This is a genomic window from Allobosea sp. GW821-FHT03A12, from assembly GCF_058986765.1.
Map to the genome: position 1 here is coordinate 1 of NZ_JBYSVZ010000013.1, position 54,068 is coordinate 54,068.

Below are 54,068 nucleotides of genomic sequence, written 5' to 3' on the forward strand. Positions count from 1 at the left end.
CGGCGCCGTCTCGATGGCCGCTTTATAGGGGGAGGCCGGTTCTGGTGTCAACACACCTCATGAAAGTTTTTCGACAAGACCGCATTTTTTTTATCCGGCTCGCGATTTCCGGGCATTTTGGTGGCCTTTTGCCCTTTCCGGCCGCGGGACAGGACCGCCCGGAAGAGCCCGCCCGCAAACAGCCGCATTTTTTTCTCACTAGCCGCGCTGTCCGCGCAGGCGCCCCCTCGGGATCAGCCCGAGATTGATTCCCGCGCGGGACGGGGGCATGGTCTCTGCTCTATATAAGACAGGGATCGGGCCCATCCGCGGCTTCGACTCGGCGCCCTCGGGCGTATCAATGGATTCGCCAGACGCCCGATGAACGCCCCTCCGGATTTCAGAGCGCCGCATGAGCCGCTGACGCCGGAAGCGACGGCGTTGCTCGTCGACCTCGGGATCGAGCCGCCGATCACCCCGGCCGGCGCTACGCCCGCCGGCATGGATCGCCGCGGCGTCTCGCTGCGCTGGCTCGCCGCCTGCCTGCTCGTCGGCTCCTGCGGCGCGGCCCTGCTCGGCGGCGCCATCCTGGTCGCGGTGCGCGGCGACACCAGCTTCGCCGAGCGCCCCGAACCCGTCACCCCGCATCAGACCACCTCGGCCGGCGGCGGCGCCCGCAAGGGCGACAAGCTCGTCGCCGAGCAACCGATCGCCTCGGCGCGGCACAGCGTGCGCGCCCCGATGTCCCAGCGCATCGGCGATCGCGAGGTCATCCGGGTGCGCCCGTTCGTGCGGCTCTCGACCAATCTGTCGCTGACCAGCGGCGTCTATGCCGCCAACATCCCGCCCTTCAATCCGCTGCGGCTCTTCGCCGAGGGCGCCCCCAGCGGCGAGCGCTATGCCGAGCCGGTTACCGAGATGGCGGATGCCGACGTCTCGATCACCAAGCGCGACCTTGCCGACATGCCGATCGCACCGAGCAAAGCCAATCTCACCGACGCCGATGTCGTCAACCAGATGGAGGAGGAGCGCGCCAACCTCGCTGCCGCCGACCGTCGCGCCGCCCTGCCGATCCCGCCGCAACTGATGCTGAGCCGCACCTTGGCCCAGGGCAACCAGGCCGCCGGCGGCGCTGCCGGCAACCTCCTGTCCTACGCTCCCGCCACCGACACCTCCTTCTCGGGCATCGAGGTCCGCGTCGTCCCGGAAAACGTCACCAACGCGCCGAAGACCCCGATGGCCGCCACGCGCGAGCCGCAGGTCGAGGAAAAGCTGCTGATCACTCGCCGCGGCGAGAATTTCGAGACGGTGGTGCGCAATGCCGGCGCCAGCCGCGATCAGATCGTCTCGATGATGAAGGCCTTCGACGGCCGCGTGAAGGTCGCCGCCCTGCCAGAAGGCCAGGTGCTGCAGGCCCTGTTCGCACCTGGCCCGCGCACCGGCGACCCCCGCCAGATCGTTCGCGTCGCCCTGCTCGACAATGGCCGCCCCTCCGCCGCCGTCGCGGTCAACGACAAGGGTCTGTTCGTTCCGGTCTCCCTGCCGCGGGCCGAGACGACCGGGCCGTTGCAGAAATCGCAGGTCGGCGCGCAGGACGACGAGAGCGAGGAGGAAGAGGAGGGCGGCACCGGCGCGCGGCTCTATGAGAGCCTCTACGAGACCGGGTTGCGCCATGACCTGCCGCGTCCGCTGATCGACGAGCTCGTCCGGATCTTCTCCTATGACCTCGACTTCCAGCAGCGCGTGCGCGGCGGCGACAATCTCGAAGTCATCTTCACCGACGACGATGACGGCGGCGAGCGCGCCGAGATCCTCTCGGCCAGCCTCACCGTCAACGGCGAGACGCGCCAGGTCTTCCGCTACCAGGCACCCGAAGACGGCCTGATCGATTATTTCGACAGCGACGGCCGCTCGCTGAAGAAGTTCCTGCTGCGCAAGCCGATCAGCGACGGCGAGATGCGCTCGGGCTTCGGCATGCGCTATCACCCGATCATGCGCTATTCGAAGATGCATACCGGCATCGACTGGGCCAACAAGATCGGCACGCCGATCCTGGCCGCCGGCAACGGCACGATCATCAAGGCGGAATGGGATTCCGGCTATGGCCGCCGCATCGAGATCCAGCATGCCAACGGCTATGTCACTGCCTACTCGCACCAGTCGGCCTTCGCCAAGGGCATCGCGCCGGGCGTCAAGGTCCGCCAGGGCCAGGTGATCGGCTTCCTCGGCAATACCGGCCTCTCGACGGGGCCGCATCTGCACTACGAGGTGCTGGTCAACGGCAACTTCGTCAACCCGATGAAGATCAAGGTGCCGCGCGGCCGCGAGCTCGACGGCAAGGCGCTGGTCGAGTTCAAACGCCAACGCGACGAAGTCCTGGGCCTGATCGAAAAGGCCGGAGGCCAGACCGCGCAATTGCGCTGAACCTCGTTCCCCTGCCCGGCGGGCCAGATGCTATCGTCCTTCCTCATTGTCCTGCCCGTCTTCGGCCTGATCGCCATCGGTTATGGCGCGCGCTGGCTGAAGCTGCTGCGCGAGACCACCGGCGAGGGCCTCTCCGACTTCGTCTTCGTCCTCGCCATCCCCTGCCTGCTGTTCAAGACGCTGGCGACGGCCACGATCCCGCTGGACCAGCCCTGGGGCTACTGGATCTCCTATTTCACCGGCCTCGCCGTCGTCTGGCTGATCGCGCAGCTCGTGGCGCGACATCTGTTCGCCCGCAAGGGCCCCGAGCTCGTCGTCTCCGGCTTCGCCGCTGCGCAGTCGAACACCGTCTTCGTCGGCATTCCGATGATCCTGAAGGCCTATGGCGAGGCCGGGGCGGTCCCGCTCAGCCTGCTGCTCGCCGTGCATCTGCCGGTGACGATGACCGCAGCGACCCTGCTCGTCGAAGGCAAGGGGACGTCACCGCTCCTGCTGCTCAAGCGCTTGTTCACCCACCCGATCGTCGTCGGCATTCTCCTCGGCAGCGCCGTACGCCCCTTCGTGGGCATGCTTCCAGCGCCGTTCTGGTCGATCGTCGACCTGATCGCCGGTGCCGCCGTCCCCTGCGCCCTGGTCAGCCTCGGCATCGCGCTGCGGCGCTACGGCCTGGCCTCCGGCATCGGCCTGCCCGCGATCTTGAGCTTCCTCAAGCTCATCCTGCACCCGCTGATCGTCTTCCTGCTGGCGACCAAAGTGTTCGCCATGCCTGTTGCCTGGGCCGGCGTCGCCGTGCTCTTCGCCGCCTGCCCCTGCGGCATCAACGCCTATCTCTTCGCCGAACGCTACAAGCAGGGCGTCGCCGACGCCTCCAGCGCGATCGCGCTCTCGACCGGCCTCTCGCTCTTCACCACCATCGGCTGGCTGACGTTTCTGGGCGTCGGCTGACTGGGATCGAACGATTCACGTGAAACCGAGCTGCCGCCGGATCGCTTCCGGGGTCGCCCCATCCGCCCTGAGGTCGGCAAGGCTCCGGGACAGCCGGCTCTTCGCCAACTTTTGCCCGGTCTCGTCGCTGAGGAGCCGATGGAAGTGATAGCGCGGCGTCGGCAGGCCTAGCAGATGCTGCAGCAGGACATGGATGTCGGTCGCAGCTTCGAGGTCCTGCCCCCGAACCACATGGCTGACGCCCTGCAAGGCATCGTCGACGACCACTGAAAGGTGATAGCTCGTCGGCACATCCTTGCGCGCCAGGACGACATCGCCCCAGCGCCTGGGATCGACGGATATCTCGCGCTCCCCTCCAGCCTCGTCGAAGAGCCGGTAGGACAGCGATTCGCCAGCCAGTCGCGCCAAGGCGCGATCCATGGCAAGGCGCAGCACATGCGGCTCGCCCGCTTCGCGGCGGTGGCGCATTTCAGCTTCGCCGAGGACACGGCAGGTACCTGGATAGAGCGGCGCGCCATCGGGATCGCGCGGCCAAGGGATTCCGGTCGTCGCCTCCCGTTGGCGCACAACGTCCTTGATCGCCTGGCGCGAGCAAAAGCAGGGATAGACCAGTCCTGTCGCCTCGAGCCGGCCCAGCGCCCGGCGATAATCGTCGAAATGCAGGGATTGCCGCCGGACCTCCGGCACTAAGCCGATGCCGAGCCAGGCGAGATCGTCACGAATGCCTTGCTCGAATTCGGGCCGGCAGCGGGTGAGGTCGATATCCTCGATCCGCAGCAGCAGATCGGCCTGCAAACGCCCGGCGAGGCGCTCGTTCATCAGCGCCGAATAGGCATGGCCAAGATGCAGCCGCCCGTTCGGGCTCGGCGCAAACCGGAAGATCGGAGAGGACGACGCCATCGCCTCCTGTCTATGGTCCCGCGCATCTCTCGCCAAGTCCGGCCTCCTGACACAGCCCGGACGTCCGATCGGTGATAAGCCCGGCCAGCATGACGATCTCCAGCACCGCCGATCTCGAAGAGGGCATGGCCGCCCTCGCCGCGCTTGACCCCGCCTGGGCGCAGATCATCGCCCGCACCGGCATCCCACCCTTGCGCCGGCGCGACAGCGGATTTTTGAGCCTCGCTTCGATCATCGTCTCGCAGCAGCTTTCCGTAGCAAGCGCCCGCGCCGTCTGGGCAAGAGTCGAGAGCGTGCTCAGCCCGCTGACACCGGAACGCGTCCTTGCCGCCAGCGAGGAGGAGATGCGGCTATCGGGGCTGTCGCGCCCGAAGCAGAAGACGCTGCGCGCCGTCGCCGCGGCGATCGCCGAGGACCGGCTCGACCTTGCCGCGCTGGAGACGGCGACGCCGGAGTTCGTCCACGCGCATATGACCGCCGTCTCAGGCATCGGCCCATGGACGGCGGACGTCTATCTGCTGTTCTGCCTCGGCCATCGCGACGGCTTCGCCGCCGGCGACCTCGCGGTGCAGGAGGCGGCGAAGATCGCCTTCGGGCTGGCGACGCGGCCCAAGCCCGCCGAGTTGACCGAACTGGCCGAAGCGTGGCGGCCCTGGCGCGGTGTCGCCGCGCGCCTGCTCTGGGCCTATTACGCCGTGCTGAAATCGCGCGAGGGCATCAACGCCTGAAGCGCTTCAGCCCCTCGCGATCTTCAGCGCCGTCTGCGCCGCGCTGCGCAGGAAGCCGGTGTCGCTCATAACCGTGACCAGCCGCGCGCCGAGCGCAATGCCTTCCGCCGCCCGCTCTGCGCTCGCAGCATAGAAGGCGACCGGCTTATTCACCGCGTTCGCCCGCGCCACGATATGGCGCACCGCATCGTCGACCTCCTTGGCCGAGGCATTGACGGAGGCGCCGCCCGAGAGAGCGATCGAGAGGTCTGACGGGCCGACGAAGAGCGCGTCTATCCCGTCCAGGGCGAGGATGTCGTCGACGATCGCCATCGCCTCGCGCGTCTCGATCATCGCGAAGCTCAGCGAGAAATCATTGGCCTGGTTGAGATAGGCGTTCTGGCCGAGGCCCGAGGCGCCGAGGCCGCCATAGCTGCCCCAGCTGCGCTCGCCGAGCGGCGGGTACTTGGCATAGGCCGCGAGCCGGCGCGCATCCTCGATCGTGTTGATCATCGGCGCGATCACGCCGGAGGCGCCCGAGTCGAACAGCTTCGAGACGTTCTGGAACTCGCCGACCGGAATGCGCGCGATAGCCGGCTTGCCGGCGGCATTGATCAGCGGGATCGCCCGGATCACCTCGGCGAGCGTGATCGGGCCATGCTGCATGTCGAGCGTGACCGCGTCGAAGCCTTCCTGCGCCAGGATCGCGGCAACGCTCGGATCGGGCAGCCCGCACCAGGCGGAAAGCAGCGTCTCGCCCTTGGCGAGGCGATCGGCGAGCGAGGACAGCACGGTCGGCTTGGCGGCGGTCATGGGCGCGTTCTTCCAGTTGCCCGCTCTTCACCACTGGCGGGTCCGGCGACCCTGGACCGAACCGGCGGCGAAAGGCAAACCATGCGGCATGCGCCCCGCTCAAGGGCGCAATGCGGAGAAGGCCGCCTCAGAGGCCGTTTGGAAAGTCGCTCCGGCCGGTCGGCTGGCGGTGTTTTCGAGAACCGGAGCGCAGCGGACATTGGTCCGTGAGCACCGGAAGCGCAGAAAACGCCGTCAGACGGCCGCCGGAGTAGAGTTTACAAATGGGCTCTCAGCGGCCGGCCTGGATCTCGTCGGCGGCCTTGATCAGCAGCTCGGTCATCGTCCGGCGAATCTCGTCGTCCGCGACCGCAACGCCGCCCGCGGCGAAATCGGCCTTGACCTTGCGCAGCACGTCGTCGTCGCCGGCCTCCTCGAAATCGGCGAGCACGACCGACTTGGCATAGGCCTCGGCATCGGCGCCGCTCTTGCCGAGCTTGTCGGCTGCCCACAGGCCGAGCAGCTTGTTGCGCCGGGCCGTCGCCTTGAAGCGCAGCTCCTCGTCATGCGCGAACTTGTTCTCGTAGGCGTCCTTGCGCTGGTCGAAGGTGGTCATGTGGTCTCAATCCTCTTCGGAGCGGCAATCTTGCTGCGGCGCGACATCAAGCTTCGCCATATAGCAATGTGATGGCGGTGCGGGCTAGAGGCCCCGCCGGGCAAGTGGCCCCAACCCCGCCGAATCGGGCTCTCGAGCCCGGCCTTTTGCCATTTGTTGCGTTTGCGGCGCGAAAGGCCCATATAGCGCGAGCGCGGCGAGCTTCCAATGGAGCGAGGCCCGCATGAACCAGCCGGATCGGCGCGCCAAGATCGAACTCGACAGAGCAACGGGATTGCGCGAGAGCGTGCTGAACAGGGCCATGATCCCGCCGCGGGCGACCGCGACCAGAGAGAGGCCGACCCTTTGGATTTCCTCAAGCCACGGTATATCCCGATGAACCGCCGCCGTCGCATTTACGAAGGCAAGGCGAAGGTCCTCTATGAAGGACCGGAGCCTGGAACGCTGATCCAGCATTTCAAGGACGACGCGACCGCCTTCAATGCCAAGAAGCACGAAGTGATCGACGGCAAGGGCGTGCTCAACAACCGCATCTCCGAGCACATCTTCAGCAATCTCAACGACATCGGCGTGCCCACGCACTTCATCCGCCGGCTGAACATGCGCGAGCAGCTGATTCGCGAGGTCGAGATCATCCCGCTCGAGGTCGTGGTCCGCAATGTCGCGGCGGGCTCGCTCTCGACCAAGCTCGGCATCGAGGAGGGCACCCAGCTGCCGCGCTCGATCATCGAGTTCTACTACAAGAACGACGCGCTGAACGACCCGATGGTCTCGGAAGAGCACATCACCGCCTTCGGCTGGGCGACGCCGCAGGAGATCGACGACATCATGGCGCTCGCCATCCGCGTCAACGATTTCCTCTCCGGCCTGTTCCTCGGCGCCGGCATCCGTCTGGTCGACTTCAAGATGGAGTGCGGCCGGCTCTGGGAAGGCGACATGATGCGCATCGTCGTCGCCGACGAGATCAGCCCCGATTCCTGCCGGCTCTGGGACATCCGGTCGAAAGACAAGATGGACAAGGACCGCTTCCGCCGCGACCTGGGCGGCCTGATCGAGGCCTATACCGAGGTGGCGCGCCGCCTCGGCATCCTCGGCGAGAACGAAAAGCCGGGCCCGACCGGGCCGCGCCTCGTGCAGTGAGCGTGACGGCTGCCGGAACTCTGACGGCCGGACGGGGGCGCTTGCGCTCCCGTTTGCGTTTCGGCGCGCTCGCGCTCGGTCTCCTGCTGATCGCCGGCTGCGCCGACCATTTCGGGCCGGGCCTGGTCCAGCTCGCCGCCGGGCGCGGCTGGGAGCCGCTGCCGATCCAGAACTGGGTCGTCAACGACGGCATCAATCCGAAGGCGATGGTCTATTGCACGCCCGAGGATTGCCCGCGGCCGGGCGTCGCCGCGCTCCTGAGCTTCGAGGGCCGCGAGGCCGCCGACATGGCGCGGACGCTCGCACTCAATCCGGCGCGGCTGGCCAAGGAATTCTCGAAGCGCCCGAAGGCGAAGCAGGCGCAGAAGCCGAAGAGCACCACCACCGTCTCCCGCTTCAAGCAGGACGGCACCGACGGCATCCTCGTCGAGATCCGCGCCAAGGACGGCGGCCGCCTGGCCGCGACCGCGATCCTCTACGCCCGCAAGGACAACACGCTGTCCATGGCGATCGCCGTCACCGACGATTCACAAGCCGCCCAGGATGTCGCCCGCGCCACCTGGGCGAGCCGCTGACATCGTCAACCGACCGGCAAGCAGGAGATCCCGATGGCCGACAAGCCGCAGCTCGACCCGCAACTGGTCCAGGATTTCGTCCGCGCCGCGCATGGCAATCTCGACAAGGTCACTGCGCTCGTCGGCGAGCATCCGGCTCTGGTGAACGCGGTCTGGGACTGGGGCGGCGGCGACTGGGAGAGCGGGCTCGGGGCAGCCGCCCATACCGGGCGCCGGGAGATCGCCGAATTCCTTCTCGCCCAAGGCGCTCGGATGGACGTCTTCGCGGCAGCGATGCTCGGACATCTCGACCTCGTCCGCACCCATCTCGCTGCCGTGCCGGACACCCTGACCGCAGCCGGCCCGCACGGCATCCCGCTGCTCACACATGCCAAGATGGGCGGCGAGTCGGCGCGGCCCGTGCTCGACTATCTGCAGGGCCTGCTGGATGGCCGCGTCACCATCGCCCCGGCGGCAGGCGCGACAAAGAGTTGAGCCTGCGCCGATTCACCGTTAAGGCACCCCCCAACAGTCCCGCCCGGAGATCACGATGAAAGCCCGCGTCACCGTCACCCTCAAGACCGGCGTGCTCGACCCGCAGGGCAAGGCGATCGAGGGCGCGCTGAAATCGCTCGGCATCGACGGCGTCGGCTCGGTCCGCCAGGGCAAGGTCTTCGACATCGAGCTCGAAGGCTCCGACAAGGTCGCCGCCGAAGCCGCGCTCAAGGCCGCCTGCGAGAAGCTCCTCGCCAACACCGTGATCGAGAACTATCGCGTCGAGCTGGTCGGCTGACGATCTACCTTACCGAGAAACCCACCGACCATGCTCAAGATCGGCCTCGCCGCCCTGCTCGCGCTCTCCCTGGGCGCCTGCCAGACGACCGCCACCAAGCCGAAGCGTCTGGCCGAGGGCGAATTCGACACGCCGATCAGGCCGGGCGAAACTCGGCTGCGCCTCCAGAACTTCGATCGCGAGAAATGGCAGAGCCGCGGTATCGACACGCTGGGCGCCGCGCGCACCGCCTTCGTCTGCCGGCCACTGGCCTGCCCCGCGCCTTCGGTGGTGATCTACGCACGGCTCAACAGCCCGACCCGCAAGCCCGACCCGCAGGCATTGCTCGATCTGGCGCAGCGCGTCGCCGACAAGGCGGCCCAGGAAGGCGCGACCATCACGGCGCAGCCGCGAACTGGGACGACCAAGGGCTTCCCGTCCTTCAGCTTCGCCTACACCAAGCAACGCGACGGCAAGACGGAGTTCGGCAGGTCGACGTCGGTCTTTGCCGGCTCGCTTGCCTTCAATATTCTGTCGATCTCGCAGAATGAGCCCGCTGCCGGCCGCCATCTCGACGAGTTCCTCAGGGCGGTCGAGATCGTCGACGGCGGTCCACGCCGTACTGCCAGCCGTTGATAGGAAAGGGGCATCCCATGCGCGCCGCCGTCATCACCTTCCCCGGCTCGAACCGCGACGGCGACGTCGCCAAGGCCCTGCGCCAGGCGGGCGCCACGGTCGAGCATGTCTGGCATGGCGACCATGAGCTGCCGGCCGGTACCGATCTCGTCGTCCTGCCGGGCGGCTTCTCCTATGGCGATTATCTGCGCTGCGGCGCCATCGCCGGGCGCGCCCACATCATGGACGCGACCCGGGCGCATGCGGCACGCGGCGGCCTCGTGCTCGGCATCTGCAACGGCTTCCAGATCGCCTGCGAGGCTGGTCTGCTGCCGGGCGTGCTCGCGCGCAATGCCGATCTGAAGTTCGTCTGCAAGCGCCAGCACCTCAAGGTCGAGCGCAACGACACCGCCTTCACCTCGGCCTATGCCAGGGGCCAGGCGATCGACGTCTGCATCGCCCATGGCGAGGGCAATTACACCTGCGATCCAGAGACGCTCGCCCGGCTCGAAGGCGAGGGGCTGGTTGCCTTCCGCTATTGCGATGCGGACGGGAACGTGACTGCCGAGGCGAATCCGAACGGCTCGCTGAACGGCATTGCCGGCATCTATTCGCCCGGCCGCAACGTGCTCGGCCTGATGCCGCATCCGGAGAACCTGATCGACGGCCTGGTCGGCGGCACCGACGGGCGCGGCATGTTCGCGAGCCTGGTCAACGGTAGGAAAGCTGCCTGACAAAGCGCGTCATTCTCGGGCGAAGCGGAGCGCAGACCCGAGAATCTCCTCCCGAAAGAGGCGCCTTCTCATCCTGAGGTGATCGGCTCAAGGCCGACCATGACGCGCCAAAGCGCGTCACTTCACCAGCGCCGCCGCCTTCGCCAGCATGCGTGACGCCGCCTGCCCGTCGAGCGGGCCGACATGCTTGTCGAGGATGCGCCCGTCCGGCCCTATCAGGAAGGTCTCGGGCACGCCGTAGACGCCCCATTCGATCGCGGCACGCCCGCCACGATCGGCCCCGACGGCCGAATAGGGATTGCCGAGCGCGCCGAGGAAGCGGCGGGCATTTTCGGTCTCGTCCTTGTAGTTGAAGCCGACAAGCTGGACCTTGCCCTGCTTCACCGCAGCCGAATCGGCCATGGCGACGAGGAAGGGATGCTCGACCCGGCAGGGCGCGCACCAGCTCGCGAAGACGTTGACGATCGTCGCCTTGCCTTGCGCCAGATCCGCCATGCCGAAGCTGGGAACCGGCTGGCCGTCGCGCTGCAAGCCTTCGAGCGGAGTGAGCGTGATCGCCGGCGCCGGCTTGCCGATCAGGGCCGAGGGCACCTTGCTGGCATCGCCGGAGAACAGCCCCTTGGCGAACACAGCGGCCAGCGCCGCGAACACCAGCAGCGGGATGGCGTAGAGCCAGGGCGAGCGCCGGGGCGGCGAAACCGAAGCCTCGCTCATGATGCAGCTCCGCCACGACGACCGGCACCGCGCTCTTCCAGCGCCGCGAGCGCGCGCCTCTGCGCGCGCCTGTCGAACAGGATCGCGGCAGCGAGGCCGCCGAGGATCACGGCCATCGCCAGATAAGCGGCGAGGATGAAACCGGCATGAGGTCCAAGCGCGTCCATCATTGCGCCGCCTGCAGCGAGAGCCGGTCGAGCCGCTCGGCCTCGAAGATCGTCAGCGTCCGGACCCGCCGGCGCAGAATCTCGGCCTGCATGGCAGCGCAGTGCAACGCCAGCGCCAGCAAGGTGAAGCCGACAGCGGTGATCACCAGCGGCCAGAGCATCGAGGCATGAATGGTCGGCCCGCCCAGGCGCAGCACCGAGGCCGGCTGGTGCAAGGTGCTCCACCAGTCGACCGAGAACTTGATGATCGGAATGTTGACGCAGCCGACCAGCGTCATGATCGCGACGGCGCGCCCGGCCCGCGAGGGCTCATCGATGGCGCGGCGCAACGCGATCAGGCCGAGATAGATGAGGAACAGCACCAGCATCGAGGTCAGGCGCGCATCCCAGACCCAGTAGGTGCCCCACATCGGCTTGCCCCAGAACGAGCCGGTGAGCAGGCAGATCAGCGCGAAACAGGCGCCGATCGGCGCAGCCGCCTGCTGGGCGACATCGGCGAGCGGATGGCGCCAGACCAGCACGCCGAGCGCCGATAGCGTCATCATCGAATAGAACATCAGCGCCAGCCAGGCGGCCGGCACATGGATGTACATGATCTTGATGGTCTCACCCTGCTGGTAGTCGGACGGAGCGACGAACCAGACGAGATAGAAGCCGATGGCGAGCGAAAGCGCCGCCGCGCCCGAAAGCCAGGGCAGCAAGACGCTCGACAGGCGCATGAAGCGCGCCGGATTGGCCAGTTCGGTAAGGCTCGCCATGAAGGATCGTGGCCGGCTCTGCTCTTCTTTCGACCAGAGAGCATGTAGCAATCGCCGGCCCGGCTCACAATCGAGGAGCCGCGCCTGCGACGATGAGGCCGCTATTTGTCGTCGGGCTCGCGGGACGCATCGGCACCCGTCCTATCGACGACGCCGAAACGGCCGGAGGTCACGCCTTCGCCGGCCGTGAGGAAGCCTTCGGCCGCAAGCCCGCGCCTGAGCAATTCGCGGACAGCGGCCGCCCGGCTCGGCATGCGCTTGTCGAAACGCCAGTTCTCAACGGCCCGAAGCTCGTCCGCACTCAACATGATCTGCAGGCGTTCACCGCGTTCCAGATCCGACATCGCGCCCCCCGTCGCGCTAAAAATGAGTAAGCGACTATATGGACACAAAGTGCTCATTTTCAAGTAGTGGCGGTGCCGGCGCTAACTTAGCGTCATGCCATTCCGACGCCTTCGGCACAACCTACTAACTATCTGAAATTGTTCAGTTTTTTACTTGCGCCGCGCGCGGGTTGCGGATACCTTTGATGCAGGAGGGATTCTCATGCACATCACGCTTTCCGACCCCATGCGGCGCGCTATTGAAACGACCCTGCGCTCGAAGGCCGGTGAATCGCGTATCGTCAACGTCTTCGGCGTGGCCGAAGAGGTCCAACTCCGTTTCGTCGACGACAATGTCGCGCTCGAGGATATCGCTGCCGTCGTCGCTCATCTGGCGTCTCAATCCGGCTGCGCGCTCGAACTCGACAGCCGCGAGCTGTCCGGGAGCTGAATCGTCAGTCCGGCTGGCGCAGCGCCGCCGCCGCCGCGACGCATCCCACAGCCGCGGCCATCAGCGACAATGCGGCCAGGATCAGCAGCGGGCTCTGCAGTGGCATCGGCCCGCGTGCGGCGTCGGAAGCCGAAACGCCGAAGATCAGCACGGGCACGCAGAGCGGCGCGACCAGGATCGGCAGAATCAGCCCCCCGCGGCGGAGATTCGCGGTCAGTGCCGCCGCCGCCGCGCCGATAAAGCTCAACGCCGGCGTTCCCAGCGCGAGACTCGCGGTCAGCGGCAGAACCCCCTCCGCCGGCAAGGCGACGAGCAGTCCGAGCAGCGGCGCGGCCAGCGTCAGCGGCAGGCCGGTGGTCAGCCAATGCGCCAGCGCCTTGGCGAAGACGGCGAGTTCCAATGGCAGCGGCGCCCCCCTGATGAGGTCGAGCGAACCATCCTCCTCATCGGCCTGGAACAGCCGGTCGAGCCCGATCAGCGTCGCCAGCAGCGCGCCGAGCCAGAGGATGGCCGGGCCGATCCGCGACAGGAGGTTGAGGTCGGGCCCGAGCGCGAACGGGATCAGCACGACGACGGTCAGGAAGAAGACGAGCGCGAGTTCGCCGCCGCCGCCAGCCCGCACCGCCAGCGCGAGATCGCGCCTGAGGATGGCGAGGAAGGCGCTCGTCACGGCCCGATCCTGAGTTCGCGCGCGCCGTCGAGGCCGAGCGGCCCGTGCGTCGCAGCCAGGATCGCGCCGCCCGCCGCCAGATGGCCCTGCATCAATTGCGACAGCATCGCCTGCGAGCCGACATCGAGCGCCGCCATCGGCTCGTCGAGCAGCCAGATCGGCCGCGACGCCACCAGGAGGCGCGCCAGCGCCACGCGCCGTCTCTGGCCGGCGGAGAGATAGCCGACCGGCAAAGGTCCGGCATGCGGCAGGCCGACCGTGGCGAGCGCCTCGGCCGGGGCGAGTCCGGGCTGACCCAGCAAATCCTGAGTGAAACGCAGGTTCTCCGCCGCCGTCAACGCGGTCTTGAGGCCGTCGCGATGGCCGACGAGATGGGCGGCCTCCGCCAACGGGGTCTCGTCGAGGCCGTCGAGCTTGATCGCTCCCGCCTCCGGCCGCAGCCGCCCGTTCAGCATGGCGATCAGGCTCGACTTGCCGGCGCCGTTGCGGCCGGTGAGTGCGATCGCCTCACCGTTTCCTAGTCGAAAGCCGACGCCATCGAAGATCGCGCGCCCGCCGCGGCGGCAGGCGAGCCCTTCGGCGGTCAGTACGAATGTCTGGAACGGGAGCTGCGTCACGTCGAGCCTATAGTTCGGAGCGTCATTAGCTCTTCATCCGACGCATATCGAGCCTGTAGCGGGCTTCTTGGAATTGATCTATAGAACCCGTGGCTACGCCGCACGCCGATCCGGCGCGGGGCTCGGGCACTCCCGGGGCGGCGTGCGCGTCATGCGCAACAGGCCTTCGACCGAATCTATCCGCAAGGAGGGATTCGGCTCGTGACCGCAACCCCTTGATCAGGATGTAAGCCAAAATGGCCTCGCTCGATTCATTCAAGTGCCGCAAGACGCTGACCGTCGGCACGAAGAAATATGTCTATTACTCGCTGAAGGCGGCCGAGAAGAACGGCCTCGCCGGCATTTCCAAGCTGCCCTTCTCGATGAAGGTGTTGCTCGAGAACCTGCTGCGCTTCGAGGATGGCCGCTCGGTCACCAAGGCCGATATCGAGGCCGTCGCCGCCTGGCTTAACGACAAGGGCAAGGCCGGCAAGGAGATCGGTTTCCGCCCCGCCCGCGTGCTGATGCAGGACTTCACCGGTGTGCCGGCGGTGGTCGACCTCGCCGCGATGCGTGACGGCGTCGTCGCGCTCGGCGGCGACCCCAAGAAGATCAACCCGCTGGTGCCGGTCGATCTCGTCATCGATCACTCGGTCATCGTCGACGAGTTCGGCTCGCCCAAGGCGTTCAAGCAGAACGTCGATCTCGAATACCAGCGCAATGGCGAGCGCTACCGCTTCCTGAAATGGGGCCAGGGCGCCTTCGACAATTTCCGCGTCGTGCCGCCCGGCACCGGCATCTGCCACCAGGTCAACCTGGAATACCTCGCCCAGACCGTCTGGACGGCGAAGGAGAAGGTGAAGAAGGGCAAGAAGACTGAAGTTGTCGAGGTCGCCTATCCCGACACCGTGGTCGGCACCGATTCGCACACCACCATGGTCAACGGCCTCGCCGTGCTCGGCTGGGGCGTCGGCGGCATCGAGGCCGAGGCCGCCATGCTCGGCCAGCCGCAGTCGATGCTGCTGCCCGAGGTGATCGGCTTCAAGCTCACCGGCAAGCTCAAGGAAGGCATCACCGCGACCGACCTCGTGCTGACGGTCACGCAGATGCTGCGCAAGAAGGGCGTCGTCGGCAAGTTCGTCGAGTTCTTCGGCCCCGGCCTCTACAACCTGACGCTGGCCGACCGCGCAACAATCGCCAATATGGGCCCGGAATACGGCGCGACCTGCGGCTTCTTCCCAGTCGATGCCGAGACGCTGAACTATCTGGAGACCACGAGCCGCAAGGCGGCCCGCGTCGCCCTGGTCGAGAAGTATGCGAAGGCCCAGGGCCTGTTCGCGACCCGCTCGACGCCCGATCCGGTCTTCACCGACACGCTCGAGCTCGACCTCAGCACCGTCCAGGCCTCGATGGCCGGTCCGAAGCGTCCGGAAGGCCGCGCCGATCTCGGCGCGATCAAGAGCGGCTTCGCCGCCGCGATGGACACCGACTACAAGAAGGGCGGCGAGCTCTCGCGCCGGGTCAAGGTCGAGGGTGAGAAGTTCGATCTCGGCCATGGCGACGTCGTCATCGCCGCCATCACCTCCTGCACCAACACCTCGAACCCCTCGGTGCTGATGGCCGCGGGCCTCCTCGCCCGCAACGCGGTGGCGAAGGGCCTCAAGGTCAAGCCCTGGGTCAAGACCTCGCTGGCCCCCGGTTCGCAGGTCGTGGCCGAATATCTCGCCAAGGCCGGCCTGCAGAAGGACCTCGACAAGCTCGGCTTCAACCTGGTCGGCTTCGGCTGCACCACCTGCATCGGCAATTCCGGCCCGCTGCCGGGCCCGATCTCGAAGGCGATCAACGATCAGGGCCTGATCGCCGGCGCCGTGATCTCGGGCAACCGCAACTTCGAGGGCCGCGTCTCGCCGGACGTGCAGGCGAACTACCTCGCCTCGCCGCCGCTGGTCGTTGCCTATGCGCTGGCGGGTTCCGTGCAGATCGACCTGACCACCGAGCCGCTCGGCATGGGCAAGGACGGCAAGCCGGTCTACCTGAAGGACATCTGGCCCTCCAACAAGGAGATCCAGGCCTTCATCGCCAAGAACGTCACCAAGGCGATCTTCAAGGCGAAGTACGCCGACGTCTTCAAGGGCGACGCCAACTGGCAGAAGGTCAAGGCGCCGACCGGCCAAACCTATGCCTGGGACGACAAGTCGACCTATGTCCAGAACCCGCCCTATTTCCGCGGCATGGGCAAGCAGCCGGCTCCGGTCACCGACGTCGTCGGCGCCCGGATCCTCGGCCTGTTCGGCGACAAGATCACCACCGACCACATCTCCCCGGCCGGCTCGATCAAGGCGGCCTCGCCGGCAGGCGCCTATCTCACCGAGCATGGCGTCGCCGTCGCCGACTTCAACCAGTACGGCACGCGTCGCGGCAATCATGAGGTGATGATGCGCGGCACCTTCGCCAATATCCGCATCCGCAACCACATGATGGGCCCGAACGGCCGCGAAGGCGGCTACACCATCCACTACCCCAGCAAGGAAGAGCTGCCGATCTATGATGCGGCGATGCGCTACCAGGCCGAGAAGGTGCCGCTGGTGATCTTCGCCGGCGTCGAATACGGCAACGGCTCCTCGCGTGACTGGGCGGCCAAGGGCACCAACCTGCTCGGCGTCAAGGCCGTGATCGCCCAGAGCTTCGAGCGCATCCACCGCTCGAACCTGGTCGGCATGGGCGTGGTGCCATTCACCCTGCAGGAGGGCACCAGCTGGGCCTCGCTCGGCCTCAAGGGCGACGAGAGCGTGACGATCAAGGGCTTGCCCACCGTCAAGCCGCGCCAGACGCTCGAAGCCGAAATCACCTATGCCGACGGCAAGGTGAAGAAGGTTCCGATCCTCTGCCGCATCGATACGCTGGACGAGCTCGACTACTTCAAGAACGCCGGCATCCTGCACTACGTGCTGCGCGGCATCGCCGCCTGAGGCTCGGCGAGGACGATACTGGACGCCCGGCCAAAAGCCGGGCGTCTCTCTTTGGTCGTGACGGTTGTCCTATTCTGCACGCAGGTGTAAGGGGGCGGTCACAGCCATCCTCGGCGGGGGGCTTGGGGCAGGCGCGGCAACCGCGCCCGGATGTCGCCCGCCATCATCATCCACGACGGGAGCACCCGCATGTCCGCCACGTTCGAGACGGTCGCCGGCATCATTTCGGAAACTTGCGACATTCCTCGCGAGAAGATCACGCCCCAGAGCCACGCGATCGACGATCTCGGCATCGACTCCCTCGCCTTCCTCGACATCGCCTTCGCGATCGACAAGGCCTTCGGCATCAAGCTGCCGCTGGAGCAGTGGACCCAGGAGGTCAACGAGGGCAAGGCGCCGGCCGAGCAGTATTTCGTGCTCGAGAACCTGTGCAAGCGCATCGACGACCTCGTCGCCGCCAAGGCCGCCTGAGCAAGCTGCGGTCCGCAAGGGCCGTTGCCGAAGCAATTCCAGCAAAAGTGCGCAGCGGTTTTGCGTCCGGAATTGCGTAAGATCGAAGAGCTGGAGCATGTCAGCGTTTCCTGAAAAGCTGACATGCTCCAGACGTTGAGACGCCGCAAGCGGGGCCCGACCCGCTCGCGGCGAGACGGGTTGGAACCGCATGCGCCTCGAATATTTCGACATGATCGACAAGGTCGAGAGCTTCGATCCGGCGACCAAGCGGATTGTGACCCGCTCGACCGTTCCGGCGCAGAGCCCGGTCTTCGAGGGCCATTTCCCCGGCCACCCGCTCGTTCCCGGCGTCCTGCTCACCGAGACGATGGCGCAGGCCTCCGGCTATCTGCTGCTCGGGCTGAACGGCCTGACGCAGATGCCCTTCCTGATGACGGTCGACAAGGCGCGCTTCCGCACCTTCGTCGAGCCGAACGCCGAGCTTGAGACCAGCGCCGAGCTGGTGATCGAGGGCTCCGGCTACGCCGCGACCAAGGCGAAGATCACGCTTGCCGGCAAGCCGATCTGCGATGCCGAACTGCGCTTCCGCCTGATGCCCTTCCCCGCCGATATGCGCACCTTGATGCAGAGCCGCATCGCTGCCATCGGCCTCTCCCCGGAGGCAGCCTGACATGGCCCGCGACGTCGTCATCACCGGCATCGGCCTCGCCTCCAGTCTGGGCGAGGGCATCGAGACGCATGTGCAGGCGCTCGCTACGAACGTCCAGCCCGTCGTCGACACCCAGAATTTCGCGCCCTATCCGCTGCATCCGCTGAAGCCGCTCGAGCTCGACAAGCAGATTCCGAAGAAGTCCGACCAGCGGCAGATGGAGCCCTGGCAGCGTCTCGGCGTCTACGCCGCCGGCCTTGCCCTCGACGATGCCGGGCTGAAGGACGACGCCGAGGCCAAGAGCCAGCTCCAGGTCATCGTCGCCGCCGGCGGCGGCGAGCGTGATCACGCCGTCGACGCCGCCGTGCTGACCGGCCTGCGTAATGCCAACCAGCCGGGCCCCTTCCTCAACGAGCGGCTGATGGGCGATCTCAGGCCGACCTTGTTCCTGGCCCAGCTCTCCAACCTGCTCGCCGGCAATATCGGCATCGTCCACGGCATCACCGGCGCCTCGCGCACGCTGATGGGCGAGGAGCAGGCCGGCGTCGATGCGATCCGCACCGCCCGGGCCCGCATCGCGGCTGGCCAGGCCGACATCATCCTCGTCGGCGGCGCCTACAATGCCGAGCGCCGCGACATGCTGCTGCTGCTTGAGCTCGGCGGCTTCCTGCGCTCTGCCGAGTTCGCGCCGGTCTTCGCCCGCAGCGATGCGCCCGGCATGATCACCGGCAGCGCCGGCGCCTTCCTCGTGCTCGAATCGGCCGAGCGCGCCGCGGCCCGCGGCGCCAGGGCGCATGCACGCCTGAGCCATGCCGGCGCCCATCGCAGCCGCCGCCAACCCGGCTCGGTCGCCAAGGCGCTCGACGAACTGCTCGCCGGCTTCGGCCCGCTTGGCTCCGACGCGCTGGCGATCTCGGCTGCGACCGGCTGCGCCGAGATCACCGACGAAGAGGCCGCCGCGATCGCCAAGGCAGCGCCGGACGCGCGCCGCGTTGCTACTGGCGACCTCGTCGGCCATTCCCTCGAAGCTGCGTTCCCGGTCTCGGTCGCGCTCGCCGCGGCCGCCCTCTCGACCGGCGCGGCGAATGAGGCGATCGTCACCGGCGCTGCACATTGGCGCGGCGAAGGTGCCGCCCATCTGGTCAAGGCTTGAGGAGAGGCGTCATGGGTGCAAACCATCGCGACAGCCAGGGCCGGCCGATCGTCGCCGTCACCGGCCTCGGCATCGTCACCTCGCTCGGCCAGGGCAAGGACGCCAATTGGGAGGCCCTGACCGCGGGCCGCTCCGGCATCCATCGCATCGACCGCTTCCCGACCGACGGCCTGCGCACCACCATCGCCGCGACCGTCGATTTCCTGTTCGACGGCTCCTTCGCGGCCCCCGAACTCTCCGAAAAGCTCGCCACGCTCGCCGCCGAGGAAGCGGTGACGCAGAGCGGCCTCGGCGAGGCCGGCGACTTCCCAGGCGAACTCTTCATGGCGGTACCGCCGGTCGAGATGGAATGGCCGCAGAAGCAGGAACTGGCTCAAGCCGTCGACGGCGAGACCGATTATGACGCGCTGCTGCGCGTCGCCGCTCGCCATAAGCACCAGGCGATGCACGAGCTCTTCCTGTTCGGCGGCGTCGCCGAGCACATCGCCGAGAAATTCGGCACCAAGGGCTCGCCGATCTCGCTCTCGACCGCCTGCTCCTCGGGGGCGACCGCGATCCAGATGGGTGTCGAGGCGATCCGCCGCGGCGAGACCGAATCCGCGCTCTGCATCGGCACCGACGGCTCGGTCCATGCCGAGGCGCTGATCCGCTTCTCGCTGCTTTCGGCCTTATCGACCCAGAACGATCCGCCGGAAGGCGCCGCCAAGCCGTTCTCGAAGAACCGTGACGGCTTCGTCATGGGCGAGGGCGCCGGCGCGCTGGTGCTGGAGGACTACGACCACGCTTTGGCGCGCGGCGCGACCATCCTCGGCATAGTCGCTGGTTGCGGCGAGCGCGGCGACGGCTTCCACCGCACCCGCTCGAGCCCGGACGGCAAGCCGGCGATCCTCGCCATGCAGGACGCGCTCGCCGATGCCGGGCTGACGCCTGACGACGTCGACTACATCAACGCGCACGGCACCTCGACGCCGGAGAACGACAAGATGGAGGCGATGAGCTGCTCCGCCGTCTTCGGCGAGCGCATGGCCAAGTTGCCGATCTCCTCGAACAAATCGATGCTCGGCCACACGCTGACGGCAGCCGGCGCGGTCGAGGCGGTGATCTCCTTCATGACCATCGCCAATGGCCGCATTCCGCCGACGATCAACTACAACACGCCCGATCCGGCGATCGCACTCGACGTCATCCCGAACGAGGCCCGCGACGCCAAGGTGCGCACCGTGCTGTCGAACTCCTTCGGCTTCGGCGGCCAGAATACCTGCCTTGTCCTGACGGCCGGACCATCAGCGGCATGACCAAGGTCCTCGTCACCGGCGGCGCCAAGGGCGTCGGCGCCGCGATCGTCCGGGCGCTCGTGGCCGATGGCCACGATGTCGATTTCACCTATCGCTCCTCGGGCGAGCAGGCGCAGGCCCTTGCCGCCGAGATCGCCGAGGCCGCACCCGGCCGCATTGTCCGCGCTTTGCCGCTCGACCTCTCCGACAAGACCGCGCTCGACGCCTTCTGCGAGCAATGCGAGGGCGAAGCCTGGTTCGGTCTCGTTCACAATGCCGGCCAGCCCTATGACACGCTCGCCGCCATGCTGGTGCAGGACAAAGCCGAGGCGGCGATGCAGGTCAATTTCTGGGCCTTCACCCGCCTCGCCAAGAGCCTGATGCGCGGCATGATCCGAGCCAAGGCCGGCCGCATCGTCGCAATCGGCTCGGTCGCGGCGCTGCGCGGCAATCCCGGCAACGCCGCCTATGCGGCGTCCAAGGGTGCCCTGATCTCCTACGCCAAGACGCTGGCGGTCGAGACCGGCAAGCGTGGCGTCACCGTCAACGTGATCGCCCCGGGCTTCGTCGACACCGACATGATGGCGCCCTACGCCGCCTATCGCGACAAGATGGAAAGCCAGATTCCGGCCGGCCGCTTCGCCAAGCCGGAGGAGGTCGCCGGCCTCGCCGCCTTCCTGATGAGCCCGCCGGCCGCCTATATCACCGGCACGGTCCTGCCGATCGATGGCGGCCTCACCGCCCATCTCGGCGTGCATCGCTAAAGGCCTGCTCCAGCGCTTCACGTGAAACATGGTAAACGCGCAGCGCTTGGCGCTGCGCTGTGAACCGGCTATGTTCACTGTGAACCGGAGTGAACCATCATGACGGCAGCCTTCACCATCCGCCTCGACGACGAGACCCTCGCCAAGCTCGACGCCCTGGCCGCGGACACCGATCGCTCGCGCAACTGGCTCGCCGCCAAGGCGATCGAGAATTACATCGAGCTCAATTCCTGGCAGATCGCCCGTATCAAGGAGGGCATCGCCCAGGCCGATCGCGGCGAATTCGCCACGGAGGAAGAGCTCGATGCGATCGAGGCCGAGATACAGGCTCGTATCGACTCCGCCAAATGAAACTGGTCTGGACGACACGAGCCAAGGCAGACCTCCGCGACATCGCCCTCTATGTCGCCGATTTCAGCCCCACGGCAGCGCTTACGCTTGTTCGCCGGCTCCGATCCGCAGCAGCCCAACTTGTCGACTATCCGCATAGCGGCAGGGCCGGGCGGGTAGAAGAAACCCGCGAACTCGTGGTAGCCGGCACCAGCTATATCCTTCCCTATCGCGTCCGCGACGGGCGCGTCGAAATCCTCGCGGTCCTGCACGCCTCCCGGCAATGGCCGGACCAGCTCTGAAAGACGAAGACCCATGCTCTCGCTCCAGCTCCATGGCGATCGCGACCTCCGCCTCGAACAGATCGAGCCGCCGCCCCCGCCCGCTCCCGGCGAGGTCCAGATCCGCGTGCGCGCCGTCGGTCTGAACTATCTCGACCTCTGGGGCTTCCGCGGCATGGCCTTCGCCAAGCGCAAGATGCCGCAGGCGGCCGGCGTCGAGGCGGCCGGCGAGGTCGTCGCGATCGGCGAGGGCGTCTCGCGCTTCCGCGAGGGCGATACGGTGACCATGTACGGCGCCGAGACCTGCGGCCATTGCAAGGCCTGCCGCGAGGGCCGCGACAATCTCTGCGAGAACGTCGCCGGGATCATGGGTTTCCATATCGACGGCTTCGCCCGCGAAGTGATCAACCGGCCCGAACGCCTGGTGATCAAGGCGCCGAAGGGCGTCTCCTTCGAGGACGCCGCCTGCGCTCCGATCGGCTTCGGCACGGTCCAGCACATGCTGTTCGACAATGCCAAGCTCGAGCCCGGCGAGTCGGTGCTGGTCCATGCCGGCGGCTCCGGCATCGGCACGGCGGCGATCCTGATGGCCAAGGCGATCGGCTGCACCGTCTACACCACCGTCGGCGATGACGAGAAAGGCGAGAAGGCCAAGGCGCTCGGCGCCGATTTCGTCGTCAACTACAAGACCGAGCGCTTCGAGGGCGAGGTCCGGCGCCTGACCAAGCGCAAGGGCGTCGATGTCGTCTTCGAGCATGTCGGCGCCGACACCTGGAACGGTTCGCTGCTCTGCCTGAAGCGCGGCGGCCGCCTCGTCACCTGCGGCGCCACCTCCGGCGCCTCGACGACGATGAACCTGATGCAGCTCTTCCAGCAGCAATATCGGATCACCGGCTCCTTCGGCTGCCGGATCGAGAACATCTCGCAGTCGCTGGAGAAGATGGCTTCCGGGATGAAGCCGGTGATCGATTCGGTCTTCCCGCTTGCCGAGTTCGAGCAGGGCCTCGCCCGGATCGAGGGCCGCAAGGTCTTCGGCAAGGTCATCGTCACGCTCTGAGGTCCCGCCATGAGCCGGCGCGACTTGACGCGCCCGCCGCAATCCCGCAAGTCGCGCCGCGATGGCGAGGTCCTTCCCGGACGCTGCGCCGGCGGACCGGGCGGGGACCTTTGAGGCAGCTGAAGCAATTCGCGACGCGCATCGGCGCCGCGCTGATGATCGGGCTGATCCGCGCGGTCTTCGCTTTCCTGCGCGCGCTCGGGCCGGAGCGGGCCTCCGACCTCGGCGGCTGGCTGCTGCGCAGCGTCAGCCCGCTGGTCCCGGTGAACCGCGTCGCCTATGCCAATGTCCGCGCCGCCTTCCCCGGCATCTCGGATGCTGAGGCCAGGCGCCTCGTCCGTGGTGGCTGGGAGAATCTTGGCCGAACCGTCGCCGAATACGCCCATCTCAAGACGCTGTTCGACTATGACTACCACAACCCCGATCCGAACGGCCGAATCGAGGTCGTCGGCATCGAGCATTTCATCGCGCTGAAGGACGACGACAGGCCGGGGCTGATCTTCTCCGCCCATCTCGGCAATTGGGAGCTGCCGGCGATCTGCGCCGCCACCTACGATCTCGACACCACCGCCGTCTTCCGCGCGCCGAATGACCCGGCGATCGCTGCCGTCGTCCATGAGATCCGCTCCGGCGCCATGGGCGGCCTCGCCGCCGCCAAGCAGGGCGCCGCCTTCGCCATGCAGGGCGTGCTCGAGAATGGCGGCCATCTCGGCATGCTGATCGACCAGCATTTCACCCGGGGCGTGGTCGTGCCTTTCCTCGGCCGGCCGGCGCTGACCAACCCGATCCTTGGCAAGTTCGCCCGCCGCTTCGAATGCCCGGTCCATGGCGTGCGCGTCATCCGCTTGCCAAACCGGCGCTTCCGCATCGAACTGACCCCGCCGCTCGATCTGCCGCGCGACGCCAACGGCGAGATCGACGTCACCGGCGCCATGGCGATGATGACCGCCGTGGTCGATGGCTGGGTCCGCGAGCATCCCGAGCAGTGGCTCTGGATGCACCGGCGCTGGCGTCCGAACCTGATCGGGGCCGAGGCCCTGGCACGTTTTCGCGATCAGCCGCAGCAGAAGCCTGTTTTCAAGGCAACGTGATTTCCAATTGAGTGGAGAGTAGCGCTTTTGGTAACCGCCTGCTTCTATACAGGCGTCGAGTTCGAATGATGGTCCGCCACATCAGCAACATCGCGGCCGCCGCTGTCCTCCTGCTCGCAGGAGCCCCGGCGCATGCCCAGCAGCCCGCAGTCCAGCCGAAGGCGGTGGTCGAGCTCTTCACCAGCCAGGGCTGCTCGTCCTGCCCTGCTGCGGATGCCCTCTTCACCGAGCTCGCCAAGGATCCCAAGCTGATCACGCTCACCTTGCCGGTGACCTATTGGGACTATCTCGGCTGGAAGGACACGCTCGGCCAGGAAGTCTTCAGCAAGCGCCAGAAGCTCTACGCCAAGGCGCGTGGCGACGGCCAGATCTACACGCCACAGGCCGTGGTCAACGGCACCACCCATATCGTCGGCTCCGACAAGGGCGGCATCGACAAGCTCGTCCAGGACCAGGGCAAGGACGGCTTCCCGGTCAAGATCGACCTGGCCGAGGCTGATGGCGCGCTGCGCATCGGCCTGGGCACGGCCCCGTTCACCAGCGAGAAGCCGGCCGTGGTCCTGCTGTTGCAGGTCAGCCGCACCGCGACCGTACCGATCGAGCGCGGCGAGAACAGCGGCAAGACCGTGACCTATGCCAATGTCGTGCGCGGCATCAGCCGGATCGGCGAATGGAACGGTGCCGCGGCGACCTTGAGCGTGCCGCTGGAGACTGTCCGCAGCGCCGCGAAGGCCGATTCCTATGTCGTGCTGGTCCAGGGCGATCCCTATGCCCGCCAGAGCGCCATCCTCGGCGCCGCGCGCGGCCCGGCGAAGTAGCCGGCCCTACAAAATCACCACCTTGTTGGGCAGCTCGTCGACATCGTCGGCGGCCGGCGGCGCATGGGCGGCCAGCATGGCGCCGACATCGCGCACCGCCGCGATCAGCCCCTCGCGCAGGGCATCCTGCGCCGCCGCGGCGAGCAGCGGGTCGATGATCTTCTGCCAGGCCGCGTCATCGACCTTGGCCGAGATGCCGGCATCTGCGACCACCTCAGCATAGCGCTCCTGCACAGCGATATAGAGCAGGACGCCGGTACGCCCGCGCGTCAGGGTCAGCCCGCGCGCCGTGAACTCGCGCAGCGCCGTCTCATGCGCCTGCCGCCGCTTGACGAAACCGGGCACGAAACGCCCGCCGCGCCCATACCAGAGCAGGGTCGCGAGCAGCAGCGCCGCTGCGATCAATTGGGCCAGGAAAATGCTCGACGCGCTCAGCTTCGTGATGAGCAGCAGCGGCCAGGGCACGAACAGGGAAAGAGCCAGCGCCAGAACCAGCGGCACCGCGACATAGCTGCCGGCGGCGCGGTCGACGACGACGACGATTTCGCCGGAGGTCTGTCGCTCGGCCTCTCGCACCGCCTCGGCAATAGCGTCGCGATCCTCGGAATTCAGCATCTCACCAATCCCCCGAAGCCCCGCCACCGCCGGACGAGCCGCCGCCGCCCGAGAATCCGCCCGAGCTCGACCCGCCACCCCAGCCCGAGCCCCAGCCACCCGAGGAGGAGCCGCCGCTCCAGCCCGCACCGCCGGAGGGCGGCAGGACGATCCAGCGCCCGTCCCGCGTCCGGTGCTGGCGCGCCCCGCCGGAGGAGCGGCCGAGCTCCTGCATGAAGCTCACGATCAGGATGAACACCATGATCATGACGAAAATCACCGCAGCGGTCTCGACCCAAGAGGATTCGTCGCTGCGGATCTGGGCGCGCCGCTGCCATTCCTCGGCATCGCCGGTCAGGATCGACAGGATCGCATCGACTCCGCCCTCGATACCCCCAGCGAAATCGCCGTTCTTGAACTTGGGCGCGACCGCAGTGGTGATGATCACCTTGGAAAGCGCGTCGGTCAGCGCGCCCTCAAGCCCATAGCCGACCTCGATGCGCACCTTGCGCTCGTTCGGCGCGACGATGAGCAGCACGCCGTTGTTTTTGGCCTTCTCGCCGAGCTTCCAGGCCCGGAACAGCCCGTTGGCGAAGTCCTCGATCGGATAGCCCTGGAGCGAGGGCAGCGTCGCGACCACGACCTGGTCGCTGGTCTTGTCCTCATGCGCTTTCAGCTTCTGCTCGATCCGGGCCGAGGCTTCGGCGTTGAGCAGGTGCGCATTGTCGACGATGCGGCCGGTCAGGGCCGGGTAGGTCGGCTCGGCAGCGGCAGCGAGAAGCGGGAAGAGGAGGAAGAACAGGAGGGCGGCGAGTCGACGGACCGGCGTCATGCTCGGGCTCGACCCGAGCATCTCCTGATCGAGATTCTCGGGTCTGCGCTTCGCTCCGCCCGAGAATGACGAAGCGTCAGTCGTGGTGACGACCCGGGTCACGCAGGATCACGCGCTCAGAACTTCACCGCCGGCGGCCGTTCCGCTCCTGCCGTCGCCGAGAAGCTCTCCATCGGCTTGGCGCCCCAGAACAGGCGGGCCCAGATCACGCCCGGGAAGGTCCTGATCTCCGTGTTGAAAGCCTGAACCACCTGGATGTAGTCGCGCCGGGCGACCGTGACCCGGTTCTCGGTGCCTTCAAGTTGTGACTGCAGCGCCAGGAAGTTCTGGTTCGACTTGAGGTCGGGATAACGCTCCACCGTCACCATCAGCCGCCCGAGCGCACCGCTGAGCTGGTTCTGCGCGTCCTGGTATTCCTTGAACTTGGCGGGGTCGGTGATGGTCGAGGCGTCGACCTTGACCTGCGTCGCCTTAGCGCGCGCCTCGATCACCTGGGTCAGGACCTCGCGCTCCTGCTGGGCATAGCCCTTCACCGTCTCGACCAGATTGGGGATCAGGTCGGCGCGGCGCTGGTACTGGTTCTGTACCTCGCCCCAGGCCGCCTTCGCCTTCTCCTCCAGCGTCGGCACGTTGTTGTAGCCACATCCGGCGAGCACAAGGCCGAACAGCCCGACCAGCAGCATGACGAGGGGCCGGCGAACCGCCGGAGACTGCGCGAGCACCATGACGAACCCCTTCGGCTTGGGCAGGATAAACTTGGCAGAACAAATCATGCCTCGACCATAGCCGCGCCGCCCGGCAGATCAAACCAGCGCCGCAAGCATGGCGCGCAAGCCGAGAAGCACGCTAGTCTGCGCCGCCAAGGAAGAGGAGTGGACCATGCCGCTTACATCGTCCGCATTCGGTACCCGCTCGGCCATTGCCTTCAGTCTGTGGCTCGCCGCCACAGCAGCGGCGCCGGCCCAAACCATGGCGCCCGCGCCGGAAGCCGCCACGGGGCGCATCGCCAAGACGCTCGGCACGGCGCAGCGCTACATGGCTGCCGCCGCCAACCCGCTCGCCGCCGCGGCCGGCCGCGAGATCCTGCGGGCCGGCGGCAGCGCCACCGATGCCGCGATCGCGATCCAGCTCGTGCTCAACCTGGTCGAGCCGCAGAGCTCCGGCATCGGCGGCGGCGCCTTCTTCGTCTACTGGGATGAGACCGGCCGGCAGTTGGTGACGCTCGACGGACGTGAGACCGCGCCGAAGGCGGCCAAGCCAGAGCGCTTCCTCGGCGCCGACGGCAAGCCGATGAAGTTCGTCGACGCCGTGGTCGGGGGCCGTTCGGTCGGCGTGCCCGGCACGGTCCGCCTGCTCGAGGAGGCGCATAAGCGCTGGGGCAAGCTGCCCTGGGCTGAGGTCTTCGCTCCGGCGATCAAGCTGGCCGAGGAGGGCTTTGCCATCTCGCCGCGCCTCAATGGCCTGCTGGCGCAGGAAAAGAGCCTCGGCAAGGACGCCCGCGCTGCTAGCTATTTCTACGAGGCCGACGGCAAGCCCAAACCGGTCGGCGCCATCCTGAAGAACCCGGCCTTCGCCACGACGCTGCGCGCCATCGCCGGGCGCGGCGCCGATGCCTTCTACGAAGGCGCGATCGCCGAAGACATCGTCGCGACGGTGACCGGCCACAAGGACAATCCCGGCGACATCACGCTCGACGATCTCGCCACCTACAAGGTTGAGGAGCGCGCTCCGCTCTGCGGCCGCTACCGCACTTACACGCTCTGCGGCATGGGCCCGCCGAGCTCGGGCGCCGTCGCTGTACAGCAGATCCTGGGCATGCTGGAGACCAAGGACATCGCCCGTCTCGGTGTCGGAGCGGAAGCCGCGCATATGTTCGCCGAGGCCGGAAAGCTCGCCTTCGCCGACCGGGCGCTCTATCTCGGCGACCCCGCCTTCGTCAGCGTGCCGACCACCGGCCTGATCGACGAGGAGTATGTCCGTGAGCGCGCCGGGCTGATCAACCCGGACAAGGCGATGGGGAAGGCCAGCGCCGGCACCCCACCGAACAAGCGCGCCTTCCTGTTCGCCCCGTCCGAGGGCGTCGAGAACGGCACCAGCCATATCTCGGTGATCGATGCCGCCGGCAACGCCGTCTCGATGACCACGACGATCGAGGACGGCTTCGGCTCGCGCCTGATGACCAAGGGCGGCTTCCTGCTCAACAACGAGCTGACCGATTTCTCCTTCGCCCCGACGGAGGACGGCAAGCCGGTCGCCAACCGGGTCGAGCCCGGCAAGCGCCCGCGCTCCTCGATGGCGCCGACCATCGTCTTCGACGCCTTCGGCCGGCTCTACGCGGTCACCGGCTCGCCCGGCGGCAGCCAGATCATCGGCTATGTCGCCAAGACGCTGGTCGCCCTGCTCGACTGGAAGATGGACCCGCAGCGCGCCGTCGACCTCGCCAATTTCGGCAACCGCAACGGCCCGACCGAGCTGGAAAAGGGCACGGAAGCCGAGCCCTGGAAGGCCGCGTTGGAAGCCAAGGGCCATGAGATCAGGCTGATCGAGATGACCTCGGGCATCCAGGCGATCGTCAAGACGCCGGAAGGCTATCTCGGCGGCGCCGATGGCCGGCGCGAGGGCGTCGCGATCGGCGACTGAGCTTCATCAGCCTGTCACAAGGCAGGCGCTGGGTGCCGATCCCGCCCCTAGGGATCGCCGCCATGCGCATCATCGCTTCAGCGCTGCTGACCGCAGCTCTTCTTCTCGTTGCCCCGGCCTGGGCCGGCGAGGGCAAGCCCTTCGCCACCGCCGAGACCATCGACCTTCTCACCCTGCTGAAGCCGCCGCCGGCCAATGACTCCGCGCAGACCAGGGCAGAGCTCGCCGAGGTGCTGACCATCCAGGTCACCCGTACGCCTGCGATGGAAGCGCAGGCGCAAGCCGATGTGGTCGAGGATATCTGGCGCTTCTCTGATGTGATGGGTCTCGCCTTCAAGCCGGAGGCCCTGCCGGCCTTCTCGGCCTTCTTCGACCGCGTGGTCGCCACCGAAGGCGCCGTCGTCGACCCCGCCAAGGACAGCTGGAAGCGCCCGCGCCCGCATCAGTACAGCCCACTGGTGAAGCCGGTGGTGAAGATCTCGAATTCCGGCGCCTACCCATCCGGGCACACCACCGTCGGCACGCTGATGGGCATCGTGCTCTCGAACATGGTGCCGGAGAAGCGGGCGGAGATCATGGCCCGCGCCTGGGCCTATGGTGAGAACCGCATCGTCGGCGGCATCCATTTCCGCGCCGATATCGAGGCCGGACGCATCGCCGGCAGCGTCATCGCCGCCCGGATCATGGAGCAGCCGGAGTTCCGTACCGAATACGCCGCCGCCCGCACGGAGCTGCGCAAGGTGCTCGGGCTCTGAGTCAGCCTTGCTGCGGCTTGTTGGGGCGGTCGGCCTTCTCGCCGCCTGCCCCACGCCCGGCGATCAGCCAGTAGACGAAGCCCGTCGCAGCGCCGACCAGGAAGAGCGCCGAGACGACCTGCATCTCGCCGGCGCTCGGCGCCCTCGCCATGCCGAGCATGGCAAGCGGCAGCAAGGCCGCCAGCAGGCCGGTGAGACCGCTCTGGATCAGGCCGCTGCGGAAGCGGAAGAGCTCGGACCCGATCGCGACCAGCACCACCGGCAGCACCAGGATGGCGAAACCGAGCCGGCCAAGCAGCGAAAAAGCTGCCTCCGCCGTGGGACCGGGATCGAAGCCGCGCTCGGCCTGGTCGAACAGCGTCGCGATCAGCCGATCGAAGCCGCCGCCAATCAGCAGGCCGAGATCGGGCGAGGCGACGCCGGCGATCAGCAGCGCGACCAGCCCGGAGCCAACCGCAAACAGCAGCGCGAACGGGATCAGCAGCAGCCAGCGCAGCATCAGTGCGCCGCCGCCGCGTCGGCTTCGCCCTGCTCCAGCATCAGCCGGGCCCGGGCCGAGAGCTTCTCGGTCTCGCTCTTGAGCTGGCCGCAGGCGGCGAGGATGTCGCGTCCGCGCGGCGTGCGTACCGGCGAGGCATAGCCGGCCCTGAACACGATCTCGGAGAAGCGCTCGATCCGCTCCCAGTCCGAGCACTCGTATTTCGTGCCGGGCCAGGGATTGAACGGGATCAGGTTGATCTTGGCCGGGATGCCCTTGAGCAGGCGCACCAGCTCGCGCGCCTCGGCATCGCTGTCGTTGACGCCCTTCAGCATCACGTACTCGAAGGTGATGCGCTTGGCGTTCGACAGCCCGGGATAGTTCCGGCAGGCGTCGAGCAGGTCCTTGATCGGGTACTTCTTGTTGAGCGGGACGAGCTCGTTGCGGAGGTCGTCGCGCACCGCATGCAGCGAGATCGCCAGCATCGTGCCCATCTCGTCGCCGAGCGGGCCGATCTGCGGCACAACGCCCGAGGTCGAGACGGTGATGCGCCGGCGGCCGAGCGACAGGCCCTGATCGTCGGTGATCACGCCGATCGCATCGCGCACGCCGTCAAAATTGTAGAGCGGCTCGCCCATGCCCATGAAGACGATGTTCGAGACGAAGCGCCCGCCATCATTGGGAACGAAGGCGCCGTCAGGCGCGCTGCGGTTGGGGAAGTCGCCGAGCCTGTCGCGGGCGACCATCAGCTGCGTGACGATCTCCTCGGTGGTCAGGTTGCGCACGAGCCGCTGCGTGCCGGTATGGCAGAAGGTGCAGGTCAGCGTGCAGCCGACCTGGCTGGAGACGCAGAGCGTGCCGCGATCGACCTCGGGGATATAGACGCACTCGATCTCGGCGCCGCGGTCACGCGGACCGGTCGGCGCCATGCGCAGCAGCCATTTGCGGGTGCCGTCGCTGGAGACCTGCTCGGCGGTGACTTCCGGCAGGTCGAGCGTGAAATGTTCGGCGAGCTGCGCACGCAGGCCCTTGCCGATCGTCGTCATCTCCTGGAAGTCACGGACGCCGTAATGGTAAATCCAGTTCCAGAGCTGGCCGACGCGCATACGCCGCTCCTTCTCGGGAACGCCGATCTCGGCCAGGGCAGCATCAAGGCCGGCGCGCGTGCGCCCAGCCAGCGAGGGCCGCCGCACAACAGGTTCGGCCGCCAAAGGGGCGGCGTCAGCAACAGAGAGATTCATCGGAACTCGGCTCGCAACGGGCGATATCACCCGGAATTGGCCGCCTCATAGCACGAGCGCGGCCAATCGCGAAATTATCTTACTTGCAGGCGTCCTCGGCCCGCTTGACGATCTGCGAGATGCCGGCGAGCGAATACTTGTCGCTGGTCGCATTGCCGCGCTTCGAGGTGCCCTTGATCTCGAGCCCAGAGCCTTTGCGCAGCGCATCGAGCATGCGGCCTTCCTCGGCCGGATTCTTCAGCCAGACATTCTGGCCCTTGGCGACCAGCGCGAAGCGTTCGGCGCCGATGATCGCCTGATGCTCGACATCTTCCTTGAGGTCGAAATTCATCACGAGGCTGATCTCGTTGCGCACACCCTCGCCCGGGCGGCTGGAGATGAACAGCAGGCCCTCGACATCCTTGAGATTGGCGGGGGTGCGGCTCTCGGCCTTGGACAGAGCGTAACAGATCTTGGAGCGGCCCTGCTGCGAGGAGAAGGCCTGCCATTTGCCGGCGCTTTCGAGCAGCAGCGCCTGGCCCTGCCCGCCGGTCGCGGCAGTCTTGGCCGGCGCCGGCTTGCTGGCGGCGCGCTGAGCCTGTGCCGGGGCGGCCGCAAAGGCCAGGGCCGCCAGGCCGAGCAGGGCGGCGGCCAGGAGCGGGCGGCGGGCGGAAGAGGGAGCCGAAATGCGAATCATGGATCGCCAGTAACCAACAAAAACGTTAACGCCGAATGGAGAATGCGCGGGATCGGCGATCCGGATTGACGCAACGCGACGGATAGAATGTCACGATCCTGGCGAAAATGCGAACGCTCGCTGCGGGTGCACGGTCCGAACGACGCCTTCTGCTTCAATAGTTTAGGGCGGGCTCACCCCCGGTTCCGTTCGGCTGCAAGCTGTGCCAGCCTTGTGCAGATGCGAGAGAAACGGCCGGACAGGATGGAGGATCGATGAAGGCGCTGCTGTGCGAAGCCCTCGGGCCGGCCGAGACCCTTGTGATCCGCGACCTGCCCGAACCGAAGCCAGGCCCCGGCGAGATCGCGATCCGGGTCAAGGCCGCGGCGCTCAATTTCTTCGACACTCTGGTGATCCAGGGCCGCTATCAGGTGAAGCCGCCACTGCCGTTCTCGCCCTCGGCCGAATGCGCCGGCGTCGTAAGCGCCATCGGCCACGGCGTCACGAATTGGCAGGTCGGCGAGCGCGTCGCCGCCTGGCTCGGCCATGGCGCCGCCCGCGAGATCGTCGTGGTTCCGACTGAGGCCGCGATCCGGATTCCCGAGAAGCTCAGCGACCACCAGGCCGCCGGCCTCTTCGTCACCTATGGCACCGCGATGCACGGGTTGATCCAGCGCGGCGATATCAAACCGGGCGAGACGCTCGCCATCCTCGGCGCCGCCGGCGGTGCGGGCTTGGCCGCCGTCGAGATCGGCGCCCTGCTCGGCGCAAGGGTGATCGCTTGTGCCTCCTCGCCGGACAAGCTCGCCCTCGCCCGCGAGCATGGCGCGCAAGAGGGGCTGGACTATGCCGCCGACGATCTCCGCGCCGGCCTGCGACGGCTCGCTCCCCAAGGTCTCGACGCGCTTTACGACACGGTCGGCGGGGAGTTCGCCGAGCCGGCACTGCGCTCGATGGGCTGGGGCGGGCGCTATCTCGTCGTCGGCTTTGCCGGCGGCGAGATCCCGAAGATCCCGCTCAACCTGCTGCTCTTGAAGGGCTGCGACCTGCGCGGCGTGTTCTGGGGCGATTTCGTCAAACGCGATCCGGCCGGCCACCGCGCCAATATGGAACGCCTGCTCGCCTGGGCGGCGGCCGGCCAGATCCGCGCCCATGTCCACGGCGCCTATCCACTCGAGCAGGCGGCGGAAGCGCTCGCCCTGATTGCCGGGCGCAAGGTCCAGGGCAAGGTCGTGCTGGTGCCCTGACCGATCAGAGATCGGTCAGCATCTCCTTGGCCTTCTCGCGATGCTGCGGCGTGATCGAGCCGGCAACGGCAGCCAGCGCCGCGGCGATCACCGCGGCATCGTCGGTGAAGCCGAGCAGCGGCATCACGTCGGGGATCGCGTCGAGCGGCAGCACGAAATATCCGAGCGCCGCCAGCAGCGTCAGCTTGACGCGCCGCGGCGTCGCGGGATCACGCGTGCAGACCCAAGCCGCGAGCAGATCCTCGGCGAAGGGGATGCGCTTCGCCACCCGCTTCAACCGCCCGATGAACTCGGAGCCGAAGCGTGCCTCATCGCGCAGGCTCTTGCGGATCGACGCCATTTCTTCCGCGGTGAAGCGCTGTCCGAACCCGAAGCTGTCGCTCATTCCTCTCTCCTTGGCGCGCTGGTTCCTTAGCCCGCCGTCGATGCGAAGATGTGGCCCCGCATGAAGGGCTGCACAAGGGACCGACTCAGAATCGCACGTCGAACCCTCTTGGATGGCGAGCATCGCGCCTCTAAACCCCATGCAGCAATGTCAAAAGACGCGAGGGACGCCATGAAGCTCGACTCCTCCATCGCCGCCATCGTCACCGGCGGCGCCTCCGGCCTCGGCGAGGGCACGGCGCGCATGCTCGCCGGCCACGGCGTCAAGGTCGCCCTGTTCGATCTTAATGCCGAGCGCGGCGAGGAAGTCGCCAAGGAGATCGGTGGGCTATTTTGCGCCTGCGACGTCACCAGCGAGCAATCGGTCGACGCCGCCCTGGAGAAGGCGCGCGCCGCCCATGGCGTCGCCCGCATCGTCGTCAACTGCGCCGGCATCGCGCCGGGGCGCCGCGTCGTCTCGAAGAAGCGCGACACCGGCGAGCTCGTCGCCCATGACCTCGCTACCTTCGAGAAGGCGGTCGCGATCAACCTGACCGGCACCTTCCGCCTGATCGCCAAATCGGCGGTGGCGCTCGCTGGCCTCGATCCGGTCACCGAGGATGGCGGCCGCGGCGTCTTCGTCTGCACGGCCTCCGTCGCCGCCGAGGACGGCCAGATCGGCCAAGCCGCCTATGCCGCCTCCAAGGCCGGCGTCGTCGGCCTGACCCTGCCGATCGCACGCGATCTCGCCGGCGTCGGCATCCGCATCGTCACGATCATGCCCGGCCTGTTCGAGACGCCGATGTTCGCCGGCCTGCCCGATGACGCCCGTGCCTCGCTCGCCGTCTCGGTGCCGCATCCCTCGCGTCTCGGCCGGGCTTCGGAATATGCCGCTCTGGTCAAGAGCATCGTCGAGAACGACATGCTGAACGGCACCGCGATCCGCTTGGACGGCGCGATCCGGCTGGCACCGAAATAGGGCCGCTCCTCGTCTGTCATTCCGGGTTCCTTGCTTTGCGAGGCCCCGGAATGACAGCCCAGATGCCCTTTACTCAGCCCCTTCCGGCCGCTTGATCTCATGCTTGAGGATCAGCGGCGTCTGGGCCAGCGCGAAGATCATCGTCAGCGGCATCACGCCCCAGACCTTGAAGGCCACCCAGAAATCCTGGGTCTGCGTGCGCCAAACCACCTCGTTGAGCGCCGCCAGCACGAAGAAGAACAAGCCCCAGCGCAGGGTCAGCCTGCGCCAGCCCTCCTCGTCGAGCTGCAGCACGCTGTCGAGCACCAGCGCCAGCAGCGAGCGGCCGAAATAGAGCCCGCCGAGCAGGATGCAGCCGAACAACGTGTTCACGATCGTCGGCTTGACCTTGATGAAGAAGGCGTCGTCGAGCGCCAGCGTCAGTCCACCGAACACCGTCACCACCACGGCGTTGACGATCGCCATGCGCGGCAGATGGTTCATCACGATCTTCGACAGCGCCAGCGCGATCAGCGAAGCGGCGATGAAGACGCCGGTCGCGACGAAGATGCGCCGGTCCTCGGCGACGCCGAACCAGCGGTCGCCATAGGAATTGACGAAGAAGAAGATCGCCAGCGGCCCGAATTCGAGCGCCAGCTTGACCAGCGGATTGATCGGCTTCGCCCCGGTCGGATTGGCCGCCGCCCCGCTCATGCCGCTTCTCCCAGCCCTGCCACGGCGCGGGCGAAATCGCGCGCCGAGAATGGTTCGAGGTCGTCGACGCTCTCGCCGACGCCGATGAAATGCACGGGCAGGCCGAATTGGGCCGCGAGCGCCACGAGGATGCCGCCGCGCGCCGTGCCGTCGAGCTTGGTCATCACCAACCCGGTGACGCCGGCGGTCTCGCGGAAGGCCTCGACCTGGCTGACCGCGTTCTGGCCGACGGTGGCGTCGAGCACGAGCAGCGCCGCATGCGGCGTCTCAGGATCCAGCTTGCGGATCACCCGCACCACCTTGGCCAATTCGTCCATCAGTCCCGTCTTGTTCTGCAGCCGCCCGGCCGTGTCGATCAGCAGCACGTCGGTGCCTTCGACCTTCGCCTTCTGCAGCGCCTCGAAGGCGAGTCCGGCCGCATCGGCGCCCTGCTGGCCGGAAACGACCTGTGCTCCCGTCCGCTCGCCCCAGACCTTGAGCTGCTCGATCGCAGCGGCACGGAAGGTATCGCCCGCCGCCAGCATCACCGACTTGCCCTCGGCCCGGAACTTGGCCGCGAGCTTGCCGATCGTCGTCGTCTTGCCCGAGCCGTTGACGCCGACCATCAGGATCACGAACGGTTTTTTCGTGGCGTCGATCACAAGTGGTGTCGCGACCGGGGTCAGGATCGCCTCGACCTCACGCGCCAGGATCGCCTTCACCTCCTCCGGCTCGATCTGCTTATCATAGCGGCCCTCGCCGACCGCCTTGGCGATCCGAGAGGAGGTCGCGAGGCCGAGATCGGCCTGGATCAGGATGTCCTCCAGATCCTCCAGCGTACCGGCGTCGAGCTTGCGCTTGGTGAAGAGGTCGCTGATCCCGGTCGTCAGCGCCGAGGAGGTCCGCGACAGGCCGTCGCGCAGCCGGCGCCACCAGCTGCGCCTGGGCTGGACCGGCTCCGGCTGGGGCTGCGGTTCTGGCGGCGCGACCGGCAGCGGCGCATCCTCGTCGAGCAGGATTTCCGGCGCGGCCGGTGCCTCCGGCTCGGGCTCTGGCACGATCTCGGCGACGGGTTCGACTGGCGGCTCGGGCAGGGGAGCGGGTGCCGGTTCCGGCGGCCGTGGCGGCTCCGGCTGGTCCAGTCCGAACAGCTTCGAGAAGAAGCCGCGTTTCTTCGGTTCGGTCTCGCTCATCACTCGTCCTGCCGCTGCAAGCGGCAACGTATGGGGTTGCACCGCCCTGCGGTCATGTTTAGCGCAATGCCATGACGAGCCCCGAGCGACCAGCCTTTTCGCAGGACGACCTGCCCTTCGCGTTGCTGCATCGCGACGCGATGATGCTCGTCATCGACAAGCCGGCGGGACTTCCGGTGCATCGCGGCCCGGCGGCGAAAGGCCGCATCATTCCGGTGCTGACCGATCATCTCGACGCCCTGCGCTTCGGCCTGCCGCGCCGGCCGGAGGCGGCGCACCGGCTCGATAAGGACACATCCGGCTGCCTCGTGCTCGGCCGGCACCCGCGCGCCATGGCCCAGCTCAACCAGCTCTTTCGCGATGGCCACATCGAGAAAACCTACTGGGCGGTTGTCGAAGGCGACCCCGCCGAGGACGCAGGATTGATCGACTTGGCCCTGGCGAAGCGCTCGCCCGAGCGCGGCTGGTGGATGAAGCCGGACCCGAAAGGCCTGCCCTCGCAGACACGCTACCGCGTGCGCGGCCGCGGCCGGCTCGATGGGATCCAGCTTGCCTGGCTGGCGCTCGAGCCGCTGACCGGCCGCACGCACCAGTTGCGCGTGCATTGCGCTGCCAGTTTCGGGCCGATCCGGGGCGATGAAATCTACGGCTCGGCGCCACGCGATACCGGCCCGGGCCTGCATCTTCACGCACAGAGCATTGCGATTCCGCTCAATCCGAAGCGCGAGCCGGTGACGGTTTCGGCTCCGCCACCACCACATATGCGGGTAGCTCTCGCGGCCTGTGGCTGGTCCGAGAGCGACAAGCTTTCCTAAACCCTAACGCCGCCCCTATCTGCGACAAGACCTCGTCAACCATTCCCTAAGGCGCAGCTGCTATCCCCGGTTGCACTGGCCCACGGGGTTTCTCATGCTGGACAAGGTGGCGAGAACAGCGGAAGCGCGCGATGCGCTGCTGACCTTCGCGCAGGCGCGCGCTGACATCGCCGACGACCCTGGCGCGAATGCCTCGCTCGCCACATTGCTGGGCTGGGTCGAGAGCTATCTGATGCGCGAGCATCCCGATCTCGGCCGTACCGGCGCCGTCTGCCCCTTCACCCGCCAGGCCGCCCGCATCGACACGGCAAGGCTCGCCATCTGCAGCGCCGGCCCAGACGAGGAGGAGCGCGCCTTCGCCCTGATCCGCGCCAGCTTCGGTGCGCTCGACGCCATCCCCTGCAAGCCCGGCATGGTGCATTTCCGCACCGTCATTGTCGGCTTCCCGAATTGCGGCGATGAGCGCGGCGTCGCCATGCTGCAGCGCGTCCAGAAGCGGCACAAATTCTACTCCCTCTCGCGCGGCCGGATGATCGGGCTGATGTACGAGGCCTCCGACGCGCCCGGCTTGTGGAACCGCGATTTCCGGCCCTTGCGAGCCCCCCTGCCGGTCCTGGCCATCCGTCACATGGTCGAGCACGATGCGCCGTTCGCCGCCCGGCATCCGCTGCTGCTCGCGCCCTATCTCGCAAAGTTCCGCCTGGCGGGGGCCAAGCGCCTGATCGACCATATCCGCGGTCAGGGTTGAGCATGCCTGCCAAGCCCATGCGTCGGGACGCTGACGGATCGCCCTTGCCCGGCGGCGAGGTGGCAGCGGGCTTCTCCGTCGAGATCCTCAGCGGCCGTGACGCTTTCCTGGCGCTCAAGCCGGAATGGGACGCGCTTTTCGCCCGTGCCGGCCTGCCGCAGCAGCTCTTCCAGCGTCACGCCTTCCTGCGGCACTGGTGCGACCATTATCTCTCGGCCGATGATCACCTCTGCCTAGTCGTGGGGCGCGAAGCCGGCCGCCTGGTCATGCTCTGGCCGCTTGAGCGGCGGCGCCGCCTCGGTCTCGAGCTGGTGCGGCTGATGGGTGCGCCGGTGGCGCAGTTCGGCGATGTCCTCGTCGAGCCCAGCCCGCGCCGCGAGCACTGGCTCGAACGCGGCTGGGAGGCACTGCGCCGGCACGGCGTCGACCTCGTCGAACTGCGCCTGGTGCGCGCCGACGCGGCACTCGCTCATTGCAGCCGGCTCGCGCTGGCCGCTCCGGTGGTGAGCCAGGAAGCTCCGTTCGCCGACCTCGCCTTGCGTGTCGCACCGGATGGGCCGAGCCTTGCCTATCCCGCACGCGACCGCTCGAATTATCGCCGGCGCCTGCGCCGGCTCTCCGAGCGTGGCGAGATTGCCTTCACCCATCAGGAGCCCGGACCTGAAGCGGGCGCGCTGGCGGGGCAGGCCGTCACGATGAAGCGGGAATCGCTCGCCCAGCACGGTGTCGTCGCCCCCGCGGTCTCGAATCCCCGTTTCGGGAGCTTCTTCGCCGCGCTTGCAGCCGACCATGGCGAGGAGACGGGCCTGCGTCTCTCGGTCGTCACTTGCGACGATCGCCCGGTCGGGATCGACCTGTCCTTCGATTGCAAGGGCCGCAGCTTCGGCCATGTCATCGCCAGCGATCCCGCCTTCGAGCGCGAGGGTCTCGGCCGGGTGCTGATTCATCATGCCTTTGCCAGCGCCAGGGCGCGCGGCAACGCGATCTTCGATTTGCTGGCGCCCGCCGACCCCTATAAGCGCGAGCATGCCGATGGCGCCGTGCCGGTTCGTGACTTCACCGTGCCGCTGAGCTGGCGAGGGCAGCTCGCCTGCGATTTCGCGCTGCCGCATCTGCGCCCGACACTGAAAGCGATCGCCAAGCGTCTTCCCGTCAGCTGGGTGCGGCGGCTTGCGAGCCCCGGTTAGGGCATCGGCTTATCCGAAAACCGGTCCCCGCTTTTCGGGCCGATGCCACTAGTTCGCCATCGCATCCATGGCGCGCGCCAGCCTGACGTCGAGCTCGGTCAGGCCGCCGGCATCATGGGTCGACAGCGTCACCACGACCGTCTTGTAGATATTCGACCATTCCGGGTGATGGTCCAGCTTCTCGGCCAGCAGCGCCACCCGGCTCATCCAGCCGAAAGCCTCGTTGAAGTCGCGGAAGACGAAGCGCTTGCTCATCGCCTCGCGGCCTTCGACCAGGGTCCAGCCGGTCAGGATCGACAGCGCCTCCTTGCGGGCCTCCGGGCTCAGGCGCTTCGGACGGTCATGTCCCATTGTCACCTCCGCTGCGACACCGCGCCACTCGGCCGGTTCGGGTAGGGCAGGCCGAGCGGATAGGCCGCCTCCAGCACATAAGGTCCGCCGCCGATCGAATCACGCGACGACATCAGCGCCAGGCGCCGCGCCGTGAAGCTGATCGGCCGCACGATCGGATGCAAAGCGAGGTAATGCGCGACATCAACCGGCGAGACGTCCCGCAGGCGAGCCAGCGTCACATGTGGCGTGAACTTGCGTGATTCGGCCGGCAATCCAAGCCGCCGCATCAATCGCTCCAGCTCGGCCTGCAACTCGTTCAGCTTCGGCGAGGGCTGGACGCGGGCGAAGACCGCGCGCGGCCGGTCGCCACCGAAGCTGCCGAGCTGGTCGAGCGTGATCGTCAGCGGCTCGCCACCGAGATCGTTGAGGAAGCTGTCGACGTCATGGGCCATGCGCCTGTCGACATCGCCGAGGAAGCGCAAGGTGATGTGATAGTCGGCGGGCTCGATCCAGCGGGCGCCGACCAGTCCGCCACGATGCAGCGTCAGGGCCGAAGCGACCTCGGCGGGAATCTCTAGCGCGGTGAACAGCCTAGGCATGATGAATCAGTGCCAAGCATTTGTGACTCTGGCGAGACGGCAGCCTCGCACCGTCAACCGCCGTTCACAAGCCGGCTTGGTTGTCGTCATGCGCGGGAACCCCTCCCCCCCTGTGGGGAGGGGCAGGGGTGGGGGTCGTAAAGCCGGAGCGATCGGCCGGACTTGATAGCGCTATCGCCGCTGCCAGGCCCTTTTTCCTGCCGGCGATCACCAAGCGGCACCACCCCCAACCCCATATCTTTCCCAACAAGGGGAAGGGAGGAGCCAAGGCAATCAGCCGTTCGCAGAGGAAGCCGGAAGGAAGCGCCAAGCTACGGACAGGGATTGCCGACCCGCTGATGGATCGCGTCGATCTTCGCCTCCAGCTCCGGCGAGATCGAGACCTCAGCCGAGCCGATCGCCGTCCTGAGCTGCTCCATGCTGGTCGCGCCGATGATGTTCGAAGTGACGAAGCAGCGCGAGGTCACGAAGGCCAGCGCCATCTGCACGGGATCGAGCCCGGCCTCTTCGGCGAGCGCGATATAGGCCTTGATCGCCAGCTCCGAGCCCGCCGTCTGGTAGCGCTGAGCCCGGTCGAACAGCGTCGTGCGCGCGCCCGCTGGCCGGGCCCCGTCGAGATATTTGCCGGAGAGGTAGCCCTGGCCCAGCGGCGAATAGGCGAGCAGCCCGACCTGCTCACGCATGGCGATTTCGGCCAGCGCCGTCTCGAAGGTGCGGTTCAGCAGGTTGTAGGCGTTCTGGATCGACTGGACACGGGGCCGATCGCTGTCATCAGCCGCGGCGAGGAAGCTCATCGTGCCCCAGGCGCTCTCATTGGAGAGGCCAAGATGGCGGATCTTGCCGGCCTTGACCACGGCCGCAAAGGCGTCGAGCTGCTCGGCGAACGGCGTCTCGTCCTCGGCCTTCGTGAACGCGGCCTGGTTGAAGCGCGTCGGGTTCGAGCCCCATTGCATCGGCCGATCGGGGAAATGGATCTGGTAGAGGTCGATATAGTCGGTCTGCAGCCGCTTCAGGCTCTTGTCGACGGCCTCCTCGACCTGCCTGCGGTTGACGCGGGTCGGCCCCTTGTCGTCGCGGAACCAGTCATTGGTCGAGCGGCCGACGATCTTGGACGCCAGGATCACCTTGTCGCGATTGCCGCGCGCCTTGAACCAGCTGCCGATGATCGTCTCGGTCGCGCCTTGCGTCTCGGGCTTCGGCGGAATCGAATAGAGCTCTGCCGTATCGAAAAAGTTCACGCCCTGGTCGAGCGCGTAGTCCATCTGCGCATGGCCCTCGGCTTCCGTATTCTGCTGGCCGAAGGTCATCGTGCCCAGGCAGATCGCCGAGACCTTGAGGTCGGTGCGGCCGAGACGGCGGTATTCCATGGCGAAAGGCTCCGGCGACAGACGAGCCGAGGCACGCCGCGCATGACTGGGATGTAGCGGATACGCCCTGGCTCAGGAGCGCGGGCGCAGGGAGGCGAGGAACCGCTCCACCGTCGGCAGGATGCGCTGCGCGATGACGCGCACGCCTTCAGCCGTCGGATGCAGCATGTCGGGCTGGTTCAATACCCGGTCCCCGGCGATCCCGTCCAGAAAGAAGGGATAGAGGATGAGCCCATGCTTCTCGGCGAGCTTCGGATAGATCGCGTCGAAGCGAGCGACGTAGTCCGGGCCGTTGCTGCGCGGCGCATACATGCCGGCGAGCAGGACCGGGATGCCGCGCGCCTTCAGCCCGGTCACGATCGCGTCAAGCGACTTTTCGGTCAGCGCCGGATCGACGCCGCGCAGGGCATCGTTGGCGCCGAGTTCGAGGATGACGCCGTCGGTCCCATCGGGCACCGACCAGTCGAGCCGCTCCAGCCCGCCCTGCGAGGTATCGCCGGAGACGCCGGCATTGGCGATCTCGACCGAAATCCCCTTGTCGCGCAGCAGCTTCTCCAGCACGGTCGGAAAAGCGGCGCTCCCCGGCAGGTTGTAACCGGCGCTCAGGCTGTCGCCGAATGCAACCAGCTTGAGAGGCTTGGTCTGGGCATGAGTCGCGCTGTTCATCAAAAAAGAACCCAGGCTGATAGAAGCGAGCAGCATGACCGCCCAAATCCGCGGCCACAGCTGGATTCGCAAAGGCAAGCGCCCATATCGGGTGGCGGCGCAACGCATGGCGGTTCTGGTCCCTTCGGCTCGGAATGACGGTCGAAGCGGCGACATCGGATGGGATGAAAGCGGAAACATGGCGGTGAGCGAAGGAACCCCGGCGGTGATCGAATTGAGCGATGTCGAGCTCAGTCTGGGGCGCGGCGCCGCCCGCGTCCATATCCTCAAGGGCGTTTCGCTGGCGATCCCGCAGGGTCAGGCCACCGGCCTGGTCGGCCCCTCCGGCTCCGGCAAGTCGACCCTGCTGATGACCATGGCCGGGCTGGAACGGCCCGATTCCGGCTTGGTCAAGGTCGCCGGCCAGGATCTCGGCGCGCTCGGCGAGGATGCGCTCGCGCTCTTCCGCGGCCGCCATATCGGCATCGTCTTCCAGTCCTTCCATCTCGTTCCGACCATGACGGCCCGCGAGAACGTCGCGCTGCCGCTTGAGCTTGCCGGTGCGGACGACGCCTTCGAGCGCGCCGCCGCCGAATTGCGCAATGTCGGCCTTGGCGAGCGCCTGGACCATTATCCAGCCCAACTCTCCGGCGGCGAGCAGCAGCGCGTCGCCATCGCCCGCGCCGTCGCGCCCGATCCGGCGATCCTCGTCGCCGACGAGCCCACCGGCAATCTCGACGAGAGCACCGGCCGCTCGATCGTCGACCTGATCTTCGCGCTCCGGCGCGAGCGCGGCGCCACCCTGGTGCTGGTCACTCATGATCTCTCGCTCGCCGCCAGCTGCGACCGCACCGTGCGCCTGCGCGCCGGCCGCATCGAGACCGAAGCCGGCACCGAGGCGCTGGCGATCTGATATGCACGCTCCGGTCAAACCGTCCGCATCGGCCTCCAGCCCCGCACGCCGCCCTGTCGGTCTGACGCTCGCGCTGCGGCTCGCCTGGCGCGATCTGCGCGGTGGCCTGCGCGGCTTCGGCGTCTTCATCGCCTGCCTGGCGCTCGGCGTCATGGCGATCGCCGCAGTGTCCTCGGCCTCGCGCGGCCTCAGCGAGGGCCTTGGCCGCGAAGGCCGGCGCATCCTCGGCGGCGATGCCGCCTTCAGCCTGATCCATCGCGAGCCGACACAGGAGGAACACGCCTTCCTTGCCCGTCATGGCAAGGTCTCGACCATCGCGACGCTGCGCAGCATGGCCAATGCCGGTGAGAAGGGCGCGGCCCTCGTCGAGCTGAAGGCCGTCGACGGCTCCTATCCCAGCGTCGGCGAACTCCGCACCGACCCGGCCCAGCCGACCGCCGATCTCCTTGCCTTGCGCGACGGCGCCTATGGCGGCATCGCCGATCCCGTCCTGTTCGGCCGACTCGACCTGAAACCCGGCGACACCGTGCTGATCGGCTCTACCCGGGTGCAGCTCCGCGCCAGCCTGACCTCCGAGCCCGACAAGATCGCCGCGGGCGTCGGCTTCGGCCCGCGCCTGATCCTCTCGCAGGAGGCCTTGCGGGCGTCGGGGCTGCTCCAGCCCGGCAGCCTCGTCCGCTGGACCGCCCGCGTCCTTCTCCCCGAGGGTGCGAACAGCGACGCGGCGCTCGATGCCCTGCTGGCCAATGCCAGCAGGGAGCAGCCCAATGCCGGCTGGGAGATCCGCTCGCGCGGCAATGCCGCGCCGAACTTCCAGCGCAATATCGAGCGCTTCACCCAGTTCCTGACCCTGGTCGGCCTGACAGCGCTCCTGGTCGGCGGCGTCGGCGTCGCCAATGCGGTGCGCCGCTTCGTCGAGGCCAAGCGGCTCGATTTCGCCACGCTGAAGGCGATCGGCGCCACCGGCGGGCGGGTCGTCGCCATCCACCTGACCGAGGTCATGCTGGTCGCCGGCTTCGGCATCGCGATCGGCCTTGCGCTCGGTGCGGCCGCACCCTTCGCGCTGGGCTATGTGCTCGCCGACATCGTGCCGCTGCCCTTCGAGCCGACGCTCGCCCCGGCCGAGCTCGCCATCGCGGCGCTCTACGGCCTGCTGACGGCGCTGGTCTTCGCTGTCATTCCGCTCGGCCGCGCCCATGACGTGCCGGTCTCGGCGCTGTTCCGCGACCAGATCGAGCCCGACCGGCGCCAGCCGCGCTGGTTCTACAGGGCGATCTTCCTCGCTGCGCTCGCCGGCCTCGTCGGCGTCGCGCTCGTCTTCGCCTATGACCGGCGCATCGCACTGATCTATATCGCCGCCGCCGGCTTCGTCTTCCTGCTGCTGCGCCTCGTCGCCTGGGGCGTGATGGCCTTGGCGCGCCGGGCCGGGCGTCCCAAACGGCCGGCATTACGCATGGCGCTGGCCAACACCTATCGGCCGGGCGCGCTGACCCAGTCGCTGGTGCTGTCGCTGGGCCTGGGCGTCGCCCTGCTCTCGACGCTCGCCTTCATCGACGTCAGCCTGCGCCGGCAACTGACCCAGTCCCTGCCGCAGAAGGCGCCGAGCTTCTTCTTCCTCGACATCCCCAACGCCCAGGCCGCCGCCTTCGATCGCTTCCTTGCCGAGCAACGCCCCGGCGCCCATGTCGAGCGCGTGCCGATGATGCGCGGCCGCATCGTCAGCGTGAACGACGTCCCGGCCGAGCAGATCAAGGCGAGCGAGCAGATGGCCTGGGTGCTCGAGGGCGATCGCGGCATCACCTATTCGACTGCCATGCCCGAGGCCTCCAGGCTCGCCTCGGGCGAGTGGTGGCCGGAGAATTATCGCGGCGAGCCGCTGGTCTCCTTCGATGCCCGCGCCGTCGAGGGGCTCGGCCTCAAGCTCGGCGACAAGCTCACCGTCAACGTGCTCGGCCGCAACATCAGCGCGCGCATCGCCAATTTCCGCGACATCGAATGGCGCTCGCTCGGCATCAACTTCGTCATGGTGTTCTCGCCGAACACCTTCGCCGGCGCGCCGCACACCAACCTCGCCACCGTCACCGACAAGGGCGCGACGCCCGCGGGCAGCGACGCCGCGCTGATGCGCCAGCTCGCCGTCGCCTTCCCGGCGGTGACGGCGGTTCGGGTCAAGGACGCGCTGGAGGCGGTCAACACCATCGTCGGCCAGCTCGCCGGTGCGATTCGCGGCGCCTCCGGCCTCGCCATCAGCGCGAGCCTGCTGGTCCTGGCCGGTGCTCTGGCGGCCGGACAGAGGGCGCGGCTCTATGACGCGATGATCCTGAAGACGCTCGGCGCGACTCGCCGCTTCATACTTTCGTCGTACATCCTCGAATACGCAGGCATTGGTGTCGTGTCCGCCCTGTTCGGGCTCCTGGCAGGTGCCGTCGCCGGCTGGGGCGTCGTCACGCAAGTGATGAAGATAGATTTCATCCCCGATCCGACAGGCGCTATTATCGCCGCGACTGCAGCCGTCGTGGTCACCGTCGTGTTCGGATTGATCGGAACGCTGCAGATACTATCGAAAGCGCCGGCTTCTCATCTGAGGAATTTATGAGGTCTGACTCAGGGCAGCGCAGCATAAACATGGACAGACGGTAATGTTGCATCGACTGGCGACCGAATTTCTATGCCGGAGGCAGCGCTAACCATGCTTGCCTCTTGTAAGCTCGCCTGATCCCCCTCATATTTCGCGATGTCGCGACATTGGTGCGCGGCGGTGGGCGTCGCAAGGGCGGTTGCCCGCCAGGCAAAGTTTCAAGGGGAACTCTCTCCATGAGCGATTTCGACCGCAACGCTCAGGTCTGGGGCGCCGGCCGCGCCCAGCAGACCAGCGCCGTCGAGGTGGACCAGGGCCTGCGCTCGTTCATGCTCGGCGTCTACAACAACATGAGCATCGGCCTGGCCATCACCGGCCTGATGGCGATCGGCATCTCGATGCTGGCGATCGCCGGCTACTCGCCCTCGGGCAAGGTCACCGCGCTGACGCCGCTCGGCCAGGCGCTCTACCTTTCCCCGCTGAAGTGGGTGGTGATGCTGGCGCCGCTGGCCTTCATCTTCTTCTTCTCGTTCAAGGCCGAGAGCATGAGCTCGTCGACCGCGCGCGCCATGTTCTTCGCCTTCGCGGCGGTGATGGGCATCTCGCTGTCCTCGATCTTCGTGGTCTTCACCGGTGAATCGATCGCCAAGGTGTTCTTCATCACCGCGGCCTCCTTCGCTGGCCTCAGCCTGTTCGGCTACACCACGAAGAAGTCGCTGTCGGGCATCGGCTCGTTCCTGATCATGGGCCTGATCGGCCTGGTGATCGCCTCGGTGGTCAACATCTTCCTGGCCTCGAGCGCGCTCTCCTTCGCCATCTCGGTGATCGGCGTGCTGGTCTTCGCTGGCCTGACCGCCTGGGATACGCAGCGCCTGAAGGAAATGTACCTGTACTCGGACATGGACTCCGAGTCGGCCGCGAAGCTCTCGGTGAACGGCGCCCTGTCGCTCTACCTGAACTTCGTCAACATGTTCCAGATGCTGCTCTCGCTCTTCGGCTCGCGCCAGGAGTGATCAGGGCCGCAGTCTGAGAATCAAGAAGCCCCGGCCTCGCGGCCGGGGCTTTTCTTTTGATCTGACGTCACACGGCGCAGGCAGGAATCAGTTCACCACGCTCAGCCGCTTGTCGAGCACCTTGAGCACCCGGCCGAGCTCGGCGCCGCGTTTCAGGATCAGCCCGGTCGCGGTGACCACCGAATAGGCGCCCTGGCGCCGCGCCAGCGACGGATCCTTGACGATCCGATAGAGCGGCACCTCGGCCGTGCGCCGGAAGACCGAGAACTGCGCCTTGTCGCGCAGGAAATCGATGGCGTAGTCGCGCCATTCGCCGGCCGCGACCATCCGGCCATAGAGGTTGAACAGCTCGTTCAGCTCGCGGCGATCGAAGGTGACGGAAGAGGGCGCGGCAGCAGCCGGAAAGGCGACGACCGCGCCCGCTCGCTGACCTGGCGGAGTTTCGCTTTCGCTCATCACGCCTCCTTTTCGTGGCCGGTGGTGATCCGGCAAGGGATGATGCGCCCGCCCTCCGGCGCTGGCAAGAGTCCCGCAAGACAGATTGGTGACAGGCCCGCCATCCTTTTTCGGGGCCGGGGCGATTGCCATGATTTTGCCGCGCTTGCGCCCAGCGAACGCCCCGTTACGGGGCTCAACTCCGATTCGTTGCTTCGGCGGCCCGGCCTGTCCGGTTCCGGACACGTCAGCCCCCCAGCCCCTCCGGCGCTGCGGCGGGCCGGGCCAACGAGTCGAAGCCAACTCACGGCTGGCGGTTTTCCGCCGGCCGTTTTCTTTTGGCCGGCCTTTTACCTGGACGCACCGTGATACTCGGGATTGGGCCGCATATCGACGGCCGAGGCGATCCGGTTCGACATGTTGAAGAAGGCGGCGACCGCTCCGATGTCCCAGATGTCGCGCTCGCCGAAGCCGGCGGCGCGCAGGACCTGCCGATCCTCCTCCTCGATCTTGTGCGGCTCTTCCGTCAGCTTCACCGAGAAGTCGAGCATGGCGCGGTGGCGCCGCGAGAGCCGAGCGGCGCGATAGTTCATCACCATCATCTCGCCGAGCACGGGATCGCCCGAGAGCTGGCGCACCGCCTGGCCATGCGCCGTCAGGCAATAATAGCAACGGTTCACGCTGGAGACCGCGACCGCGATCATCTCGCGCTCCAGCTTCGACAGTCCGGACGGCGCCAGCATCAGGTCATTGTAGAAGGTGGCGAAGGCCTGGAGCTTGGCGTCGTCATGCGAATAGGCGGCAAGCACGTTCGGGATGTAGCCGAGCTTCTCCTCGCATTTGGCGAAATAGGCCTGCATCGGCTCGGAGAGCTCGGCTCGCGGCAGAGAGAGCGCCATCACGGCGGGCGGAGCGTCCTGCTTGGCAGGCTGTTCGCCCACCATCGCTTTGTCATGCTTCTTCGTCATCTCTGCACTCCTTGCGTCTTTATCCGCGCGGTTCGGACAAGACTTGCCGTTTCCGCGCCATATTGGTGCAATCTGGCTGCTGCGATGCGACGAAAGTTGCAGCCGCCGGTGAGCTATGTCATCGCTTCGGCAAAATAGCAGGGGGAAGACGATTATGGCCAAGCGCGAAGCGAATGCTACGGCGGCTGCCGTCACCGCGATCGAGACGGCTGCTCACGAGCTTCGCGCGACGATGCCGGCGGACTTCCCCAAGCTGCTCTATGGCCGCAGCGTCGCTGAGGATCTCGTTGCGCTGCCGCCCGAGCTGCTGGCCCATGCCGCCGACGCCGCCTACGCCCATCTGAGCGGCAAGCGCAAACCCGGCGAGCCCAATCTGCGCTTCCGCGACGAAGCCGTGACCGAGGGCGATCGCGAGCGCCAGATCACGATCCTCGAGGTCGTCAACGACAACAAGCCGTTCCTGCTCGATTCGACCCTGGCCGAGCTGAGCGAGCAGGGCTACGAGCCGCGCCTCGTCGCCCATCCCATCCTCGCCGTGGTGCGCAAGGACGACGGCGCCTTCCAGTCGCTCGCCGGCGAAGCCGGCAGCCGTGCCGTCGAGGGCACCCGTCGCGAGAGCCTGATCCATATCCATCTCGACCGGATCGACACGATCGAGGCGCGCGACAGGCTCGCCGCCGGCCTTGCCCGCGTCTATGTCGATGTCGGCCTCGCCGTCGACGACTGGGCCGCGATGCGCGGGCGCATCACCGAAGTCATCCAGTCCTATCGCGCCAATCCGCCGCCGCTGCCCGAGGACGAGGTCGCCGAGGCGCTGAACTTCCTCGAATGGATCGCCAGCGACAACTTCACCCTGCTCGGCGTGCGCGCCTATCGCTTCGCCGGCGGCGACACCGCCGCCGACCCCGTCGATTCCTCCGGCCTCGGCATCCTGCGCGACCCCGATGTCCGGGTTCTCCGCAAGAATCGCGAGCTCGTGGTGATGACGCCGGAGATCCGCGCCTTCCTGGCCAAGCCGCAGGCGCTGATCATCACAAAGGCCAACGTCAAGAGCCGCGTCCACCGCCGCGTCCATCTCGACTATGTCGGTGTGAAATTGTTCACACCGGACGGCCGGCTCGACGGTGAATTGCGCATCGTCGGCCTGCTCACCTCGAACGCCTATACCGGCAGCGCTCGCGCCATCCCCTATCTGCGCCTCAAGGTCGCGCGCGTGCTCAAGAGCACCGGCTTCGACCCGTCGAGCTATTCCGGCCGCGCCCTCTACAATGTGCTCGACGCTTTCCCGCGCGACGAGCTCTTCCAGATCGACGTCGAGACGCTGGAGCGCTTCGCTCTCGACATCATGCAGTTGACCGAACGGCCGCGCATCCGGGCACTCGCCCGCGCCGACGAGTTCGACCGCTTCGTCTCGGCACTCGTCTTCATCCCGAAGGACCGCTACGACACCACGGTCCGCCGCCGCGTCGGCGAGTTTCTCGCCCGCGTCTACCAGGGCCGCGTCTCGGCCGGCTATCCGGCCTATCCGGAAGGCCCGCTCGCCCGCACCCACTACATCATCGGCCGCGACGAGGGCCGCACGCCGAAGGTCGACCGCCACACGCTGGAAGCCGGCATCGCCGCGATCGTCCGGACCTGGAGCGACGGCCTCAAGGATGCACTCGATGCTGAGAAGGCGGGCCCTGCCGCCCGTTCCCTCGCCGAGCGCTATGCCGAGGCCTTCGGCGCCGCTTATCGCGAGCGCTACTCGGCAGAAGACGCGCTGGTCGACATCGACATGCTGCAGAAGCTGTCGGCGGAGCGGCCGCGCGCGGTCAACCTTTATCGCCGCGACGGCGACGGGCCGACCAGAGCCAATCTCAAGCTGTTCTCGCGCGGCGCGGCGATCTCGCTCTCCGAGCGCGTCCCGATGCTGGAGAATATGGGCTTCCGCGTCGTCAACGAGCGCACTTTCAACATCACACCGCAGCAGAACGGCGCGGCCGGCAGCGACCCCCGCGTCTGGCTGCACGACATGACGCTGGAGCGCGCCAGCGGCGGCGAGATCGACATCGAGCATCTCGATCCGACGATCGAGGCGGCGCTGATGGCGCAGTTCCGCGGCTTCACCGAATCCGACCGCTTCGACCAGCTCGTCCTCGCCGCCGGCCTCGCCTGGCGCGAGGCGGCCCTGCTGCGGGCGCTCGGCCGCTATCTTCGCCAGGTCGGCGCGCCCTATGCGCAGGATTACATCGCCGACGCGCTGACCCGCCATTCCGGCATCGCCACCGGCCTGGTGAAGCTCTTCGTCGCCAAATTCGACCCGCATCCGTCGGACAAGAAGCGCGCCGAGCAGATGAAGGCCGAGCGCGAGCACATCGAAGCCGCGCTCGCCGACGTCACCAGCCTCGACGAAGACCGCATCCTGCGCCGCTTCGTCAACCTGATCGACGCGACGCTGCGCACCAACTTCTTCCAGATCGGCCCCGACGGGCATCCGCGCGGCACGATCTCGTTCAAATTGGCCTCCGGCCAGGTCGACGGCATGCCGTTGCCGCGCCCGCTCTACGAGATCTTCGTCTATTCGCCGCGCGTCGAAGGCATCCACATGCGCTTCGGCAAGGTCGCGCGCGGCGGCCTGCGCTGGTCGGACCGACCGCAGGACTTCCGCACCGAGGTGCTCGGCCTGGTCAAGGCCCAGCAGGTCAAGAACGCCGTCATCGTCCCGGTCGGCGCCAAGGGCGGCTTCGTGCCCAAGCAATTGCCGCCGGCGAGCGACCGGCAGGCCTGGCTGGCCGAAGGCACCGAGAGCTACCGAATCTTCATCCGTACCTTGCTCGAGCTCACCGACAATCTCGACGGCGAGAAGATCGTTCCGCCGCCGGATACGGTCCGCCATGACGGCGACGACCCTTATCTCGTCGTCGCCGCCGACAAGGGCACCGCGACCTTCTCCGACACCGCCAACGCGCTCTCGGCCGAGAAACATCACTGGCTCGGCGACGCCTTCGCCTCGGGCGGTTCGCAGGGCTACGACCACAAGGGCATGGGCATCACCGCCCGCGGCGCCTGGGAGGCCGTGAAGCGCCACTTCCGCGAGATCGACGTCGACATCCAGACGACGCCCTTCACCGTCGCCGGCGTCGGCGACATGTCCGGCGACGTCTTCGGCAACGGCATGCTGCTCTCGCCGGCGATCAAGCTCGTCGCCGCCTTCGATCATCGCGACATCTTCCTCGATCCCGCTCCGGATCCGGCCAAGAGCCTGGCCGAGCGCCAGCGCATCTTCGCCTTGCCGCGCTCCTCCTGGGCCGATTACGACAAGTCGCTGATCTCCAAGGGCGGCGGCATCTTCTCGCGCCAGGCCAAGAGCATCGCGCTCTCGCCCGAGATCCGGCAGGCTATCGGCTTCGACAAAGCGCAGGTCACCCCGGCCGAGCTGATGATTGCGATCTTGAAGGCGCCGGTCGACCTGCTCTGGTTCGGCGGCATCGGCACCTATATCCGCGCCAGCGACGAGACCGACGCCCAGGTCGGCGACCGCGCCAATGACGCGATCCGCGTCACCGGCTCCGACCTGCGCACCAAGGTGATCGGCGAGGGCGCCAATCTCGGCGCGACCCAGCGCGGGCGCATCGAGGCGGCCCGCAACGGCGTGCGCCTCAACACCGACGCGATCGACAACTCCGCCGGCGTCAACACCTCCGACGTCGAGGTCAACATCAAGATCGCGCTGGCCGACCCGGTCCGCGACGGCCGCCTGCCCGAGAAGAAGCGCAACGCCCTGCTGGCGCAGATGACCGACGAGGTCGGCCTGCTCGTCCTGCGCAACAACTACCTGCAGACGCTGGCGCTCTCGCTGACCGAGGCGCAGGGCATCCAGGCGAGCCCGCATCTGCGCCGGCTGATGGTTCGGCTGGAGGAGGATGGCCGGCTCGACCGCGGCGTCGAGTATCTGCCCTCGGACGCCGTGCTGATCGAGCGCGAGAAGCGCGGCGAAGGCCTGACCCGGCCGGAGCTCGCCGTGCTCATCGCCTATGCCAAGCTCGCTCTGCACGATGCGCTGCTCGACTCGGCGATTCCCGACGATCCCTACCTCAAGAGCGAACTGATCCGCTATTTCCCGCAGCCGCTGCGCGAGGGCTATGGCAAGGAGATCGCCGGCCACAGGCTGCGCCGCGAGATCGTCGCGACCCAGCTCGCCAACGCCATCATCAACCGCGGCGGCCCGGCCATCGTCTCGATGCTCGCCGACCAGACCCGGGCCGAGGCCCCGGCGATCGCAGCGGCCTATGCCGTCGCCCGCGATGCCTTCGACCTGATCACGCTGAATGGCGCCATCGACGCGCTCGACGCCAAGCTGCCGGGCAAGACCCAGACCGGGCTCTATGCCGCCGCGCAGGAGCTGGTCGTCGACCGGATGCGCTGGTTCCTGCGCCGCGGCGCCGCCAAGCCCGGCGCGATCGAGCAGACCGTGGCGCACTATGCCAAGGGTGTCGCGGCGCTGGATGCAGCGCTCGCCGAATTGTTGCCGGAGGCGGCAGCCCAGGCCCGCAATGCCCGCATCGCCGCGCTGACGGCCGAAGGCGTGCCCGAGGCGCTGGCGACGCGGGTCGCCAGCCTGCCCTGGCTCGCCGAGGCGACCGATATCGTCGACATCGCCAGCCGGACCAAGCGCGATGTCGTCGAGGTTGCCCGGATTCATTTCGGTACCGATTCGGTCTTCGGTTTCTCGACGCTGGCCTCTGCGGCAGCAGCCGTGCCCGCGACCGATGACTATGAACGCTTGGCGCGCCAGCGCGCCGTCGAGACCCTGACCGACGCCCATGCCGGGCTGACGCAGGAGATCGCCACCGGCAAATCCGGCCCCGACGCGCTGAAGGACTGGCTGGCGGAGCGCGGCGCCGATGCGGAACGCACCCGCGCCACTGTCTCGGCCATTGCCATGTCGGGCCTCTCCCTGCCAAAGCTGATGGTGGCGGCCGGCATGCTGGCCGATCTGCCGCGCAAATAAGGTCTGGAGAGCGTTTGGTGATGGATGCGGACGAGGAAAGCATGGTGCCGGCAGCGACCCGGATCGACCCGAAGCTGCTGGAGATCCTCGTCTGCCCGGTCACCAAGGCGACACTGGAATACGACGCCGCGCGCCAGGAACTGATCAGCCGCGCCGCCAAGCTGGCCTACCCGATCCGCGACGGCATCCCGATCATGTTGCCGGAGGAAGCGCGGCAGCTGGAAGGTTAAAGTCGGAAATCCCGCAGCCTACTCGGCCTGACTCAGGTATGATTCAGGCAGGCTCCCGATGATTCTTGCCCAAACCATCAGGAGCGGCCGGCCCGACTTGGTATGACCGACCCGGCTTCGCTCGTGACGGCGAGTAGTGCCTACAGCATCTCGCCCTTGAGCAGCCGCGGCGTCGGCCCGGCCAGACCGGCCGCCTCGCGAATGAAGAAGCGCTTCAACCCCGGCATGCGCTCGACCAACCCAAGGCCGAGATCGCGTGCCAATCGTAACGGTGTCGAATCGTTCGAGAACAAGCGGTTGAGCCCGTCGGTGACGACGCCCATGGCGACCGTGTCGAAGCGCCGCCCCTTCTCATAGGCTTCGAGCACCTCGGAACCGCCGACATCAAGGCCGAGCCGGGCCGCGTCGACGATCGCCTCGGCCAGCGCCGCGACATCCTTCAGCCCGAGATTGAGCCCCTGGCCAGCAATCGGGTGAATGACATGGGCGGCATCGCCGAGCAGGGCCAGCCTGTCGCCGACGAAACGGCGTGCTACCCCGAAAGAGAGGGGATAGGCGCCCGGGCGGCTCTCCAGGACGATCTCGCCGAGTTCGAGGCCGAAACGACGCTCCACCTCCAGCAGGAGATCGCTCTCATCGAGCGCCAGCAAGGCCGGGACATTCTCGCTGCGTTCCGTCCAGACGATCGAGGAGCGATGGCCGAGCTTGCCGCCATCGGCCAAAGGCAGGACCGCGAAGGGCCCGGACGGCAGGAAATGCTCGACCGCGCGCCCCTCATGCGGCCGCTCATGCCCGATCGTCGCGACGATCCCCGATTGCGGATACGACCAGCCGACCCAGCCGATCCCGGCCTGCTCGCGCAGCTTGGAGCGGGCGCCATCGGCAGCAATCAGCAGCGC

The 54,068-nt window shown here is 67.4% G+C and carries 58 protein-coding genes (1 of these 58 running past the window's edge); 33 read left to right on the plus strand and 25 right to left on the minus strand.

The window, feature by feature from the left end:
* Positions 1-360 precede the first annotated feature (360 nt).
* Both AC3WLC_RS30815 and AC3WLC_RS30820 read left to right on the plus strand, forming a co-directional pair.
* Entirely contained in the window at positions 361-2,403 is a 2,043-nt protein-coding gene (locus tag AC3WLC_RS30815; protein ID WP_493687713.1) for a peptidoglycan DD-metalloendopeptidase family protein, read from the plus strand.
* Positions 2,404-2,430: 27 nt separating this feature from the next.
* A complete protein-coding gene (locus AC3WLC_RS30820; protein ID WP_493687714.1) occupies positions 2,431-3,348 on the plus strand; it encodes an AEC family transporter in 918 nt (305 codons plus the stop codon).
* A 15-nt stretch (positions 3,349-3,363) separates the two neighbouring features.
* On the opposite strand, the gene gluQRS is transcribed toward AC3WLC_RS30820, so the two are convergent.
* On the minus strand, positions 3,364-4,248 hold the full coding sequence (gene gluQRS, locus AC3WLC_RS30825; protein ID WP_493687715.1) for a tRNA glutamyl-Q(34) synthetase GluQRS: 885 nt from the start codon (positions 4,246-4,248) through the stop codon (positions 3,364-3,366).
* An 89-nt stretch (positions 4,249-4,337) separates the two neighbouring features.
* Here gluQRS and AC3WLC_RS30830 point away from each other — a divergent pair, with 89 nt between their 5' ends.
* Complete coding sequence (locus AC3WLC_RS30830; protein ID WP_493687716.1) at positions 4,338-4,976, plus strand: DNA-3-methyladenine glycosylase family protein; 639 nt, start codon at positions 4,338-4,340, stop codon at positions 4,974-4,976.
* A 6-nt stretch (positions 4,977-4,982) separates the two neighbouring features.
* On the opposite strand, the gene AC3WLC_RS30835 is transcribed toward AC3WLC_RS30830, so the two are convergent.
* Together AC3WLC_RS30835 and AC3WLC_RS30840 are read right to left on the minus strand one after the other, a co-directional pair.
* Positions 4,983-5,768 carry an HpcH/HpaI aldolase family protein gene (locus AC3WLC_RS30835; protein WP_493687717.1) on the minus strand — a complete coding sequence of 262 codons (786 nt, stop codon included), beginning with the start codon at positions 5,766-5,768 and terminating at the stop codon, positions 4,983-4,985.
* 271 nt (positions 5,769-6,039) lie between these two features.
* Complete coding sequence (locus AC3WLC_RS30840; protein WP_493687718.1) at positions 6,040-6,363, minus strand: DUF1476 domain-containing protein; 324 nt, start codon at positions 6,361-6,363, stop codon at positions 6,040-6,042.
* 345 nt (positions 6,364-6,708) lie between these two features.
* Between AC3WLC_RS30840 and purC the strand changes: the two genes are divergently transcribed.
* The 6 genes from purC to purQ are packed head-to-tail and all read left to right on the plus strand — an operon-like array spanning position 6,709 to position 10,178.
* Positions 6,709-7,503, plus strand: coding sequence for a phosphoribosylaminoimidazolesuccinocarboxamide synthase (gene purC / locus AC3WLC_RS30845; RefSeq protein ID WP_291675428.1), 795 nt, complete (start codon positions 6,709-6,711; stop codon positions 7,501-7,503).
* A gap of 41 nt (positions 7,504-7,544) precedes the next feature.
* The gene (locus tag AC3WLC_RS30850) at positions 7,545-8,078 is read left to right on the plus strand and encodes a hypothetical protein (protein ID WP_493687719.1); all 534 of its coding nucleotides are present in this window, start codon (positions 7,545-7,547) and stop codon (positions 8,076-8,078) included.
* A gap of 33 nt (positions 8,079-8,111) precedes the next feature.
* Positions 8,112-8,552, plus strand: coding sequence for an ankyrin repeat domain-containing protein (locus AC3WLC_RS30855; RefSeq protein WP_493687720.1), 441 nt, complete (start codon positions 8,112-8,114; stop codon positions 8,550-8,552).
* Between the two features lie 55 nt (positions 8,553-8,607).
* Positions 8,608-8,850, plus strand: a complete 243-nt coding sequence (gene purS, locus AC3WLC_RS30860) for a phosphoribosylformylglycinamidine synthase subunit PurS (protein ID WP_493687721.1) — start codon at positions 8,608-8,610, stop codon at positions 8,848-8,850.
* A 30-nt stretch (positions 8,851-8,880) separates the two neighbouring features.
* Positions 8,881-9,465: a hypothetical protein gene (locus AC3WLC_RS30865; protein WP_493687722.1), complete on the plus strand. Its 585-nt coding sequence runs from the start codon at positions 8,881-8,883 to the stop codon at positions 9,463-9,465.
* 17 nt (positions 9,466-9,482) lie between these two features.
* A complete protein-coding gene (gene purQ, locus AC3WLC_RS30870) occupies positions 9,483-10,178 on the plus strand; it encodes a phosphoribosylformylglycinamidine synthase subunit PurQ (RefSeq protein ID WP_493687723.1) in 696 nt (231 codons plus the stop codon).
* 117 nt (positions 10,179-10,295) lie between these two features.
* On the opposite strand, the gene AC3WLC_RS30875 is transcribed toward purQ, so the two are convergent.
* The 4 genes from AC3WLC_RS30875 to AC3WLC_RS30890 all read right to left on the minus strand — a co-directional run bounded on the left by AC3WLC_RS30875 (position 10,296) and on the right by AC3WLC_RS30890 (position 12,161).
* Positions 10,296-10,892, minus strand: coding sequence for a DsbE family thiol:disulfide interchange protein (locus tag AC3WLC_RS30875; protein WP_493687724.1), 597 nt, complete (start codon positions 10,890-10,892; stop codon positions 10,296-10,298).
* A complete protein-coding gene (gene ccmD, locus AC3WLC_RS30880) occupies positions 10,889-11,059 on the minus strand; it encodes a heme exporter protein CcmD (protein ID WP_493687725.1) in 171 nt (56 codons plus the stop codon). The genes AC3WLC_RS30875 and ccmD overlap by 4 nt, the downstream gene beginning before the upstream one ends.
* On the minus strand, positions 11,059-11,817 hold the full coding sequence (locus AC3WLC_RS30885; RefSeq protein WP_493687726.1) for a heme ABC transporter permease: 759 nt from the start codon (positions 11,815-11,817) through the stop codon (positions 11,059-11,061). Before AC3WLC_RS30885 ends, ccmD begins: the two co-directional genes overlap by 1 nt.
* 101 nt (positions 11,818-11,918) lie before the next feature.
* A complete protein-coding gene (locus AC3WLC_RS30890; protein ID WP_493687727.1) occupies positions 11,919-12,161 on the minus strand; it encodes a hypothetical protein in 243 nt (80 codons plus the stop codon).
* 202 nt (positions 12,162-12,363) lie between these two features.
* On the opposite strand from AC3WLC_RS30890, the gene AC3WLC_RS30895 reads away from it, so the two are divergent.
* Positions 12,364-12,591: a hypothetical protein gene (locus AC3WLC_RS30895; RefSeq protein ID WP_493687728.1), complete on the plus strand. Its 228-nt coding sequence runs from the start codon at positions 12,364-12,366 to the stop codon at positions 12,589-12,591.
* A gap of 4 nt (positions 12,592-12,595) precedes the next feature.
* On the opposite strand, the gene ccmB is transcribed toward AC3WLC_RS30895, so the two are convergent.
* The gene (ccmB, locus tag AC3WLC_RS30900; protein WP_493687729.1) at positions 12,596-13,261 is read right to left on the minus strand and encodes a heme exporter protein CcmB; all 666 of its coding nucleotides are present in this window, start codon (positions 13,259-13,261) and stop codon (positions 12,596-12,598) included.
* A complete protein-coding gene (ccmA, locus tag AC3WLC_RS30905; protein WP_493687730.1) occupies positions 13,258-13,878 on the minus strand; it encodes a heme ABC exporter ATP-binding protein CcmA in 621 nt (206 codons plus the stop codon). The genes ccmB and ccmA overlap by 4 nt, the downstream gene beginning before the upstream one ends.
* A 236-nt stretch (positions 13,879-14,114) precedes the next feature.
* Here ccmA and acnA point away from each other — a divergent pair, with 236 nt between their 5' ends.
* From acnA to AC3WLC_RS30960, 11 genes are all read left to right on the plus strand, one after another.
* Positions 14,115-16,826 (plus strand): aconitate hydratase AcnA, encoded by a 2,712-nt coding sequence (acnA, locus tag AC3WLC_RS30910; protein ID WP_493687731.1) that lies wholly within the window; start codon positions 14,115-14,117, stop codon positions 16,824-16,826.
* A gap of 189 nt (positions 16,827-17,015) precedes the next feature.
* Positions 17,016-17,297, plus strand: a complete 282-nt coding sequence (locus AC3WLC_RS30915) for an acyl carrier protein (RefSeq protein ID WP_066473700.1) — start codon at positions 17,016-17,018, stop codon at positions 17,295-17,297.
* A gap of 190 nt (positions 17,298-17,487) precedes the next feature.
* Positions 17,488-17,949 carry a 3-hydroxyacyl-ACP dehydratase FabZ family protein gene (locus tag AC3WLC_RS30920; protein WP_493687732.1) on the plus strand — a complete coding sequence of 154 codons (462 nt, stop codon included), beginning with the start codon at positions 17,488-17,490 and terminating at the stop codon, positions 17,947-17,949.
* A 1-nt stretch (position 17,950) separates the two neighbouring features.
* Positions 17,951-19,081, plus strand: coding sequence for a beta-ketoacyl-ACP synthase (locus AC3WLC_RS30925; protein ID WP_493687733.1), 1,131 nt, complete (start codon positions 17,951-17,953; stop codon positions 19,079-19,081).
* Between the two features lie 11 nt (positions 19,082-19,092).
* Positions 19,093-20,376 (plus strand): beta-ketoacyl-ACP synthase, encoded by a 1,284-nt coding sequence (locus AC3WLC_RS30930; protein ID WP_493687734.1) that lies wholly within the window; start codon positions 19,093-19,095, stop codon positions 20,374-20,376.
* Entirely contained in the window at positions 20,373-21,119 is a 747-nt protein-coding gene (locus AC3WLC_RS30935) for an SDR family oxidoreductase (RefSeq protein ID WP_493687735.1), read from the plus strand. The genes AC3WLC_RS30930 and AC3WLC_RS30935 overlap by 4 nt, the downstream gene beginning before the upstream one ends.
* Positions 21,120-21,218: 99 nt before the next feature.
* Positions 21,219-21,470 (plus strand): CopG family ribbon-helix-helix protein, encoded by a 252-nt coding sequence (locus tag AC3WLC_RS30940; RefSeq protein ID WP_493687736.1) that lies wholly within the window; start codon positions 21,219-21,221, stop codon positions 21,468-21,470.
* Complete coding sequence (locus AC3WLC_RS30945) at positions 21,467-21,751, plus strand: type II toxin-antitoxin system RelE/ParE family toxin (protein WP_493687737.1); 285 nt, start codon at positions 21,467-21,469, stop codon at positions 21,749-21,751. The genes AC3WLC_RS30940 and AC3WLC_RS30945 overlap by 4 nt, the downstream gene beginning before the upstream one ends.
* A 13-nt stretch (positions 21,752-21,764) precedes the next feature.
* Positions 21,765-22,787: a zinc-binding dehydrogenase gene (locus AC3WLC_RS30950; RefSeq protein ID WP_493687738.1), complete on the plus strand. Its 1,023-nt coding sequence runs from the start codon at positions 21,765-21,767 to the stop codon at positions 22,785-22,787.
* A gap of 110 nt (positions 22,788-22,897) precedes the next feature.
* Positions 22,898-23,878, plus strand: a complete 981-nt coding sequence (locus AC3WLC_RS30955; RefSeq protein ID WP_493687739.1) for a lipid A biosynthesis lauroyl acyltransferase — start codon at positions 22,898-22,900, stop codon at positions 23,876-23,878.
* Between the two features lie 68 nt (positions 23,879-23,946).
* Entirely contained in the window at positions 23,947-24,696 is a 750-nt protein-coding gene (locus AC3WLC_RS30960; protein ID WP_493687740.1) for a DUF1223 domain-containing protein, read from the plus strand.
* Between the two features lie 6 nt (positions 24,697-24,702).
* On the opposite strand, the gene AC3WLC_RS30965 is transcribed toward AC3WLC_RS30960, so the two are convergent.
* The 3 genes from AC3WLC_RS30965 to AC3WLC_RS30975 form a co-directional block, all read right to left on the minus strand.
* A complete protein-coding gene (locus tag AC3WLC_RS30965) occupies positions 24,703-25,311 on the minus strand; it encodes a TPM domain-containing protein (protein WP_493687741.1) in 609 nt (202 codons plus the stop codon).
* Between the two features lies 1 nt (position 25,312).
* Positions 25,313-26,122, minus strand: coding sequence for a TPM domain-containing protein (locus tag AC3WLC_RS30970; protein ID WP_493687742.1), 810 nt, complete (start codon positions 26,120-26,122; stop codon positions 25,313-25,315).
* 116 nt (positions 26,123-26,238) lie between these two features.
* The gene (locus AC3WLC_RS30975; RefSeq protein ID WP_493687743.1) at positions 26,239-26,847 is read right to left on the minus strand and encodes a LemA family protein; all 609 of its coding nucleotides are present in this window, start codon (positions 26,845-26,847) and stop codon (positions 26,239-26,241) included.
* A 154-nt stretch (positions 26,848-27,001) separates the two neighbouring features.
* Here AC3WLC_RS30975 and ggt point away from each other — a divergent pair, with 154 nt between their 5' ends.
* Both ggt and AC3WLC_RS30985 read left to right on the plus strand, forming a co-directional pair.
* Positions 27,002-28,762, plus strand: coding sequence for a gamma-glutamyltransferase (ggt, locus tag AC3WLC_RS30980; RefSeq protein ID WP_493687744.1), 1,761 nt, complete (start codon positions 27,002-27,004; stop codon positions 28,760-28,762).
* Between the two features lie 62 nt (positions 28,763-28,824).
* On the plus strand, positions 28,825-29,517 hold the full coding sequence (locus AC3WLC_RS30985; protein WP_493687745.1) for an acid phosphatase: 693 nt from the start codon (positions 28,825-28,827) through the stop codon (positions 29,515-29,517).
* A gap of 1 nt (position 29,518) precedes the next feature.
* Here the strand turns inward: AC3WLC_RS30985 and AC3WLC_RS30990 are convergent, their stop codons facing one another.
* The 3 genes from AC3WLC_RS30990 to AC3WLC_RS31000 all read right to left on the minus strand — a co-directional run bounded on the left by AC3WLC_RS30990 (position 29,519) and on the right by AC3WLC_RS31000 (position 31,912).
* Positions 29,519-30,016, minus strand: a complete 498-nt coding sequence (locus tag AC3WLC_RS30990; protein ID WP_493687746.1) for a hypothetical protein — start codon at positions 30,014-30,016, stop codon at positions 29,519-29,521.
* Positions 30,016-31,236: a dual-specificity RNA methyltransferase RlmN gene (gene rlmN, locus AC3WLC_RS30995; protein WP_493687747.1), complete on the minus strand. Its 1,221-nt coding sequence runs from the start codon at positions 31,234-31,236 to the stop codon at positions 30,016-30,018. The genes AC3WLC_RS30990 and rlmN overlap by 1 nt, the downstream gene beginning before the upstream one ends.
* A gap of 79 nt (positions 31,237-31,315) precedes the next feature.
* Positions 31,316-31,912, minus strand: coding sequence for a hypothetical protein (locus tag AC3WLC_RS31000; RefSeq protein WP_291675442.1), 597 nt, complete (start codon positions 31,910-31,912; stop codon positions 31,316-31,318).
* Between the two features lie 254 nt (positions 31,913-32,166).
* Here AC3WLC_RS31000 and AC3WLC_RS31005 point away from each other — a divergent pair, with 254 nt between their 5' ends.
* Complete coding sequence (locus AC3WLC_RS31005; RefSeq protein WP_493687748.1) at positions 32,167-33,138, plus strand: NADPH:quinone oxidoreductase family protein; 972 nt, start codon at positions 32,167-32,169, stop codon at positions 33,136-33,138.
* Between the two features lie 4 nt (positions 33,139-33,142).
* On the opposite strand, the gene AC3WLC_RS31010 is transcribed toward AC3WLC_RS31005, so the two are convergent.
* Positions 33,143-33,523 (minus strand): YkvA family protein, encoded by a 381-nt coding sequence (locus AC3WLC_RS31010; RefSeq protein ID WP_493687749.1) that lies wholly within the window; start codon positions 33,521-33,523, stop codon positions 33,143-33,145.
* A gap of 171 nt (positions 33,524-33,694) precedes the next feature.
* On the opposite strand from AC3WLC_RS31010, the gene AC3WLC_RS31015 reads away from it, so the two are divergent.
* Complete coding sequence (locus AC3WLC_RS31015) at positions 33,695-34,480, plus strand: SDR family NAD(P)-dependent oxidoreductase (protein ID WP_493687750.1); 786 nt, start codon at positions 33,695-33,697, stop codon at positions 34,478-34,480.
* 69 nt (positions 34,481-34,549) lie between these two features.
* On the opposite strand, the gene AC3WLC_RS31020 is transcribed toward AC3WLC_RS31015, so the two are convergent.
* Together AC3WLC_RS31020 and ftsY are read right to left on the minus strand one after the other, a co-directional pair.
* Positions 34,550-35,173, minus strand: a complete 624-nt coding sequence (locus AC3WLC_RS31020; RefSeq protein ID WP_493687751.1) for a septation protein A — start codon at positions 35,171-35,173, stop codon at positions 34,550-34,552.
* Complete coding sequence (gene ftsY / locus AC3WLC_RS31025) at positions 35,170-36,345, minus strand: signal recognition particle-docking protein FtsY (protein WP_493687752.1); 1,176 nt, start codon at positions 36,343-36,345, stop codon at positions 35,170-35,172. Before ftsY ends, AC3WLC_RS31020 begins: the two co-directional genes overlap by 4 nt.
* A 71-nt stretch (positions 36,346-36,416) precedes the next feature.
* Between ftsY and AC3WLC_RS31030 the strand changes: the two genes are divergently transcribed.
* From AC3WLC_RS31030 to AC3WLC_RS31040, 3 genes are all read left to right on the plus strand, one after another.
* A complete protein-coding gene (locus AC3WLC_RS31030; protein ID WP_493687753.1) occupies positions 36,417-37,160 on the plus strand; it encodes an RluA family pseudouridine synthase in 744 nt (247 codons plus the stop codon).
* Positions 37,161-37,254: 94 nt separating this feature from the next.
* Entirely contained in the window at positions 37,255-37,908 is a 654-nt protein-coding gene (locus AC3WLC_RS31035; RefSeq protein ID WP_493687754.1) for a DUF6875 domain-containing protein, read from the plus strand.
* Between the two features lie 2 nt (positions 37,909-37,910).
* On the plus strand, positions 37,911-39,095 hold the full coding sequence (locus AC3WLC_RS31040; protein WP_493687755.1) for a GNAT family N-acetyltransferase: 1,185 nt from the start codon (positions 37,911-37,913) through the stop codon (positions 39,093-39,095).
* A gap of 48 nt (positions 39,096-39,143) precedes the next feature.
* Here the strand turns inward: AC3WLC_RS31040 and AC3WLC_RS31045 are convergent, their stop codons facing one another.
* The 4 genes from AC3WLC_RS31045 to AC3WLC_RS31060 form a co-directional block, all read right to left on the minus strand.
* Positions 39,144-39,446 (minus strand): 4a-hydroxytetrahydrobiopterin dehydratase, encoded by a 303-nt coding sequence (locus AC3WLC_RS31045; protein WP_493687756.1) that lies wholly within the window; start codon positions 39,444-39,446, stop codon positions 39,144-39,146.
* 2 nt (positions 39,447-39,448) lie between these two features.
* Positions 39,449-40,027, minus strand: a complete 579-nt coding sequence (gene thpR, locus AC3WLC_RS31050; protein ID WP_493687757.1) for an RNA 2',3'-cyclic phosphodiesterase — start codon at positions 40,025-40,027, stop codon at positions 39,449-39,451.
* Between the two features lie 311 nt (positions 40,028-40,338).
* On the minus strand, positions 40,339-41,394 hold the full coding sequence (locus AC3WLC_RS31055) for an aldo/keto reductase (RefSeq protein WP_493687758.1): 1,056 nt from the start codon (positions 41,392-41,394) through the stop codon (positions 40,339-40,341).
* A gap of 72 nt (positions 41,395-41,466) precedes the next feature.
* The gene (locus AC3WLC_RS31060) at positions 41,467-42,060 is read right to left on the minus strand and encodes an arylesterase (protein ID WP_493687768.1); all 594 of its coding nucleotides are present in this window, start codon (positions 42,058-42,060) and stop codon (positions 41,467-41,469) included.
* A 184-nt stretch (positions 42,061-42,244) separates the two neighbouring features.
* On the opposite strand from AC3WLC_RS31060, the gene AC3WLC_RS31065 reads away from it, so the two are divergent.
* The 3 genes from AC3WLC_RS31065 to AC3WLC_RS31075 all read left to right on the plus strand — a co-directional run bounded on the left by AC3WLC_RS31065 (position 42,245) and on the right by AC3WLC_RS31075 (position 46,543).
* Positions 42,245-42,952, plus strand: a complete 708-nt coding sequence (locus tag AC3WLC_RS31065) for an ABC transporter ATP-binding protein (RefSeq protein WP_493687759.1) — start codon at positions 42,245-42,247, stop codon at positions 42,950-42,952.
* 1 nt (position 42,953) lies between these two features.
* On the plus strand, positions 42,954-45,548 hold the full coding sequence (locus tag AC3WLC_RS31070) for an ABC transporter permease (protein ID WP_493687760.1): 2,595 nt from the start codon (positions 42,954-42,956) through the stop codon (positions 45,546-45,548).
* A gap of 218 nt (positions 45,549-45,766) precedes the next feature.
* Entirely contained in the window at positions 45,767-46,543 is a 777-nt protein-coding gene (locus AC3WLC_RS31075) for a Bax inhibitor-1/YccA family protein (RefSeq protein WP_326872179.1), read from the plus strand.
* A gap of 87 nt (positions 46,544-46,630) precedes the next feature.
* On the opposite strand, the gene AC3WLC_RS31080 is transcribed toward AC3WLC_RS31075, so the two are convergent.
* Together AC3WLC_RS31080 and AC3WLC_RS31085 are read right to left on the minus strand one after the other, a co-directional pair.
* Entirely contained in the window at positions 46,631-46,999 is a 369-nt protein-coding gene (locus AC3WLC_RS31080) for a DUF2794 domain-containing protein (protein WP_493687761.1), read from the minus strand.
* A gap of 329 nt (positions 47,000-47,328) precedes the next feature.
* A complete protein-coding gene (locus tag AC3WLC_RS31085; protein WP_493687769.1) occupies positions 47,329-47,922 on the minus strand; it encodes a peroxidase-related enzyme in 594 nt (197 codons plus the stop codon).
* A gap of 178 nt (positions 47,923-48,100) precedes the next feature.
* Between AC3WLC_RS31085 and AC3WLC_RS31090 the strand changes: the two genes are divergently transcribed.
* Positions 48,101-52,939, plus strand: a complete 4,839-nt coding sequence (locus AC3WLC_RS31090) for an NAD-glutamate dehydrogenase (protein ID WP_493687762.1) — start codon at positions 48,101-48,103, stop codon at positions 52,937-52,939.
* Between the two features lie 20 nt (positions 52,940-52,959).
* Positions 52,960-53,169 (plus strand): Trm112 family protein, encoded by a 210-nt coding sequence (locus AC3WLC_RS31095; RefSeq protein ID WP_493687770.1) that lies wholly within the window; start codon positions 52,960-52,962, stop codon positions 53,167-53,169.
* A 140-nt stretch (positions 53,170-53,309) separates the two neighbouring features.
* Here the strand turns inward: AC3WLC_RS31095 and AC3WLC_RS31100 are convergent, their stop codons facing one another.
* Positions 53,310-54,068, minus strand: partial view of a ubiquinone biosynthesis hydroxylase gene (locus tag AC3WLC_RS31100; RefSeq protein ID WP_493687763.1) — the 3' portion only. The gene runs 489 nt beyond the window's last position; only the last 759 of its 1,248 coding nucleotides appear in the window; its start codon lies off the right edge, out of view; it ends in the stop codon at positions 53,310-53,312.

Bases quoted from the DNA above. Each gene is read 5' to 3' on its own strand.
- AC3WLC_RS31015 (WP_493687750.1), top strand. From the start codon at position 33,695: ATGAAGCTCGACTCCTCCATCGCCGCCATCGTCACCGGCGGCGCCTCC.
- AC3WLC_RS30990 (WP_493687746.1), bottom strand. From the start codon at position 30,016: ATGCTGCGCTGGCTGCTGCTGATCCCGTTCGCGCTGCTGTTTGCGGTT.
- AC3WLC_RS30890 (WP_493687727.1), bottom strand. From the start codon at position 12,161: ATGTCGGATCTGGAACGCGGTGAACGCCTGCAGATCATGTTGAGTGCG.
- AC3WLC_RS30835 (WP_493687717.1), bottom strand. From the start codon at position 5,768: ATGACCGCCGCCAAGCCGACCGTGCTGTCCTCGCTCGCCGATCGCCTC.
- AC3WLC_RS31060 (WP_493687768.1), bottom strand. From the start codon at position 42,060: ATGAACAGCGCGACTCATGCCCAGACCAAGCCTCTCAAGCTGGTTGCA.
- AC3WLC_RS31045 (WP_493687756.1), bottom strand. From the start codon at position 39,446: ATGGGACATGACCGTCCGAAGCGCCTGAGCCCGGAGGCCCGCAAGGAG.
- rlmN (WP_493687747.1), bottom strand. From the start codon at position 31,236: ATGAATCTCTCTGTTGCTGACGCCGCCCCTTTGGCGGCCGAACCTGTT.
- AC3WLC_RS31095 (WP_493687770.1), top strand. From the start codon at position 52,960: ATGGATGCGGACGAGGAAAGCATGGTGCCGGCAGCGACCCGGATCGAC.
- AC3WLC_RS30970 (WP_493687742.1), bottom strand. From the start codon at position 26,122: ATGACGCCGGTCCGTCGACTCGCCGCCCTCCTGTTCTTCCTCCTCTTC.
- AC3WLC_RS31055 (WP_493687758.1), bottom strand. From the start codon at position 41,394: ATGGAATACCGCCGTCTCGGCCGCACCGACCTCAAGGTCTCGGCGATC.
- AC3WLC_RS30875 (WP_493687724.1), bottom strand. From the start codon at position 10,892: ATGAGCGAGGCTTCGGTTTCGCCGCCCCGGCGCTCGCCCTGGCTCTAC.
- purS (WP_493687721.1), top strand. From the start codon at position 8,608: ATGAAAGCCCGCGTCACCGTCACCCTCAAGACCGGCGTGCTCGACCCG.
- AC3WLC_RS31005 (WP_493687748.1), top strand. From the start codon at position 32,167: ATGAAGGCGCTGCTGTGCGAAGCCCTCGGGCCGGCCGAGACCCTTGTG.
- AC3WLC_RS31010 (WP_493687749.1), bottom strand. From the start codon at position 33,523: ATGAGCGACAGCTTCGGGTTCGGACAGCGCTTCACCGCGGAAGAAATG.
- AC3WLC_RS30960 (WP_493687740.1), top strand. From the start codon at position 23,947: ATGGTCCGCCACATCAGCAACATCGCGGCCGCCGCTGTCCTCCTGCTC.
- AC3WLC_RS30885 (WP_493687726.1), bottom strand. From the start codon at position 11,817: ATGGCGAGCCTTACCGAACTGGCCAATCCGGCGCGCTTCATGCGCCTG.
- AC3WLC_RS31090 (WP_493687762.1), top strand. From the start codon at position 48,101: ATGGCCAAGCGCGAAGCGAATGCTACGGCGGCTGCCGTCACCGCGATC.
- AC3WLC_RS30895 (WP_493687728.1), top strand. From the start codon at position 12,364: ATGCACATCACGCTTTCCGACCCCATGCGGCGCGCTATTGAAACGACC.
- acnA (WP_493687731.1), top strand. From the start codon at position 14,115: ATGGCCTCGCTCGATTCATTCAAGTGCCGCAAGACGCTGACCGTCGGC.
- AC3WLC_RS31040 (WP_493687755.1), top strand. From the start codon at position 37,911: ATGCCTGCCAAGCCCATGCGTCGGGACGCTGACGGATCGCCCTTGCCC.
- AC3WLC_RS30915 (WP_066473700.1), top strand. From the start codon at position 17,016: ATGTCCGCCACGTTCGAGACGGTCGCCGGCATCATTTCGGAAACTTGC.
- AC3WLC_RS30830 (WP_493687716.1), top strand. From the start codon at position 4,338: ATGACGATCTCCAGCACCGCCGATCTCGAAGAGGGCATGGCCGCCCTC.
- AC3WLC_RS30815 (WP_493687713.1), top strand. From the start codon at position 361: ATGAACGCCCCTCCGGATTTCAGAGCGCCGCATGAGCCGCTGACGCCG.
- AC3WLC_RS30975 (WP_493687743.1), bottom strand. From the start codon at position 26,847: ATGGTGCTCGCGCAGTCTCCGGCGGTTCGCCGGCCCCTCGTCATGCTG.
- AC3WLC_RS31070 (WP_493687760.1), top strand. From the start codon at position 42,954: ATGCACGCTCCGGTCAAACCGTCCGCATCGGCCTCCAGCCCCGCACGC.
- AC3WLC_RS30930 (WP_493687734.1), top strand. From the start codon at position 19,093: ATGGGTGCAAACCATCGCGACAGCCAGGGCCGGCCGATCGTCGCCGTC.
- thpR (WP_493687757.1), bottom strand. From the start codon at position 40,027: ATGCCTAGGCTGTTCACCGCGCTAGAGATTCCCGCCGAGGTCGCTTCG.
- AC3WLC_RS30935 (WP_493687735.1), top strand. From the start codon at position 20,373: ATGACCAAGGTCCTCGTCACCGGCGGCGCCAAGGGCGTCGGCGCCGCG.
- AC3WLC_RS31030 (WP_493687753.1), top strand. From the start codon at position 36,417: ATGACGAGCCCCGAGCGACCAGCCTTTTCGCAGGACGACCTGCCCTTC.
- gluQRS (WP_493687715.1), bottom strand. From the start codon at position 4,248: ATGGCGTCGTCCTCTCCGATCTTCCGGTTTGCGCCGAGCCCGAACGGG.
- AC3WLC_RS31085 (WP_493687769.1), bottom strand. From the start codon at position 47,922: ATGGTGGGCGAACAGCCTGCCAAGCAGGACGCTCCGCCCGCCGTGATG.
- AC3WLC_RS30920 (WP_493687732.1), top strand. From the start codon at position 17,488: ATGCGCCTCGAATATTTCGACATGATCGACAAGGTCGAGAGCTTCGAT.
- AC3WLC_RS30985 (WP_493687745.1), top strand. From the start codon at position 28,825: ATGCGCATCATCGCTTCAGCGCTGCTGACCGCAGCTCTTCTTCTCGTT.
- ggt (WP_493687744.1), top strand. From the start codon at position 27,002: ATGCCGCTTACATCGTCCGCATTCGGTACCCGCTCGGCCATTGCCTTC.
- AC3WLC_RS30840 (WP_493687718.1), bottom strand. From the start codon at position 6,363: ATGACCACCTTCGACCAGCGCAAGGACGCCTACGAGAACAAGTTCGCG.
- AC3WLC_RS31035 (WP_493687754.1), top strand. From the start codon at position 37,255: ATGCTGGACAAGGTGGCGAGAACAGCGGAAGCGCGCGATGCGCTGCTG.
- AC3WLC_RS30865 (WP_493687722.1), top strand. From the start codon at position 8,881: ATGCTCAAGATCGGCCTCGCCGCCCTGCTCGCGCTCTCCCTGGGCGCC.
- AC3WLC_RS31075 (WP_326872179.1), top strand. From the start codon at position 45,767: ATGAGCGATTTCGACCGCAACGCTCAGGTCTGGGGCGCCGGCCGCGCC.
- AC3WLC_RS31020 (WP_493687751.1), bottom strand. From the start codon at position 35,173: ATGAGCGGGGCGGCGGCCAATCCGACCGGGGCGAAGCCGATCAATCCG.
- AC3WLC_RS31080 (WP_493687761.1), bottom strand. From the start codon at position 46,999: ATGAGCGAAAGCGAAACTCCGCCAGGTCAGCGAGCGGGCGCGGTCGTC.
- AC3WLC_RS30820 (WP_493687714.1), top strand. From the start codon at position 2,431: ATGCTATCGTCCTTCCTCATTGTCCTGCCCGTCTTCGGCCTGATCGCC.
- AC3WLC_RS30945 (WP_493687737.1), top strand. From the start codon at position 21,467: ATGAAACTGGTCTGGACGACACGAGCCAAGGCAGACCTCCGCGACATC.
- AC3WLC_RS30940 (WP_493687736.1), top strand. From the start codon at position 21,219: ATGACGGCAGCCTTCACCATCCGCCTCGACGACGAGACCCTCGCCAAG.
- ccmD (WP_493687725.1), bottom strand. From the start codon at position 11,059: ATGGACGCGCTTGGACCTCATGCCGGTTTCATCCTCGCCGCTTATCTG.
- ftsY (WP_493687752.1), bottom strand. From the start codon at position 36,345: ATGAGCGAGACCGAACCGAAGAAACGCGGCTTCTTCTCGAAGCTGTTC.
- purQ (WP_493687723.1), top strand. From the start codon at position 9,483: ATGCGCGCCGCCGTCATCACCTTCCCCGGCTCGAACCGCGACGGCGAC.
- AC3WLC_RS30855 (WP_493687720.1), top strand. From the start codon at position 8,112: ATGGCCGACAAGCCGCAGCTCGACCCGCAACTGGTCCAGGATTTCGTC.
- AC3WLC_RS30950 (WP_493687738.1), top strand. From the start codon at position 21,765: ATGCTCTCGCTCCAGCTCCATGGCGATCGCGACCTCCGCCTCGAACAG.
- AC3WLC_RS30925 (WP_493687733.1), top strand. From the start codon at position 17,951: ATGGCCCGCGACGTCGTCATCACCGGCATCGGCCTCGCCTCCAGTCTG.
- AC3WLC_RS31000 (WP_291675442.1), bottom strand. From the start codon at position 31,912: ATGATTCGCATTTCGGCTCCCTCTTCCGCCCGCCGCCCGCTCCTGGCC.
- AC3WLC_RS30965 (WP_493687741.1), bottom strand. From the start codon at position 25,311: ATGCTGAATTCCGAGGATCGCGACGCTATTGCCGAGGCGGTGCGAGAG.